General features: G+C 74.1%; 48 protein-coding genes and 2 pseudogenes. 23 read left to right on the top strand and 27 right to left on the bottom strand.

What is annotated here, in order from left to right:
* The first annotated feature begins 9 nt into the window (after window positions 1-9).
* Both ACH41F_RS31275 and ACH41F_RS31270 read left to right on the top strand, forming a co-directional pair.
* Window positions 10-582: a cupin domain-containing protein gene (locus tag ACH41F_RS31275; RefSeq protein WP_391236970.1), complete on the top strand. Its 573-nt coding sequence runs from the start codon at window positions 10-12 to the stop codon at window positions 580-582.
* A gap of 43 nt (window positions 583-625) precedes the next feature.
* Window positions 626-1,192: a YbaK/EbsC family protein gene (locus tag ACH41F_RS31270; protein WP_391236967.1), complete on the top strand. Its 567-nt coding sequence runs from the start codon at window positions 626-628 to the stop codon at window positions 1,190-1,192.
* 2 nt (window positions 1,193-1,194) lie between these two features.
* Here ACH41F_RS31270 and ACH41F_RS31265 read toward each other — a convergent pair whose 3' ends face one another.
* Window positions 1,195-2,235 carry a cation diffusion facilitator family transporter gene (locus tag ACH41F_RS31265; RefSeq protein ID WP_391236964.1) on the bottom strand — a complete coding sequence of 347 codons (1,041 nt, stop codon included), beginning with the start codon at window positions 2,233-2,235 and terminating at the stop codon, window positions 1,195-1,197.
* 61 nt (window positions 2,236-2,296) lie between these two features.
* On the opposite strand from ACH41F_RS31265, the gene ACH41F_RS31260 reads away from it, so the two are divergent.
* Window positions 2,297-2,656, top strand: a complete 360-nt coding sequence (locus ACH41F_RS31260; protein WP_391236961.1) for a metalloregulator ArsR/SmtB family transcription factor — start codon at window positions 2,297-2,299, stop codon at window positions 2,654-2,656.
* 7 nt (window positions 2,657-2,663) lie between these two features.
* Here the strand turns inward: ACH41F_RS31260 and ACH41F_RS31255 are convergent, their stop codons facing one another.
* On the bottom strand, window positions 2,664-3,887 hold the full coding sequence (locus ACH41F_RS31255) for a 4-hydroxybenzoate 3-monooxygenase (protein WP_391236958.1): 1,224 nt from the start codon (window positions 3,885-3,887) through the stop codon (window positions 2,664-2,666).
* Window positions 3,888-3,977: 90 nt separating this feature from the next.
* Between ACH41F_RS31255 and amrS the strand changes: the two genes are divergently transcribed.
* Both amrS and ACH41F_RS31245 read left to right on the top strand, forming a co-directional pair.
* Entirely contained in the window at window positions 3,978-5,027 is a 1,050-nt protein-coding gene (gene amrS / locus ACH41F_RS31250; protein ID WP_391236954.1) for an AmmeMemoRadiSam system radical SAM enzyme, read from the top strand.
* A complete protein-coding gene (locus tag ACH41F_RS31245; protein WP_391236951.1) occupies window positions 5,024-5,236 on the top strand; it encodes a radical SAM-modified peptide, FtsH ternary system-associated in 213 nt (70 codons plus the stop codon). The genes amrS and ACH41F_RS31245 overlap by 4 nt, the downstream gene beginning before the upstream one ends.
* 50 nt (window positions 5,237-5,286) lie before the next feature.
* Here the strand turns inward: ACH41F_RS31245 and ACH41F_RS31240 are convergent, their stop codons facing one another.
* The 13 genes from ACH41F_RS31240 to ACH41F_RS31180 all read right to left on the bottom strand — a co-directional run bounded on the left by ACH41F_RS31240 (window position 5,287) and on the right by ACH41F_RS31180 (window position 21,911).
* Window positions 5,287-8,463 (bottom strand): hypothetical protein, encoded by a 3,177-nt coding sequence (locus ACH41F_RS31240; protein WP_391236948.1) that lies wholly within the window; start codon window positions 8,461-8,463, stop codon window positions 5,287-5,289.
* Window positions 8,460-10,157, bottom strand: a complete 1,698-nt coding sequence (locus tag ACH41F_RS31235; protein WP_398838470.1) for a hypothetical protein — start codon at window positions 10,155-10,157, stop codon at window positions 8,460-8,462. Before ACH41F_RS31235 ends, ACH41F_RS31240 begins: the two co-directional genes overlap by 4 nt.
* A 3-nt stretch (window positions 10,158-10,160) precedes the next feature.
* Window positions 10,161-11,117, bottom strand: coding sequence for a hypothetical protein (locus tag ACH41F_RS31230; RefSeq protein ID WP_398838468.1), 957 nt, complete (start codon window positions 11,115-11,117; stop codon window positions 10,161-10,163).
* A complete protein-coding gene (locus ACH41F_RS31225; RefSeq protein WP_391236939.1) occupies window positions 11,114-11,410 on the bottom strand; it encodes a hypothetical protein in 297 nt (98 codons plus the stop codon). The genes ACH41F_RS31230 and ACH41F_RS31225 overlap by 4 nt, the downstream gene beginning before the upstream one ends.
* Before the next feature lie 3 nt (window positions 11,411-11,413).
* On the bottom strand, window positions 11,414-12,220 hold the full coding sequence (locus ACH41F_RS31220; protein WP_391236936.1) for a hypothetical protein: 807 nt from the start codon (window positions 12,218-12,220) through the stop codon (window positions 11,414-11,416).
* Window positions 12,221-12,282: 62 nt separating this feature from the next.
* Window positions 12,283-13,437, bottom strand: coding sequence for an AAA family ATPase (locus tag ACH41F_RS31215; protein ID WP_398838464.1), 1,155 nt, complete (start codon window positions 13,435-13,437; stop codon window positions 12,283-12,285).
* 328 nt (window positions 13,438-13,765) lie between these two features.
* Window positions 13,766-15,703 carry an AAA family ATPase gene (locus ACH41F_RS31210; RefSeq protein ID WP_391236931.1) on the bottom strand — a complete coding sequence of 646 codons (1,938 nt, stop codon included), beginning with the start codon at window positions 15,701-15,703 and terminating at the stop codon, window positions 13,766-13,768.
* The gene (locus ACH41F_RS31205; protein ID WP_398838462.1) at window positions 15,700-16,602 is read right to left on the bottom strand and encodes a hypothetical protein; all 903 of its coding nucleotides are present in this window, start codon (window positions 16,600-16,602) and stop codon (window positions 15,700-15,702) included. The genes ACH41F_RS31210 and ACH41F_RS31205 overlap by 4 nt, the downstream gene beginning before the upstream one ends.
* Window positions 16,550-17,602: a JAB N-terminal domain-containing protein gene (locus ACH41F_RS31200; protein ID WP_398838460.1), complete on the bottom strand. Its 1,053-nt coding sequence runs from the start codon at window positions 17,600-17,602 to the stop codon at window positions 16,550-16,552. The genes ACH41F_RS31205 and ACH41F_RS31200 overlap by 53 nt, the downstream gene beginning before the upstream one ends.
* Window positions 17,592-19,049, bottom strand: a complete 1,458-nt coding sequence (locus tag ACH41F_RS31195; RefSeq protein WP_398838458.1) for a ubiquitin-conjugating enzyme E2 — start codon at window positions 19,047-19,049, stop codon at window positions 17,592-17,594. The genes ACH41F_RS31200 and ACH41F_RS31195 overlap by 11 nt, the downstream gene beginning before the upstream one ends.
* Window positions 19,046-20,296 carry a ThiF family adenylyltransferase gene (locus ACH41F_RS31190; RefSeq protein ID WP_391236920.1) on the bottom strand — a complete coding sequence of 417 codons (1,251 nt, stop codon included), beginning with the start codon at window positions 20,294-20,296 and terminating at the stop codon, window positions 19,046-19,048. Before ACH41F_RS31190 ends, ACH41F_RS31195 begins: the two co-directional genes overlap by 4 nt.
* Window positions 20,293-21,048 (bottom strand): hypothetical protein, encoded by a 756-nt coding sequence (locus tag ACH41F_RS31185; RefSeq protein ID WP_398838456.1) that lies wholly within the window; start codon window positions 21,046-21,048, stop codon window positions 20,293-20,295. Before ACH41F_RS31185 ends, ACH41F_RS31190 begins: the two co-directional genes overlap by 4 nt.
* Window positions 21,045-21,911 (bottom strand): effector-associated domain EAD1-containing protein, encoded by an 867-nt coding sequence (locus ACH41F_RS31180; RefSeq protein WP_391236914.1) that lies wholly within the window; start codon window positions 21,909-21,911, stop codon window positions 21,045-21,047. The genes ACH41F_RS31185 and ACH41F_RS31180 overlap by 4 nt, the downstream gene beginning before the upstream one ends.
* A 205-nt stretch (window positions 21,912-22,116) precedes the next feature.
* Between ACH41F_RS31180 and ACH41F_RS31175 the strand changes: the two genes are divergently transcribed.
* The 4 genes from ACH41F_RS31175 to ACH41F_RS31160 are packed head-to-tail and all read left to right on the top strand — an operon-like array spanning window position 22,117 to window position 28,024.
* A complete protein-coding gene (locus tag ACH41F_RS31175) occupies window positions 22,117-24,243 on the top strand; it encodes a hypothetical protein (RefSeq protein WP_391236911.1) in 2,127 nt (708 codons plus the stop codon).
* Complete coding sequence (locus ACH41F_RS31170) at window positions 24,240-26,090, top strand: hypothetical protein (RefSeq protein WP_391236908.1); 1,851 nt, start codon at window positions 24,240-24,242, stop codon at window positions 26,088-26,090. Before ACH41F_RS31175 ends, ACH41F_RS31170 begins: the two co-directional genes overlap by 4 nt.
* A 9-nt stretch (window positions 26,091-26,099) precedes the next feature.
* Entirely contained in the window at window positions 26,100-27,437 is a 1,338-nt protein-coding gene (locus tag ACH41F_RS31165; RefSeq protein WP_398838453.1) for a hypothetical protein, read from the top strand.
* Complete coding sequence (locus ACH41F_RS31160; RefSeq protein ID WP_398838451.1) at window positions 27,434-28,024, top strand: hypothetical protein; 591 nt, start codon at window positions 27,434-27,436, stop codon at window positions 28,022-28,024. The genes ACH41F_RS31165 and ACH41F_RS31160 overlap by 4 nt, the downstream gene beginning before the upstream one ends.
* A 189-nt stretch (window positions 28,025-28,213) precedes the next feature.
* On the opposite strand, the gene ACH41F_RS31155 is transcribed toward ACH41F_RS31160, so the two are convergent.
* Entirely contained in the window at window positions 28,214-28,621 is a 408-nt protein-coding gene (locus tag ACH41F_RS31155; RefSeq protein ID WP_391236899.1) for a CoA-binding protein, read from the bottom strand.
* A 600-nt stretch (window positions 28,622-29,221) separates the two neighbouring features.
* Between ACH41F_RS31155 and ACH41F_RS31150 the strand changes: the two genes are divergently transcribed.
* From ACH41F_RS31150 to ACH41F_RS31130, 5 genes are all read left to right on the top strand, one after another.
* Entirely contained in the window at window positions 29,222-29,974 is a 753-nt protein-coding gene (locus ACH41F_RS31150; protein WP_391236896.1) for a hypothetical protein, read from the top strand.
* Window positions 29,974-30,513, top strand: coding sequence for a histidine phosphatase family protein (locus tag ACH41F_RS31145; protein WP_391236893.1), 540 nt, complete (start codon window positions 29,974-29,976; stop codon window positions 30,511-30,513). Before ACH41F_RS31150 ends, ACH41F_RS31145 begins: the two co-directional genes overlap by 1 nt.
* A 429-nt stretch (window positions 30,514-30,942) precedes the next feature.
* Entirely contained in the window at window positions 30,943-31,569 is a 627-nt protein-coding gene (locus ACH41F_RS31140; RefSeq protein WP_391236890.1) for a YigZ family protein, read from the top strand.
* A gap of 51 nt (window positions 31,570-31,620) precedes the next feature.
* Window positions 31,621-32,784, top strand: a complete 1,164-nt coding sequence (locus tag ACH41F_RS31135) for an exonuclease SbcCD subunit D C-terminal domain-containing protein (protein WP_391236887.1) — start codon at window positions 31,621-31,623, stop codon at window positions 32,782-32,784.
* A gap of 463 nt (window positions 32,785-33,247) precedes the next feature.
* Complete coding sequence (locus ACH41F_RS31130) at window positions 33,248-36,241, top strand: AAA family ATPase (RefSeq protein WP_391236884.1); 2,994 nt, start codon at window positions 33,248-33,250, stop codon at window positions 36,239-36,241.
* Between the two features lies 1 nt (window position 36,242).
* Here the strand turns inward: ACH41F_RS31130 and ACH41F_RS31125 are convergent, their stop codons facing one another.
* On the bottom strand, window positions 36,243-36,689 hold the full coding sequence (locus tag ACH41F_RS31125; protein WP_391236882.1) for a winged helix-turn-helix transcriptional regulator: 447 nt from the start codon (window positions 36,687-36,689) through the stop codon (window positions 36,243-36,245).
* A 175-nt stretch (window positions 36,690-36,864) separates the two neighbouring features.
* Here ACH41F_RS31125 and ACH41F_RS31120 point away from each other — a divergent pair, with 175 nt between their 5' ends.
* The 3 genes from ACH41F_RS31120 (at window position 36,865) to ACH41F_RS31110 (ending at window position 38,891) form a co-directional block, all read left to right on the top strand.
* Entirely contained in the window at window positions 36,865-37,353 is a 489-nt protein-coding gene (locus ACH41F_RS31120; protein ID WP_391236879.1) for a rhodanese-like domain-containing protein, read from the top strand.
* A gap of 141 nt (window positions 37,354-37,494) precedes the next feature.
* Window positions 37,495-38,013: an immunity 21 family protein gene (locus ACH41F_RS31115; protein ID WP_398838446.1), complete on the top strand. Its 519-nt coding sequence runs from the start codon at window positions 37,495-37,497 to the stop codon at window positions 38,011-38,013.
* Window positions 38,014-38,054: 41 nt separating this feature from the next.
* The gene (locus ACH41F_RS31110) at window positions 38,055-38,891 is read left to right on the top strand and encodes an SDR family oxidoreductase (RefSeq protein WP_391236873.1); all 837 of its coding nucleotides are present in this window, start codon (window positions 38,055-38,057) and stop codon (window positions 38,889-38,891) included.
* Window positions 38,892-38,912: 21 nt separating this feature from the next.
* Here the strand turns inward: ACH41F_RS31110 and ACH41F_RS31105 are convergent, their stop codons facing one another.
* Both ACH41F_RS31105 and ACH41F_RS31100 read right to left on the bottom strand, forming a co-directional pair.
* Complete coding sequence (locus ACH41F_RS31105; RefSeq protein WP_391236870.1) at window positions 38,913-40,601, bottom strand: DUF885 family protein; 1,689 nt, start codon at window positions 40,599-40,601, stop codon at window positions 38,913-38,915.
* A 33-nt stretch (window positions 40,602-40,634) separates the two neighbouring features.
* Window positions 40,635-41,126 carry an AsnC family transcriptional regulator gene (locus ACH41F_RS31100; protein ID WP_391236867.1) on the bottom strand — a complete coding sequence of 164 codons (492 nt, stop codon included), beginning with the start codon at window positions 41,124-41,126 and terminating at the stop codon, window positions 40,635-40,637.
* A 30-nt stretch (window positions 41,127-41,156) separates the two neighbouring features.
* Between ACH41F_RS31100 and ACH41F_RS31095 the strand changes: the two genes are divergently transcribed.
* The gene (locus tag ACH41F_RS31095) at window positions 41,157-42,392 is read left to right on the top strand and encodes a PLP-dependent transferase (protein ID WP_391236864.1); all 1,236 of its coding nucleotides are present in this window, start codon (window positions 41,157-41,159) and stop codon (window positions 42,390-42,392) included.
* A gap of 6 nt (window positions 42,393-42,398) precedes the next feature.
* Here the strand turns inward: ACH41F_RS31095 and ACH41F_RS31090 are convergent, their stop codons facing one another.
* From ACH41F_RS31090 to ACH41F_RS31080, 3 genes are all read right to left on the bottom strand, one after another.
* Window positions 42,399-43,778, bottom strand: a complete 1,380-nt coding sequence (locus tag ACH41F_RS31090; RefSeq protein ID WP_391236861.1) for a GNAT family N-acetyltransferase — start codon at window positions 43,776-43,778, stop codon at window positions 42,399-42,401.
* Window positions 43,779-44,063: 285 nt separating this feature from the next.
* A complete protein-coding gene (locus ACH41F_RS31085) occupies window positions 44,064-45,650 on the bottom strand; it encodes an alkaline phosphatase D family protein (RefSeq protein ID WP_391236858.1) in 1,587 nt (528 codons plus the stop codon).
* 469 nt (window positions 45,651-46,119) lie between these two features.
* Complete coding sequence (locus ACH41F_RS31080) at window positions 46,120-47,625, bottom strand: PLP-dependent aminotransferase family protein (protein WP_398838442.1); 1,506 nt, start codon at window positions 47,623-47,625, stop codon at window positions 46,120-46,122.
* Between ACH41F_RS31080 and ACH41F_RS31075 the strand changes: the two are divergent.
* Window positions 47,616-48,461 (top strand): annotated as a pseudogene (locus ACH41F_RS31075) (DMT family transporter); the annotation flags it as partial. The gene ACH41F_RS31080 and the pseudogene ACH41F_RS31075 overlap by 10 nt on opposite strands.
* An 81-nt stretch (window positions 48,462-48,542) precedes the next feature.
* Here the strand turns inward: ACH41F_RS31075 and ACH41F_RS31070 are convergent.
* Entirely contained in the window at window positions 48,543-49,373 is an 831-nt protein-coding gene (locus ACH41F_RS31070; protein WP_391236852.1) for an alpha/beta fold hydrolase, read from the bottom strand.
* A gap of 150 nt (window positions 49,374-49,523) precedes the next feature.
* On the opposite strand from ACH41F_RS31070, the gene ACH41F_RS31065 reads away from it, so the two are divergent.
* Window positions 49,524-50,405 carry an RNA polymerase sigma-70 factor gene (locus ACH41F_RS31065; protein WP_391236849.1) on the top strand — a complete coding sequence of 294 codons (882 nt, stop codon included), beginning with the start codon at window positions 49,524-49,526 and terminating at the stop codon, window positions 50,403-50,405.
* A 240-nt stretch (window positions 50,406-50,645) separates the two neighbouring features.
* Window positions 50,646-51,407, top strand: coding sequence for a UTRA domain-containing protein (locus ACH41F_RS31060; protein WP_391236845.1), 762 nt, complete (start codon window positions 50,646-50,648; stop codon window positions 51,405-51,407).
* A 130-nt stretch (window positions 51,408-51,537) separates the two neighbouring features.
* Here the strand turns inward: ACH41F_RS31060 and ACH41F_RS31055 are convergent, their stop codons facing one another.
* Complete coding sequence (locus ACH41F_RS31055; protein WP_391236842.1) at window positions 51,538-52,695, bottom strand: ROK family protein; 1,158 nt, start codon at window positions 52,693-52,695, stop codon at window positions 51,538-51,540.
* Between the two features lie 365 nt (window positions 52,696-53,060).
* On the opposite strand from ACH41F_RS31055, the pseudogene ACH41F_RS31050 reads away from it, so the two are divergent.
* Both ACH41F_RS31050 and ACH41F_RS31045 read left to right on the top strand, forming a co-directional pair.
* A pseudogene (locus tag ACH41F_RS31050) lies at window positions 53,061-53,254 on the top strand (ABC transporter permease); the annotation flags it as partial.
* A gap of 49 nt (window positions 53,255-53,303) precedes the next feature.
* Complete coding sequence (locus tag ACH41F_RS31045; protein ID WP_398838559.1) at window positions 53,304-53,747, top strand: hypothetical protein; 444 nt, start codon at window positions 53,304-53,306, stop codon at window positions 53,745-53,747.
* 29 nt (window positions 53,748-53,776) lie between these two features.
* Here ACH41F_RS31045 and mug read toward each other — a convergent pair whose 3' ends face one another.
* From mug to ACH41F_RS31030, 3 genes are all read right to left on the bottom strand, one after another.
* Window positions 53,777-54,322 (bottom strand): G/U mismatch-specific DNA glycosylase, encoded by a 546-nt coding sequence (gene mug / locus ACH41F_RS31040; RefSeq protein WP_391236837.1) that lies wholly within the window; start codon window positions 54,320-54,322, stop codon window positions 53,777-53,779.
* 13 nt (window positions 54,323-54,335) lie between these two features.
* Window positions 54,336-55,778, bottom strand: a complete 1,443-nt coding sequence (gene purB, locus ACH41F_RS31035) for an adenylosuccinate lyase (protein ID WP_398838438.1) — start codon at window positions 55,776-55,778, stop codon at window positions 54,336-54,338.
* A gap of 214 nt (window positions 55,779-55,992) precedes the next feature.
* Window positions 55,993-56,772, bottom strand: coding sequence for an SGNH/GDSL hydrolase family protein (locus ACH41F_RS31030; protein ID WP_391236831.1), 780 nt, complete (start codon window positions 56,770-56,772; stop codon window positions 55,993-55,995).
* Window positions 56,773-56,868: the final 96 nt, after the last annotated feature.

Here is a 56,868-nt window from a genome sequence, read left to right as displayed (position 1 = left end):
GGACTTAGAGTGTCGGATCTCGACCTGTTGACCCAGTCGCTGGCGCGCAACGTCAAGCGCTGGCGCACCGAGCGCGGCTTCACCCTGGACACGCTCGCCGCCCGGGCCGGGGTCAGCCGCGGCATGCTGATCCAGATCGAGCAGGCCCGCACCAACCCGAGCCTCGGCACGGTCGTGAAGATCGGTGACGCGCTCGGGGTCAGCATCACCACCCTGCTCGACTACGAGCAGGGCCCGCGGGTGCGGGTCGTCCCGCCCGAGCAGGTGGTGCGGCTGTGGCACACCGACGCGGGCAGCTACAGCCGGCTCCTGGCCGGCGCGGAGGCCCCGGGCCCGCTGGAGATGTGGGACTGGCGGCTCATGCCGGGCGAGAGCAGCAGCTCCGATCCGCACCCGGTCGGCACGGTCGAGATCGCCCATGTCTCGGCGGGCGAACTGACCCTCACGGTGGAGGGCGTGCCGCACCGCGTCCCGGCGGGTTCGAGCGTGACCTTCGAGGCGGGCGCCGCGCACACCTACGCCAACCAGGGCGAGATCCCCATGGAGATGGTGCTCGCGGTCTCGGTCCCGGCGGCGCCCTGAGATCCCTGGACGGCCACCGCCGAGCGGCTGTTAGCGTGCGGCCATGGACGCACCGATCGGACACTTCGACCACGCCCGCCCCGCCCCCGACTGCCTCGACGAGCTGACCACCCCGGTCGCCGACGCCGTACGTCGCTGGAGCGGCAGCGTCCCCGCCGACCAGATCGTCTACGTCGACACCGACCCGCAGTGGGCCGACACGGCCGTCTTCGTGCAGCACTACGGCCAGGAGCTGCTGGAGCAGTCCGCGAACTGTGTCGTCGTCGCGGGCAAGCGCGGCGGTGAGTCCCAACTGGCCGCGTGCGTCGTGCTGTCCACCACCCGCGTCGACGTCAACGGTGTCGTGCGCCGCCAACTCGGCGCCCGCAAGGCCTCCTTCGCCTCGATGGACACGGCGACGGGGGAGACCGGCATGGAGTACGGCGGCATCACCCCGGTCGGACTCCCCGCGCACTGGCCCCTGTTGGTCGACTCGGCCGTCGTGGACCTGCCGTACGTGCTGGTGGGCAGCGGGCGGCGGCGCGGCAAGCTGCTGGTGCCGGGCAAGGCGTTCGCGGAGCTGCCCGGCGCGGTCGTGCTGGAAGGACTCGGAGTGGCCCTCGGTTCCTGAGGTCAGGCCGAGTGGTGCGCCAGGGTGAGGTGCGGGTCCTCCTCGCCCGGCAGCGGCGCGGGGTCGGCGTGCACCAGGGCGGCGGTCAGGCGCGGCACGGCGTGCAGCAGCGCGTGTTCCGCCGCCACGGCGACGGCGTGGGCCTGGCGTACCGTCGCGTCGCCGTCCACCACCACCGCGACCTCGGCCCGCAGCCGGTGGCCGATCCAGCGCAGCCGCAACTCGCCCACCCCGCGCACCCCTTCGACCTCCCGCAGGGCCTGCTCCGCACGGTCCACGAGAGCCGGGTCGACCGCGTCCATGAGCCGCCGGAACACCTCGCGTGCCGCGTCCCGGAGCACGAGGACGATTGCCGCGGTGATCGCCAACCCCACGACCGGGTCGGCCAGTTGCCAGCCCAGGGCCGCGCCACCGGCCCCGATCAGCACCGCCAGTGACGTGAACCCGTCCGTGCGGGCGTGCAGCCCGTCGGCGACCAGCGCGGCCGAGCCGATGTCCCGGCCGACCCGGATCCGGTACCGCGCCACCCACTCGTTGCCCGCGAAGCCCACGAGCGCGGCGACGGCGACCGCCGGGACGTGCTGCACGGGGCGCGGGTCCAGGAGCCGCTCGATCGCCGTCCACCCGGCGAAGGCCGCCGACGCGGCGATCGTCAGCACGATCACGATCCCCGCGAGATCCTCGGCCCGCCCGTACCCGTAGGTGAAGCGCCGGGTCGCCGCACGCCGGCCGAGCACGAACGCGATCCCCAGCGGTACGGCCGTCAGCGCGTCCGCGGCGTTGTGCACGGTGTCCCCGAGCAGCGCGACCGACCCGGAGACCGCCACCACGGCCGCCTGCGCGAGCGCCGTCACACCGAGCACCGCGAGCGAGACCCACAGGGCGCGCATGCCGCGGGCCGAGGACTCCAGGGCGGAGTCGACCTTGTCGGCGCTCTCGTGGGAGTGGGGCTTCAGGAGGTGGCCGAGGTGATGGCGCGGGCCGGAACGGCGGTCGTGCCCGTGGTGATGGTGGTGGTGCTCGTGGTGGTGCCGGTCGCTCACGACGTTTCCCTCCCGCAGGACGATGGTGGACGGTGCGCGTCCATGACGCCATTATGTGCGTATGAACGCACGCATGCACCTGTCACCTGCGCACGATGCGCACCCGCGCACCCCGGGCGAGGAACAGCTCGCCCTCGCCGCCGAACTCCTCGCGCTGCTCGGCGACCGCACCCGCCTGACACTCCTGCACGCCCTGACGGCAGGGGAGGCCGATGTCACGACCCTCACCGAGGCGTGCGGAGCCGCCCGGCCGGCCGTCAGCCAGCACCTGGCGCGGCTGCGGCTGGCGGGTCTGGTGAACACGCGGAAAGAGGGGCGACGGGTCATCTACGCACTGCGCGACGGCCACCTGCGCCGCCTCGTGGACGAGGCGCTGAACGTGGCCGACCACCGGCTCAGCGACCGGCCCGTGCACGACTGACCCCGGGTCAGTAGTGCGCCCCCTTGCCCAGGTACTGCTCGGCGAAGGTCTCCGCCGCGGCCGGGGAGCCGAACAGGCGGCGCAGCCGGGCCAGGGTGGTGCCCGCGCGGTAGGGATCGCCGGACGAGGTGCCGTGGTAGATGCCGGAGAGCCACTGGGAGAACTCCTGGTAGTCCCAGACCCGGCCGAGGCACGCGGCCGAGTAGCCGCTCAGGCCGCTGGTGTCGCCCTCGGCGAGGTAGGCCAGGAGCGCGTCGGCGAGCAGGAAGGCGTCGTGCAGCGCGAGGTTCATGCCCTTCGCCGCGATGGGCGCGGTCAGATGCGCCGCGTCGCCCGCGAGGAAGAGACGGCCGAACACCATGGGCTCGACCACATGGCTGTGCATGTCCAGCACCCGCTTCTCGATCAACCGGCCCTCGGCGAGCGGCGGCGCACCCGCCGCCCCCAGCCGTTCGCGCAGCTCGGACCAGACCCGTTCGTGTGACCAGTTCTCCGGGTCGTCGCCCGGCGGGCACTCCAGGTAGTAGCGGGTCACCTCGGGACTGCGGGCCATGTGACCGGCGAAGCCCTTCGGGTGGATGCCGAACACCACGCAGTCGTTGGAGGGCGGCGCCTCCGCGAGCAGGGCCAGCCACCCGATGCCGTAGTCGTAGCGCGAGATGTGCGCCCGGTCCGGCGTCAGCACCGTCCGGGTCACCCCGCGACCGCCGTCGCAGCCCGCCACGAACTCGCAGCGGATCAGCACGCGTTCGCCCGAGGCCGGGTCCGTGTACGACACCGACGGGCGGCCCGTGTCCAGGTCGTGCAGCTCGACGTCGCGCACCCCGAACCGTATGTCGCCACCGCGCACGTCCGCGTACTCGCGCACCAGATCCGTCACCAGCAACTGCTGCGGGTAGATCCAGTGATGATGACCCGTCAGCTCCGCGTACTCGAACCGGTACCGCTCCCCGCCGAACCGGAACTCGCACTCGGCGTGCCGCTGCGCCCGCTCCAGCAGGTTCCCCGCGAGACCCCGCCGCTCCAGACCGCGGACGGCCCATTCCTCCAGAACCCCGGCACGCGGCCGCTGTTCGATGAACGCGCGGGTCTCGGTCTCCAGGACCACGCAGTCGACGGAGGCGGCCCGCAGGATGTTCCCGAGCGTCAGCCCAGCCGGCCCGGCGCCGACGATGACGACCGGACTGCTGTGCACATCACCGGAGTTGGCGTGGGGGGAGGCGAAAGTCATCCGAGCATTATGTCCACGCCGCCTCGCACCCGGGAACCGAGTACCGTGGAAACGCGGGTGGCCGTGCGGTGCCCGGGAGCGGGGGATGCGGTGGACGGGGGCGTCACCTGGCAGCCGGCCGAGTTCTACCGTCCGGTCGAGGGCGGTCTCCAGTGCACCCTCTGTCCCTTCCGCTGTCGGCTGCGCGACGGCGACACCGGCGCCTGCGAGGTCCGCCGCCGGGAGGGCGACCTGGTCCTCACCGCGACCCGCACCACCACTGTCGAGCACTGGTCGTCGGTCGAGCGCAAGCCCTTCTACCACTTCCGGCCCGGTCTGCCGCTGCTGACCCTGGCCCCGCCGGGCTGCTCCTTCCGCTGCGACTACTGCGTCAACCACCGCCTCTCCCAGTACGGCAGGGACCAGGACAGCCGCGTCAGCGCGCGCGACACCGAGCCCGAGGCGCTGGTCAGGACGGCGGCCGAGCGGGGCGCGGGCATCGCCCTGTCGTACTCCGAACCCTCCCTCGCCGCCGAACTGACCCTGGAACTCGGCGCGCACGCCGCCGAGTCGGGCGTCCCGGTGCTCTGGAAGAGCAACGGCTTCCTCACCCCCGAAGCCCTGCGGCGCCTCGCGCCCGTCCTCGCCGCCGTCAACGTCGACCTCAAGGCCGCCGACGAGGAACGGCACCGGCGGCTCACCGGCGCTCCGCTCGCCCCGGTCCTCGACACGCTGCGGTCGCTGCGGGCGGCGGGGGTGTGGGTCGAGGTCAGCACCCCGCTGATCCCCGGGACCAGCGCCGAGGACGAACAGCTCGGGCGGATCGCCGAGTTCGTCGCCGGACTCGGCCCCGACACCCCCTGGCACCTGGCGCGCTTCACCCCGACCTACCGGATGAGCCGCCACCGCCCCACCCCACCCGAGCGGTTGGCGCGCGCGGTACACATCGGCCGGGCGGCCGGACTGCGGTACGTCTACGTCGAGCGGGCGCTCGGCGCCCAGGGGCGTGCCACCCGCTGCCCGGGTTGCGGTGCCGAGGTCGTCGCGCGCGGGGTGTGGGGGGAGGCCGAGAGTCGGGTGCGGGACGGGGGCTGCCCCGGATGCGGGGAACGGATCGCCGGTGTGTGGAACGCGGACCGACTGGAGGGAAGCCGAGGATGAGTACCGAGTACCGCTTCGTGGAGGACCTGCCGGACCTGATCGACGCGTCCGAGTACGACGACCATCCCGAAGGGCGGCTCGTACGGCTGCGGATCACCTGGGACGAGCAGGGCGTCGAGGTGCTCGGCGACGCCTTCCGGCCGCAGACGCTGGAGGCGCTGCTGGAGAGGATGGGGCCGGAGGCGGTGGAGCAGATGCTGTGCGGGTGACATCCCCGCGACGGTGTCCGTAGGGAGCCGCCGACCGCGCGCCACCTGCCTCACAGGCGCCCCAGGATCCGCGTGAGCACCCGCCGCAGCTCCTCCCCGTCCGGCTCCGGGGCGAGCACCCAGGTGTCCGGACCGTCGGGCACCGGGTGGTGCGGATAGTGGACCCGCAGGGTCAGCGCGCCGGGCAGGGGCAGCCGGGGCTCGTGGGCGTGCGTCAGGAGAAGGGTGCGGGGCTCGCCCGAGTCCGTCGCGGCCAGGTCGCGCGCCGCCGCCCGGGCCAGACCCGCCGCCCGCACCGGCGCCGCGGGCTCGGGCGGGACCGGCGTCCACAGGTGCCGCAGATCCCCCGCGGACGTCAGCCGCAGGGGCGCGCCGAGCCCGTCGAGCCGTACCAGCGCCACCGCCCGCTCGGCCGCCAGCAGCGCCGCCGCCAGCAGGTGTGCGCACAGCCGCAGACAGCTGCCCACCTGCCCCAGGGCGGCGGCGCCCGTGTCGAGGACGAGGACGGCGTCCCGCTCGGTCCACGGCGGCCGGCCGCGCCGGGTCCGGTACAGCAGGGCGTCCTGCGCCCACAGGGCGTGCAACAGCGGCGCCGGGAGGGCCATGTGACCCGGCACGAGCCGGTCCGGCGGGCCGTGCCGGGACCACTGCGCCGGAGCACCGGCGCTCGTCGGGCCGGGGACGTCGTCGCCGAGCGGCACCGGCAGCCGCGACGGCAGGCCGGGTATCCGGGCGGCGGCGTCCACCGCCGAGGCCCAGGGGCCGTCCGCGAGCCGCAGCGGCAGTGCCGGGTCCTGGCACACCGCGTCCGGGCCCAACAAGGCCAGCAGCGGCAGGAGTTCGCGATGCACCCGGTCGAGTGCGGCGGCCAGTGCCGCCCCGCTCACCGACGGCCGCTCCGGCGGCTCGCCGCTGCCGCGCAACCCCCACTCCAGCGTCGAACGCAGTTCCTGGAGCGGGACGCCCGGCGGCGGGGCGTACCGCGCGTCCGGCGGCAGCCGGGAGGCCACCACCGCGCTGAGCGCCGGATGCGCGGCACGCGGCCAGCCGAGGTCCCGCAGCGCGCGGGCGGCCCGGCCCTGGTGCACGAGTCGGCGCCCGGGAGGCGTCGTCGGGCGCAGCAGCGCCGAGACGTCCGCGAGCGCGTCCAGCGGTACGGCGGCCTCGACCGCGGCGGCCATGGCCCCCAACTCCGCCAGGTACTCGGGGCTTTCGGGCAGCCGCGGCCCGGGCTCCGTGGTCTCCTCGGCGGCCATCACGTCCCACAGGACGCTGGGGCCGCCGCTGTACGTCGTCGCCAGCCGGCGTCCGTCGGGGGACCAGCGCACCGACCACACGGGCCCCGGCGGCGGACCGTCGGGCTCCAGGGCCGTCACCACCGTGCCCCGGTCCACGTCCCACACCTCGACCACCGAGGCCGTCTCGCCGGAACCCGGTGCGGCGAGCAGCGAACCGTCCGGGGACCAGGCCAGCGCCGGCGCCCAGCCCCGCCCGCCGGGTGCGCCGAACTCCCGCTGCACCCGCCAGGTGAGCGTCGACCACACCACCAACGGCCCCTGTCCCGCGGGCGGGGTCGCGGCCAGCCGACTGCCGTCCGGCGACCAGGCGACCCGGGTCGCGAACGCCCCGGAGGGCAGAGCCAGCCTGCGGGCCCGTTCCAGGCGCGGCACATGCCACAGCACCACCGCGCCGCCGGTGCCGGCCGCGAGCAGCGTGCCGTCCGGGGACCAGGCGGGGCGACCGGTGCCCTGGGGGAGGTGCAGACTCCGCGGCGGCCGTACCAGGGCGCCCCGGGAGGTCAGGGTGTGCACGTAGAGATGGGTCGGGGCGGGCCCGGGCTCGGGCACCGCGAGGATCGCCGTACCCTCGGTCGGCGCCGGGCACCAGGCGGGTGCCTGGCCGCCCTGGAGGACCGCGCGCACCTCGCCGTCGTCCGGGGTGAGGACGCTCAGCCCGGTGAGTCCGTCACGCGAGGCACAGGCCAACAACTCGGGTGTGCCGGAGGAGAGTTCCAGATCGTGGGCGCCGCCGGGGCCGGTGGCCGCCGTGGCCGTCCAGTCCGGTCCGGACCGTCCCGGGGTGCGGGCGGCGAGGGTGCCCGGTTCCGTCTCCAGCACGCAATGGCCGTCCCGCGCCGACCAGGCGACGGCCGGGGCCCACAGCCGGTCCCCGCCGTCGTGCAGGAGTGTCGGGCCCGCGATCCGCGGCGTGCGGTCGCGCAGGGACGGCAGCTCACGGCCTACGGAACGACACATCATCGCCGCCCAGCTCCGCAGCAGCACCCCGACCCGGCGTTCCACGGGACAGGGGGCCGCGTCCGGCAGCTCCCACAGCTCCGGTCCCGCCAGGACCCGGCCGGTGGGCGACACGCTCAGGTCACGGGGGGAGGCGACCCGAACCGGCAGGCGGGAGACGGGTTCCAGGGTGCGGTCCAGGACGAGGAGCGCCCCCTGGTCCGTGACGGTCACCAGGAAGCGGCCCGTCCGGCTGAACCCCATGCCGACGACGGCACCGCGCACCGCGGCGGTCGCGAGCGGGCGGCCCGAGGCGCGGTCCACGAGATGGACGCCGGCCGCGTCCGCGAAGGCGAGCGCGTCCCGGTCCGGGGACCAGGCGAGCGCGGTGACGCCGCTACGGCCGGTGCGGGGCGCGAAGTCCATCCGGACCGGCAGGACGCTCCACAACTGGAGCGCGGTGGCGGTGGCCAGGCACAACTGGCGGCCCCGCGGGTCCCAGGCCAGCGCGACCACGGGGTCCACGGTGGGCAGCGCCGACGCGGCGAGGGTGCCCCGGTGGTGGACCAGCACGCCGTCGCCGGCGCACGCCACCCACAGGCCGTCGGGCGACACCGCGAGGGTGCGCGTGCCCGCGGGCACCGGGAACCCGTCGTCGGCGGCAGCCCCGGTGTCCCCGTCGTACACCTCGACCCGGCCGCCCCGCAGCACGAACACCTCACCGCCGTCCGGCCCCCACGCCACCGCGTCCGGCATCCCCTGCCCAGGTACCGACCACAGCACCCGCCCGGTGTCGTCACGGCAGGTCAGGGCGTGCCCGGCGAGCTGGACGAACGCGGTGCCGTCGCGGGAGAGACCGGTACAGGGGGCGTCGCCGGTGAGGGAGAGCAGGCGGCGGGGGGCGGTGGGGCCGGGTGCCGGGGGTGGGGGTTCGTGCGAGAGGCCCTGGGGTGGGGTGTCGGGGGGTGGGCCCTGGCGTGGGGCCGCTGTCACTGTTCCTCCGTCGTGTGCAGCGCCGCCGCCTCGTACAGCCGCGCCGCCTCCAGCAGATCGCCCGCCGAGCGGTACGCCTCGGCCGCGCCCTCGTGGTCGCCCAGGGCGCGGAGTCGGGCGGCGCGTTCGAGGGCCTCGCCGGGGTCGTGCACGGCGGCCGGTCCGGTGGGGTGCGGGACGGGGCCGGGTCCTGCCAACGACTCCAGGGCGTCCAGGAGTTCACGGCCCGCCTCGGACAGCCCGGCCGACACCTCGACCGGTCCGGGCGGGGCCCACAGGGTCCACAGGGGGACCATCGGGGAGAGCGGGAAGCGATACCGGCCGCCGCGTCGGCAGACCACGGCCGACTCGTCGTCCAGGGCGAAGAGACGGGCGCGGGCCGAGGGCGGCAACGGCGGTGCCAGGGTGTGCCCGGACTCCAGGAACAGGCTGCCGGGCCCGACTCGGCGCAGCGGAACGCCGAAGGGCAGGTCGCGGGCCAGTCCCACCGGCTCCAGCAGCAGATGGCACCCCGGCCCCGGCAGCAGGAACCCGGCCTCGCCCAGCGGGCGGCCCCGCAGGTAGCGCCGTAACAGAGGGAGTTCGTCGTCGTGCAGCAGTACGGCGTCCACCGAGGTGTCGGCGGTCGCGTCCGCCACCACCCGTACCTCCACCGACGGTTCCCGCGCCGCGTCCGGCAACCGGCGGGCGGCGTACGGAGGTTCGGAGGGGACGCCGACCAGTTCGGCCGGGACCGGGGTGGGTGGACCGAGGGGATCCAGCCGTAGCGCGGGCCACTCCGCGCGATCGCCGACGAGCCACAACTCCCCTTCGGGCACGGGGGAGTACAGCAGGTCGTCGGGGACCGGGCAGTGCAGTCGTACGTCCAGCAGCAGCCGCTCGCAGGCCGCGACCGCACGGCACACCGAGGTGCGGGGGAGTGCGGACAGGGCCGCGGTCAGGGCGTGCGGGACCGTGTCGGACCCCTCCAGCACCACCAGTGTCGTGTGCTGTTCCGTCGGGTCCGTCCCCGTCAGGTATCGCACGCGGACCGCGCGTGTCGACACCTCCACGCCGAACGCGAGGGCCTGGCGGACGACCGAGGGGAGCAACTCCGGGGCGGTGAGCACATGGAGGGTGCGGTGGTCCGAGGTGCCGGGCGGGGCGAGCGGCAGCCGGGAGACGAGATCCACCACGTCGAGCCGGGGCCAGGCCGTCACCTCGGACGCCGTGTCCGGGGGCATCGGCCGGGCCGTGGCGCCGTGCAGGGTCAGCAGCTCGGTGCCGAGGGCCGGGCCGATGGCACTGAGCAGCCAGACCGCCTCGCCGCCGGGCTCCTCGTGGCAGCTCCACTCCGTGGCCCCCGCGCCCCGGAGCGCCTCGATGGCGCCGAGCGCCCGGTGCGGGGCCGGGAAGCGGCCGGCGACCCGCCACTCGACGGCGGGGGGCGGGGAGTACGGCACCGGCGGGACCGGTTCAACGCCGTCCGTGTCGGCGGGTCTCGCCGGGCGGACGCTGAAGCGGATGCCGTGGTCCTGCTGGCCACCGGGGGTACGGGGCGGTTGCGCGGGAGGCGCCGGCGCGGGTGCGTCGCGGGACGCCGGACGGGCGACGAGCGGGGTCGGCGGGGCGGCGGCCGTGCCGTTCTCGGCGGTGCCGTTCTCCGGGGTGATCCGGTTGAGCAGCCGCCGCAGAGGGCTCTCGGGGCGGTCCATCGGTCAGAGACCCTCTGCCCGGTCGGCGGCCGGAACGGGGGGCGCTCCAGAGGGTGGTTGGGCTCCCGGGGCGGGGTGGTGCGGGGCTTCGGGGTGCGAGGGCGGCTGAGTGCCGGGCGCCGGGTGGTCGGGGACGTCGGAGTGCGACGGAGGTCGGGCGCCGGGGGCGAGGGGGGCCGGGGCCTCGGGGGCCGAGGGTGGTCGGGGGCCTGAACGGGGAGGCGGCGCGGCTTCGGGAGCCGGGCGGCGGGCAGGGTCGGGGGCGGGCGTGGGGGACGAGGACGTGGGGGGTGAGGGGGACGAGGACGTGGGGGGTGAGGGGAGCCATGCCGCCGAGCCGAGGCGGGTGGTGGCCCAGTCGCGCCAGCTGTGCAGGACGTCGTCGCCCCCCTGCCCGTCGTAGGCCGCGCGGAACAGACGGGCACCCCAGTCGAAGCGTTCGACACGGTCCGCGGCCTCGACGCCCCAGTCCAGCAGCAGGCGGCGTTCCGAGCGAACGGCCAGGGTGGGCAGCCGGGCCTCGACGCGGGGGAAGAGGTCGAGGAGGGGGCCGGCGGGGCCGCCGCCGAGGCGGTCGGTGAGGGCGCGGGCGAGGGCGAGACGCAGCTGCTGCGGTCCCCTGCCGACGGCGTCGGCGGTCGCCAGCAGATGCCGGGCCTCGGGGATCTCACCGGCCAGGAGGAGTTCCCAGGCCGCTTCCAGGCGGTGGCCCCGCTCCTGCCAGCAGCGGGCGGCGAGTTCGGGCCGGCCGAGCAGGCGGTAGCAGCGGGCGGCCTGCTCGGGGTGTCCGGCCTGGCGGTAGGTGCGGGCAGCGTGCTCCAGGTCGCCCGCGCGTTGGTAGGCGTCGGCAGCCGACCACCGCCAGCCGAGGAGGTCGTAGCAGCGGGCGGCCTCGGAGTGCGCCTGGGCCGCGGAGTAGCAGCGCGCGGCCTTGAGCAGCAGCCGCGTGCGCCGGTTCACGACCGCTCCTGCTCACCCGACGCGGAACCCTCGGTCTCCTCGTCCTCGGTCTCCGCGGGCACGGACCGCGGGGCGGCCGTGGACCGCGGGTCGTGGCGCCACAGCGGCGGTTCCTCGACGGGTGAGACCTCCTCGATGTCGGGCCGGCGGGCCAGGAGACGCCCGAGTTCGGCGCTGACCCGGTCGTGCTCGGCCTCGTGCTCGGGCCCGGAGCCGTCGCCGATGTCGTCCACCTGGAACAGCTCGACCTCTCCGGTGTCCGTGTTGAACCGGAACCGCACCCGCACCCGCATCGGTCAGTTCTCCATTCCGAGGTCGAGCTCGAACTCGATCGCGATGCCGTCCTCGGACTCCTCGTGCCGGACCCCGGTCGCGCCGTGCTGCCGGGCGAAGTCGAGCAGTGCCTGCCGGTAGGCGGTGGCCAACACGGCGTTGACGGCCCGCAGTCCGTCCCGGCCGAGCGTGGCGATGCGCTCCCGGTTGCGGGTGTCGAGCTCGGCGCGTACCCGCTCCCGCTGCTCGGCCAGCCGGTCGCGGGCGTCGGCGTGGGCGGCGCGCTGGAGCCGGGACTCCGCCGCCGCGGCGGCGGTCGCGGACTCCTGGTCCGCCTGCATCCGCAGCCGGCCCGCCAGTTCGCGGGCCCGGCGCACCGCGTCCGCCTCGGCCGCCACCTGCGCCTCGCGCTCGGCCACTTCGAGGGTCCGACCGGCGAACCCGTCGGCGTAGTACCGCCCTTCGGCGCTGCCCGTGGCCTCTTCCCGCACCGCACCCCGCAGGGTCTCGGCGGCATGCCCCTCGACGGTCACCGTGTCCTCGAGGCGGGCGGTGACGACGAGTTCGCCGGTACCGGGGTCGTAGCGGACCCGGCCGTCCGGCAGGGGCAGTACATGGCCGCCGTGTTCCTCGTGCCAGCCCTCGGCCGTGGCGAGCGTGTGCTCGAAGACAAGGCGGGTGGCCCGGCCCAGCGTGCCGCCGAAGGGATGGCGCACCTCCAGCTCGCTGACCACGGAGTCGCTCACGTCGACGCGTCGTTCCAGGGCGAGTTCCCACGCCTCCACGACTTCCCGGGTGGCCTCGACACGGACCCTGCGCGGATTGCACATCTGGCCGCAGTCCCCCTCATGTCCACAGCGGGGCGTGCCTGAGGCGCGCCCTTCGGTGTGCGTCAGCCCTGGTCCAGCAGTTTCAGAGTCTCGTCAATGATACGCGCGACCTCCCCCTGGGCCTCCCGGTCGCCCGGCACCGCGTGTCTCAACTCCATTCTCAGGGCGTTGAGTTGCCGCAGCACCCGTTCCACCGCGGCGGGCGGTGCGCCGGCGTCGACCTGACGTCCGAGGACCCGCGCCTCGGAGACCAGGCGCCGCGCGGCACGGGCCGGTTCGTCGGGATCCTCGCCCGGCACGCCGGTACGGCGCCGCACCGCCTCCCGGACCACCGTCGCCTGGGACGGGTCGGACCAGAAGTGCTCCAGCGGCCACAGGTCGGCGGGTTCGGCCCGTACGCGCTCGGCCCGCAGCGCGGCGGCCGCCACCAGGCGCAGCCCGCGGATGACCCGGCGGTCCGACAACGTCACGCCCTGGCCGAGGAGTTCGCGGACGAGTTCGGCGTACTCGGGGGTGATCGCGCCGAGATCGGCGTGTGCCAGCTGACGTCCGAGCCGGCCCAGCGCGGCCGGGTCGATCCAGCTGTGCGCCTCACCGTCGGCGGCGCGGCCCGGCGCGGCCCCCTTCGCGAGCAGCTCGTCCAGGCGGTTGCCGGCCACGGGCGGGATCGTCAGCCGCAGCAGGAACCGGTCGGCGAAGGCCAGCAGGGACGGGTCCTGCGGCAGGCTGTTGGCGGCGCCGACGAGGGTGATGAGCGGGACGGACTCGATGTCGTGGCCGTTGTGGAAGACCCGCTCGTTCATCACCGTCAGAAGGGTGTTGAGGATCGGGCTGCCGCTCTGGAAGATCTCGTCGAGGAACGCGATCCGCGCCGTCGGCAGCATGCCCTCGGTACGAAATCGGTACTGGGCGCCGGCCTGGAAGGCGGCGACGTCCATCGGCCCGAACAGCTCGGCCGGCTCGGTGAACCGGGTCAGCAACCGGACGAAGGGGCGGCCCCCCAGACCCGCGGCGAACCGGCTGACCAGGTCCGTCTTGCCGGTGCCGGGCGGGCCGAGCAGCAGCACGTGCTCATGCGCGATCACCGCGACCTCCAGCAGGTCCAGGGCGACCCGCCGCCCCACGAAGTGCTGCTCCACGCTGCGCCCGAGCGCCTTGAGCCGCCGCACGGCGGACAGGTCCTCCTCGCTCCACGCGGCGGTGGGGGTCGCGGTCATGGGCCCTCCGGGGGTGTGGCGGCGGGGGTGGGGGTCATGGGGCCGCCGGGAGGGCGGGGGGCGGGGGTTGGGGGCATCGGCACTTTCCCGGGGGCGGTTACGGGGTTGGGGGGCATGTGCCCCGGGCCCGGCGGTGGGGCGTGAGCATCGGTGCTCCGGGAGTGCGGGGGTGGGGCGGGGGTCGTGCGCCCCGGGCCCGGCGGCAGGGCGGGGGCACCGGTGCTTCGGGAGTGCGGCGGCGGGCCGGGGGTCGTGCGCCCCGGGTCCAGCGGCGGCCCCGGGTCCGGCGGCGGGCCGGGGTCATCGGTGCTCCAGGAGTGCGGCGGCGTCATCGGCGCTCCGAGATCATTTCCAGACGCCCCTGCTGGAGCCGGCCCACCAGCCAGCCCAGGCGGCGCGCGTCCGGTTCGATGCCGTGCATGTGCCGGCCGACGAACGCGTCCCGCATCAGCGAGCGCAGCTCGTCGCCGTTGCGGCCCGCGGTGGCGTCGGCCATCAGCTCCAGCACCTCGTCGTCCAGGCGGATGTGATAGCGCTGGGCGTGGTGGCGCAGGATCGCGCGGCGGGCCGACACATCGGGCAGCGAGATGGCGATCGAGCGGAAGCGGCTCGGCCGCAGCAGCGCCTTGTCGATGATGTCGATGCGGTTGGTGGTGCCGACCACCAGCATCGGCACCTCGGGCCGGAAGCCGTCCATCTCGGTGAGGATCTGCGCGACCACGCTGTTGCCGGCCCGGGTGCCGCCGTCCGGGCGGCTGCTGCGCTCCATGGTGATCGCGTCGATCTCGTCGAAGACGATCACGGAGGGTGCGCTGCGCCGCGCGGAGGCGAAGATCTCGCGGACCTTGCGCTCGCTCTCGCCGACGTACATGTCGGTGACCTCGGGCCCCGACACCACTTGGATGGTGGCGTTCATGCCGTTGGCGATGGCCTTGGCGAACAGGGTCTTACCGGTGCCGGGCGGACCGTAGAAGATGATGCCGCGGGGGACCAGTTCGGAGCGCACCTCCTCCATGTCGTCGGGGAGGCTCTGGGCGCCGCTGATGATGGCCAGGGTCCGGGCGATCTCCGCCTTGACCTCCTCGTAGCCGCCGATGTCGTCCAGCGTCACGTTCGGCACCTCGAAGTGCGAGGACTGCTGGGCCTTGAAGGTCAGCAGGGTCGACCGCAGGTCGTGGTGCGTGGCGCGGTCGGGCAGATCGCGGTGCCGCTCGTGGGCGTACCGCATGGCCTGCCGCAGCCGTACGGGGTTCATGCCGGCGACGTGCTTGTAGAACTCGCGCGGATCGAACCCCGCGAAGGTCTCGGCCTCCTCCCGGGTGACCAACGCGACGCCCAGCGGGGTCGCCTGGTGCTCCGGTGCGTCGATCTTCGGCGGCAGTCCGCTGAGGGTCAGCCGGGAGCTGAACCGTTCGGCCAGGACCGGCGGGAGTTCCAGGGTCGGGTCGGCGAAGGCGAGGACCAGCTGGTCCGGGAAGGCGTACAGCAACTCGACCAGCTCGCGGGCCTCGGCGTGGCGGCCGAGGTCGGCGCTGCCGGCCAGCAGGTCCAGGTGGGTCAGGACGATGACGTCGCCCTCCTTCAACTCCTCCAGCTGGACGCGGAGTCGGGCGAGACGCCGCTGGCGGGTGTTCATCGACGCGGCGGAGATGTCCGCGACCGGATCGTCGGAGGGACGGCCCCCGCGTCCGCCGCCGGGGCCCCCGCCCCCGCCGCTGCCGCTGTCCTCGGCCGAGTCGTCGTCCAGGCGGATGCCGCGGCACCCGGCGAGCGTGACCATCTCCTCCCACAGGTGGGTCACGACGAGCTTCTCGCTGATGACGAGGACGGGCAGGCCGCTGCGCAGCAGGGAGGCGACCGCCTCGATCTGCGGGTAGTAGGCGAGGCGGACGGCCTCGGCGTCGGTGATCCGCTCCGGGTGGGCGGCGTGCTGGGGGCCGACGGGGGACTCGACACCGGTGGCCGAGGGCTGCACAGCGGCAGCCGGGGGCTGTGCGCCGGCGGCCTCGGGTGCCGGCTCGTCCTTGACGAGTGACCGCACCCCGGGCGGCGCGAACAGCGGCGTGCCCGGCGCGAGTTCGGTGCGCAGTCGGATGTCGGGGCCGAACTCCGACCAGGGCCGCTCCAGCAGTTCCGCGTCGAGCGGGTCGAGCAGCCACACCTCGCAGGAGGCCAGGACCTCCCGCAGGGTCCGGTCGCCCGCGGCACCGAGCAGGTCCAGCCGGTCGCCGTGGTCCGCGGTGGCCAGGCGCAGGGGTCGGGTCATCGGTCCAGCACCTCGCGCAGTCCCTCGAACTCCCGCGCCCTTCCGTAGACGCGGTGCAGCGACACGCCCATGCGGTACCCCCGGAGCATCCTGCGGTGGCGCAGCTCCTCGGGATGGCGCGCGGCGAGAACGGCCAGGGGTTCCCACCAGTCGAGCATGGCCCGCGCCCACCGGCCGCGCTCGTCGTCCGCGAGCAGCCGCGCCGGGTTGTCGCGCGCCAACTCCCGCAGGTCGTCGGTGCGTCGGTGGTAGTGCTCGCCGTGGTGCAGCAGCGCCGTCTCGTACACCTCGTACACGACTGTTCTCTCCCCCGGTGTGAAGCGGAATCCGCGCAGCAGCGCCGCCCGGTGCCGGGCGGTCTCCGGTGCGGACGGTGGTGCGGCGAGGGCCGCGACCGCGGTGCGCCGCCCTTCCGTGTGGTCGAGGAACCGGTCGAGCAGCTGTCCGCATCGCTCCCGCAGGTCCGGCGGGGGATGGTCGAAGAGGGCGGTGACGGGGGAGGCGCGCAGCAACTCCGTCCGCAGCCCTGCGTCGATCGGGGCCGCCGACAGGGCTCGCACGACCAGGCCATGACGACACATCAGATCCCGTACGGTGCCCGCACCGCTCACCCCGAACAGCGCCTGGCGGGCGGTCGCCGGGTCGTCCCTCAGGGCCAGTGCGGCGGCGATCATCAGCGGCTCCAGGCCGGTCGGCCCGCGGTCGCCGAGCGGCGGGTCGGACAGGCGCAGCCGGGCGGCGGTGATCCGGGCCAGCCGCTCCAGCAGGGCGACGGGATCGTCCGCGGTGCCGTGCGGCCTGGTCGAGGTGGTCGGGGGCGGTGCCGGTGGGCCGCCGGGCGCCGGCTCAGTGATGGCCCAGTGTAGGACGTGTACTACGGCGTTCGTCAGCGTCGTCATCGAGGTTCCGGATCGGGCAGGGGGCCATCCAGTCGTCGGAGGAGGCGTAGCAGGTGAGGATCCGGCGCCGGGCCGTGATGTTGATGAGGGCGGCCACCTGCCAGGGGCGCCGGAAAGTGTCCCGGTGCAGGTCGATGTCGGTGCGGGAGAGGCCGATGGTGCGCTCGGTCTGGAACAGGTGCGTGTGGTACCAGCCGACGAGCTGCCGGTCGCCGAGGGTCCGGTTCATCGCGCCGAACGAGTCACCGGTGAACGTGAAGTGGGTCAGGGAGGCCCCCGAGTGCTCGGCCGGGAGCACCTCGTCGACGATCACCGCGTGCAGTTTCGGGGCGTCCGTCCGGCGGAAGGCCCGCCCGATGAGGAACCCGCCCTCCTCGATCTCGGTCGACAACTCCATCTCCATCAGCCGCCGTCGCACCCCGGTTCCGAGCAGCACGGTCACCGGGGCCTTGGTGTCGGCGAGTTCGACGCCGTACTCCGCCAGGTCCAGCAGCGGGATCTGGGGCTCGGCCGCCGGACGGATACCGAACGCCAGCCGGGTGGAGCGGGAGATGTCGATGTCGTCCGTGCCGTCCACCACCGGGGGCAGCCGCTGGGCGGACGTCCCGCCCTCGGACGCGTCCTCGGGCAGGTCCTCGGGCGAGGGCAGACCCGCGATGCGGAACGCCCAGTGGCGCTCCTCGGGGGCGATCTCGCGGGCCAGCCGGGCGAGGATCGGGCCGACGAGACCGTTCACGGAGTAGGGCTTCTGGTGGACCACCCGGCCCTCCATCCGGATGGCGACATGGATGTATCCGAAGTCGGCCCGGAGGTTGGTGAGGTGAAGGTCTCCGCGGTAGGTGTCGGGGCCGGGGTCGTTGCGCAGCATCAGGACGAAGCGGGGGCGGCCCCCGAACGGTGCCGTCTCCGCCTCGAAGGCCGGCTTGAGCAGCGCGATCAGGGGTTCCGTGTGCACCAACTGCCGTGCCTCGCCGCGGAAGAGCTCGACGTCAAGTGCCATCCGCCACCCCGTCCGTGGGCCGTATCCGCAAGGCGCCCACACGCGGCGCGCCCTCGTCGGGAGGAGGGGCCGCCACCGGCGGCTTGCCCCCGAGGGCCTCGATCATGGCCGCGCCCTCCTCGGTCAGGGCCCAGTACGCCGCGACGGGGTTGAAACTGTCCGTGATCTCGTAGTTACGATACCCAGCCATGTCCACGAGCATCTGGCACAGCTGACCGAAGTCGAGGGCGGGCCGCCAGGAGTGGGCCAGCACGCCGAGGCACACCGCTCCTTCGGCCTGGGGGTACTGCGGATCGGGTCCCTTGATGTTGGGGTGGAAGATCGGGCTCAGCCAGAAGACGGCCGGGGCGACCAGCGGGAAGTCCGGACCCAGCAGGATCAGCGCGTTGTGCTTCTCCTGGCGCTCCGGGCGCGGCAGGGTGTGCGCGCCGTGCTGGTCCGGCAGGCGCAGGCCGGGTCCCTTGAAGCGGATCTCGTAGTCGGTGGGGAACTCCGGGTCGTCGGTGTCGACGATCTCGAAGTCCGTGTGTTGGTCCGCGTAGCGGTACATCTCCTCGCGGACCCGGATGATCGCCTGCATCCGCAACTGGGCGTTGCCCGCGGTGGCTTCGGGATAGACGTTGAGGGTCTCGCCCTCGCGGACCCCGGCCTCGTGCAGGGACTGCGCCGGGTCCAGGCGGTGGAAGCTGCCGTCCGCCTGCTGGTGGTCGACGACCGTGCGCGGGCGACGGCCCATCCGGCCCTCGTAGTGGGCCAGTACGGCCGCGGCGATGTCCCGCACCGGCGTGATCGACGGTACGCCCGCCAGATCGTACGGCTGCTGGTCGGGGCCGTTGACCCGGAGCGCCTCCAGCAGATACGGGCGGTGGTCGTACACCTCCTGGAGTATCTCCAGGTCCGGCGGGGCGCCGGCGGCGAGCAAGCCGGCGCGCAGGGCGTCGATCTGGTTGTCCGTCAGCTCGGCGGTCAGGGACATCGCGATCTGTCCGACCTGGGCGTCCTCGCCCTGGCTGACGAAGAACAGGTCGGCGCGCGGGTCGAGGTCGCGCACCTCGTCGATGAAGTCCGCGTGGTGCGTGCTGCACACGAAGACCAGCGTGGGATAGGCCTCCGAGCCCGGCTGCGCGTGGGGCACCGGGCCGGAACGTGGGGCATGGGCCTCGGCGCGGTGCGGCGCCGGTGGCGCGGTGACCGGCTCCAGTGCCGCGACCGAGGCGCTGAACAGGGTGTTGCCCGGGTACTCGTTGTGCACCGCGCGGGCCAGCCGGGCCTCGCCGTCCACGAGCACCCCGGCGTCGATCATCCGGCGTGCCTCGGACCAGTAGACCCGGGCGGTCGCGTCCACCGACGGCAGCCGGGCCTCGGGGAAGCCGATGGTCCGCAGGATGATCTCGCCCTCCCGGGGGTTGATCACCCGCTCCAGCTCGTTGTACAGCTCGTCCCTCACCGGACCCCCTCCGTCGTCACCCGGCGCCCCCGCGCCGACTCACCCGGCCGTGCGTCGGCTCCAGGCGCCCACTCGGCCAAGTCCCCGCGTGGCGTGCCCTCTTCACCGACCCGGCCCGCCAACTCCACGTACCGCAGACCCGATCCGTCCCGCCGGGCCACCGGCAGCACTTCGCGGGGCGCCACCCCCAGTGCGCTCAGCCGCGCCGAGGCGGGCGCGGACCGCAGCCGGGAGGTGATGGCGGGCACCGCCGACCGCCGCCGCACCGGCCTGCTGAATCCTGCCCAGGTGAGGGGCTCTTCGTGCATGCCGACATGGCTCAACAGCCGTTCCACCGTGGCGTCCTGGCCGAGGGGCAGCACCGGGACGTCGTCGGGAAGCCGCTCGTGCAGCGGGCAGTCGGGTTCGGGGCGGTCGCGCGGCGCGGTCCCGGACAGGGGGACGGCGAGGCCGGCGGCGTCGATCCGCAGCGGCGCCCCCGGTACGGACAGCCCCAGCAGCAGTCGTACGGCGACGTTCGCCAGCCAGGCGCCGACCAGCGCGGACACCGGGGCGGAGGCGCCCACCGCGTCGGTCGGACCGGGCGCCGCGCACGACCAGGGGTCGTCCCGAACCGCCCGTTCGGCCGGGTTGAGGCCGCACGCCCAGCAGCGGCCGCCCGGTGGCCACCAGGACACCTCGCCGCCCCATGCGTGGGTACCGCCGTCGAGCATTCCCGTCCCGGCGAGCGTGCACCGCCCGGCGAGCGAGATCCGGGCCGCCCGGCTGTCCAGCGCGCTCACCACCAGGACCGCGTCGCGCAGTTCGGCCAGACCGGCACCCGAGACATGGGGCGCCTCACGCGCCTCCACCGTCGTGCCGGGGGCGAGGTCGGCCAGAGCCTCGGCCAGCACCCGTGCCTTGGGCCGGCCCACGTCCGCGGGGCGGAACAGCGGACAGCGGCTGAGGTTGCTGACGGCGACCGTGTCCGGGTCGCACACCACCAGGCGGCCGAGACCGGCGAGGGCGAGCGTCTGGGCCACCGTGTTGCCCAGGGCGCCGGCTCCCGCCAGCACGACGGTCGCCCCGGCGAGCCGCCGCTGGTCCCACCCGGGGATCAGGGCGTGCCGCTCGAATCGGCCTTCGTCTGCGGGGAGTTGCGCAGGACCGGCCAGCGGTGGCCGCGCGTGGGCCGGGGGCCTCGCGGTCCTGTCCGCTGGGTGCCCCTCGTCCCCGGTGGCCGCCGCTCGCCCCTCTGCCCCGTTCACCGGCTGTCCCGCAGGGAGTTGAGCATCAGGCAGGGTACTCCCGGATGCTGGGCCCTCCAGTCGTCGTAGCAGACCAGGCCGTGGTCGGGGTCGCGGTGGACGGCGCTGGCGCAGGTCGGGGCGTGCGGTGAGCAGGTGCAGTGGATGACGACCTCGTCGGGGCGGAAGGTGTGGCCGCACACCCAGCACCGGTGGCGGGTGGGCGCTCCGTCGCCCGGGGTGGGGTGCAGCCGCAGCAAAGGGTGGTCGCGGTGCAGCCGTACCGTGCACAGCTCCGGCGGTGGCGGGTTGGCCTCGTCGAGCCCGGCATGGAACTGCGCGGCCGTCGCGGAGGACTGGTCGAGGGCCTCGGGGTTGAGGCAGTCCAGGAGCCGGCTGCGGTGCTTGAGCACCACCCCGGGATCGCTCTCCGTGCGCTTCTCGGCCCGCTCTATGGAGATCTGCTCGCCGAGGCGGAAGGAGTGGTGGCAGACGGGGCAGGTGGTGCCGGCCGAACCGAGCTTGCGCAGCAGCTGCGAGGTGACGACGGTGACCTCCGCGCCCGGCTCGTCGTACCGGTCGGCCAGGGCCTCGGAGTCGCGGCGCCCGCCCGCCTGGCCGAGCAGGAAGGCGTACGCCGCCTCGCTCGGGCCGTCGGCGGTCGCCGCCCCGGTCTCCGCACGCTCCCGTTCCTGGCTGCGGCGGCGCCGCTCGGCCACGTTCACGCCCCGCGGGACGTGCACGCTGACGGTGCGGGGCCGTGGGTCCGTCATACCGTGTCGCCCTCCCGGGTGCGCACCAGGCGCCGCAGGTCCGGCAGTCCGCGCGGGCCCAGACCGGCGGCCGCCCGGCCCCGGTCGAACGCGCCCTGCCAGGACGCGCCGAGGGCGAGTGCCGCGTAGTAGCCCCGGCAGAAGGCCAGCGCGTCCTGGTCGGCGAGCCGTTCGGGGGAGCCGATGACCTCCCGCGCGTGGGCGCCGAGCACCTCCCCGTAGCGGCCGAGATGGCAGGCGTTGAGGACGACGACCGACACTCCGCCCACGGCGTCGAGGACCGCGGCGAGGGCCTCGGCGGCGACCGGGGCGACCGAGCCGTCGTCCTCCTCCAGCAGCAGATGGCCGCTCGGCGCGCCGTGCCCGCCGAAGTGCAGGACGTCCGGCTTGTGTTCGGTGAGCGCCGGGACCACGTCCTGCCGGCGGGTCGCCGCCGACAGCCGGATGTCGAGGGTGCGTTCGCGCCCGCGCAGGGCCGCCTCGGTGATCGTGCGGTGTTCCTGGCGCAGTTGGAGTCTCGACGCCTCCTTCGGCCCCGCGAGCAGGCACAGCACGGTCAGTTCGGCCGGCGGGGCGCCGGGCTCGGAACCCGCCGGGCGCAGTGCCGGGTTGCCCGGATAGTCCCGCGCCGCCTCCGCGAGCAGGTCCTCCAGGGTGAAGCGAAAGGCCCCGTGCTCGATCCTCCGGCAGACCTCGAACCAGGTGTTGAGCGGGGACTGCGCGCCCCCGAAGTGCGGCAGCCGCGCCGGGTCGGCGCCCAGTCGGTACAGGAGCTGCTGGGCCTCGACGGGATCGGCGTAGAGCGTGGCGACGGTACGCAGCACCCCGTCGCGGTACAGCTGTCCGGCCGTCAGTGCCGCCACGAGCGCCCCCTTACTCGTCGTGCCTCGACTGTACCGGCCCGATCCGATCTCCGACTGGGCTTCCCCGAACCGGAGTTGATCAACCGTCAGGGCAGTGCGCGCGGCGCGTGCACTCCTTCAGATGCTCTGCCTGAAGCGGGGCCCGACCGGGCAGCGTTCTGTGATAGTTGGTCTTCAGCTCGGTCTACGGGGGAGGAGACACGGGGTGGTGGAGTTCCGGGGGCGACGGCCCGGCTCCGGAGACGGAGAAGAGGTGGTCTTCGCCCTCGAGGCGGAGACGGGGGAACGCGCCCGGTTCGAACTGCCGCCCTACCGGGTGCGCCGCTACCGCCGGATGCCCGGCCGGCATCCGGTCATGGTGCAGGAGGCGACGGGCCCCGAGGCCGAGCGGCAGATGCGGCGGCACGTCGAACTCTTCGGCAGCGTCCTCGACTTCCACGGACCGCACGTGCCCCGGCAGCTCGCGCGCGTCCTCGCGCACTCCTGCACCGACCCGGAGCAACCACACCGCCTGCTGCTGGACTGCCGCGGCGAACGCCTCGCCGACCTCGACTCCCCGGACCGGCTGCACGGACCCCGGCTGCGCGCGGTCGTCCAGGACCTCTTCGAGGCCGTCGCCGCCCTGCACAAGGCGCGGCTCGTCCACGGCCGGATCAGCCCCGCACACCTGTGGTGGGACGAGGCCGAGGGGCTCCAGCTCGCCGGTCTGGAGGGCGCGGTGTACGCCACCGAGCCGCTGCCCGACCGTCCCGCCACCCAGTGGGACGCCCCCGGTTTCCGGCCCGGCGTCCTCGCCGCCGCCGACCAGGACGTGCTCAGCGCCGCCCTGGTGGCGTTCTGGATGGCCACCGGCGAGACACTGCCGCGCGGAGCCTCCGCCGGGTACCTGCACAGCCTCGTCGGGCAGGGGCACGAGAACTGGCTCCAGGACCTGATCCGCGCGGCGTTCCCGCTGGGGTCCGCGATCTCGCCGCCCGCCCGCGAACTGGCCCGCCGACTCGCCGAGGGCGCCGTGCCGCAGGGCCTGCTGGAGCGGCCCCTCGCGGAACGCGAACGGGAGCGCGTCCGGCGCGGCCGCGAGGAGTTCCGCGCGCTGCGCGCCCGGCAGCACGCAGGCGCCGGGAACCTGCGCGCGAGACGGTCCGTCGCCGTCGTACGACCGGCACGCTGGTGGCTCAGGACCGCGCGGCGCCTGCGCATCCTGCCCGACCGTCCGCTGCACGGCCTCGACGCCGTCGAATGCCCCATGTGCCTGCGGGCGTTGAACTGGCAGACCGCCGAGCGGGTCGTCCTCGACGCGTCCGGCGACATGGTGCCCGAGGCGGACCTGCCCCTGCACTCGGACGCCGAGCGGGACGCCCAGCTCGCCCGCACCTATGTGGTGTGTCCGGGCAACGACGACGTCCCCCGCCACGAACTGCCCGACCGCTACCCCATGTTCGGCACCGAACCGGTGCGCATCGGACTCGTCGGCGCCTCCTCCACCGGCAAGTCCCATCTGCTCGCCGCGATCATCGACCAGGCGCGCAGGACCACCGTCATGCGGCACTACGGACTGCGCGTGGAAGCACTGGACCCGCAGCGCTACCACCAGTACCTCAACGAGGTCGTCGCACCCTTCGTCGACCGCCGAGAGGAGCTGCGGGCCACCCCCGACCGGCCCGACCTGCGCTACGCCACCGGCCTCGTCGTCACCGACGAGCACTCCGGCCGATCGCACAGCGTGATCTTCTTCGACGTGGCCGGCGGCCGGCTCGAACGCCCCGGCCGCGAAGCGGACTTCCTCAACCGGCTCAGCGCCCTGTTGTGCGTCGTCGACCCCACCCGCATCCCCGGACTGACCTCGCAGAAGGGGACCACCGGACGCGACCCGGCGTTCGAGCACGTACGCCAGCGGCTGCGCCAGCAGGCCGACCCGGCCGTCCCGCTGCTGTCGGTGCCGTGCGCGCTGGTCGTGACCAAGAGCGATCTGCTGCGCTTTCGCGGCTACCGCGAGATCGACGACTGGCTGCACGAGAAGCCGGACGCGGAGAGCGACTTGAGCACCGTCGAGCAGGAGAGCGAGGACGTGTACGCCTTCCTCGCCGCCCGTGGCGGCGGCGACTGGCTCCAGCTCGCCGGGGAATGCCAGGGCTCCACCCTGCACCTCGCCTCCGCCACCGGAACCGGCCCTCGCGAGCAGGGCGACCGGGCGGCGGCCCGCCGCTTCGACGAGGCGCTCTTCCGTCAACACCGCGTGCTGCGACCACTGTTGGCGCTGTTCGCGATGAAAGGCGTCATGACCGGACCGGCGGCGGACGCCCTGCTGCGCGCGGGAGGCCCCCGCACATGAACCCGCCCGCACCCGGCGGCCCGCGCGCCGACATCACCGTCTACCGCTGGTCCGAGCGCTCCCTGACCGGACGCGGCGACGTCGGTCCCGTCGCCACCTCCCTCGACCGCGAGGAGCTGCTGCGCTGGAACAGCCGTATCGAGAACATGGTGTGGGCCACCCAGGACCACCCCGGCGACACCACCCCCGGCTTCGTCTACCTGCGCCACGGCCCCGAGGCGGCCGTCCTGCGCAAGCTCCCGGTCCGCGACCCGCACGGCCGAGCCGGCTCCACCCTCACCCACGTCCTGACCGGCCCCGCCACCGCCATCGACCTCCACCTCGCCCTCGCCGTGTGCCGCAGCGACTGGGACGACTGGCTGCCCCCGCAGATCCGCCAGGGCGCCCTCCTCCACGGCCCCGGCTCGCATGCCACACCCCCGGAGAAACCGCAGCGCGTCCCACTGGACCTGCTGCGCCGGCTCCTCCTGGAGGAGAAGCGGCTCCTCGACGCCCTCGACACGGCGGCCGCCGACCTCCCCGACGAGCTCCTCCTGCGGCTCGCCGAGGCCCTGATGGAGGAGCCCGGGGCACCCCTGACCGTGCTCGGCGCGCCCGTCGACGGCGAGGTCGTCGTCCACGCCCTGGCGGGACTCCTGGGCCGGGTCGTGGAGAGCGACTGGAGCTTCGCCACCCGCGAGGAGAACGACGGGGCCAGGGAACTGCCGCAGTTCGTCTTCCTACGACGCGACAGCGCCGGCGCCCCCCAGCCGGACCGGCGCCGCATCGACGCCGAGGCCGACCCGGGGCCCGCCGGACCGCTGCGCGACCAGGCCGCCCGGCTGGTCGCCTTCCGGCGGCGCCGCGGCGAGGACGGCCTGGCCCGGCTGGCGCCCGCACGACCGCTGGGCAACTCCGCGCAGATCCGCGAGTGGGCCGCGGGGCACCAGGTGGCCCCCGGCCTGATGAGCGACGTCACGAGTCTGCTGGAGGCCGCCCCGGACGGCGATCTGACGCAGAAGGAGGCCGCCTACCTGCGCAGCCCCGCCTCGCTGCCTCGGGTGCAGCTGGAACTGGACCGGATGACCGACGGCCGGCTTGCCCGTCTCGTGGCCCTGTGGCGACCGGACACCCTCGAACTGGAGCCCTACCGGCACCTCCGGCCGGAGATCCACACCCGGGCCCTGCACCGCTGCCTCGACAGCGCGGCCGACGGCGTCCCCGACCTGGTGCGCGAGCTGGCCGTGCGGCCGCCCGAGGACCGGGTGGCGCTGCGCGTCCTGCACGAGCGGATGGAGCGTGCCGCACACCGCCGGACCAGCTTCGACGTGCTGCCCCTGCTGCGCACCGCCCAGGAGATCGGCGTCTCCCGGGCCGCGCTGGACCACATGATGAAGGTGATGGTGGAGCGCTTCGCGATGGCCGACCTGCTCAGCGAGATCGACCGCGTCAGCCGCGTCGCACCGGACCAGGCCCGCACCCTCCTGGAGCACTCCACCCGGCGCCGCGACGCCGGACGCGAACGCCGCGACCCCTTCGACATGCTGCGCCGCACCGGCTTCCTCGCGGCGGCCGTGGAGCGGATGGCACCCCAGAACCCCTGGCAGGCGGTGCGTCTGTACCGGCTCGTGCTGCTGTGCGCGGTGGGGGAGTCGCCCGGTCAGCGCGAGGTGCTGGAGGTCCTGGACGCCGCGGGCCGCACCCCGTCGCCGTATCTGCTCCAGGCGCTCGCGGACAGTTGCCGCCGCGGCCGGGCGCAGGACACCGTGTTCGCCGCCGTGGTCCAGCAGTACTTCCGCGAGCACCTGCCCGCCCGGCCGGACGACGGACCCGGCCGTGGGCCGGCCCGCCGCGACCCCTGGTCCTGAGGAGAGGCTTTGACCAACAGGAGACCCGCCCGGCAGCAGCCCGCGCCACTCGGCGTGAAGCCGGTGCCCCCAGGCCCTCCGTCCACGCCGGCCGCCCCCGAGCCCTCGCCCACCCTGCGCGAGGCCGCCGACCGGCTGGCGGACCTGGCCAGCCGGTGCCCCGAGGACAGCACCGGCCGCACCGTGCTGACCTGGATCGCCGACGACGCGCGGGCCGGCGGACGCGCCCTGTCCGGTGTCAACCTGCTGCACGCCTACCCGCCCGAGGCGCTGGTCCCGGACGAACCGCCGCGCGAACGCGGGCTGATAGCCGTCGTCTCCACCCTGCGGGACGTGGCGGTCTTCCTGCCGATCGTGCTGACCTGGCTCTCCCTCTGGTTCGCCTTCCGCGACTTCGAGGACGCGAAGAAGGGCACCAACTTCCTCACACTGTGGGCCTCGGGCCTCGGCGGCACCGCCGTCCTGCTCGTCGTCGTCCTCATCGGCGGAGTGATCCTCGCGACCCTGTGGCTCCAACGGCTGGAATGGGCGGCCGAACGAGACGGCTCCCGCGAACGGCTGCGCGGCCAGATCGCCGGGCAACTGGCCGTCCTCACCATGGAACTCGCCAAGTACGCGGTCCTGGAGGCCCAGGCCGTGCCCGCGGGCCAACTCGTCGGCATCGCACGGGACATCACCCGCAGCACCGCCGAACTCTCCCGCACCCTGTCGGACAGCGCTGACCGGATGGCGAGGATCTTCGAGCCCGGCCCCGAGGGGCGGTTCGCCTCCGCGATCGACAAGTGGACCGAGTCCGCTGCCGAGTTGGGGGCGATGGGCCGTTCCCTGACCGTGCCGCACCAGCTGCTGCGGGACTTCGCCGCGCTGCGCGAGGACCTGCGCGCCGACGAGGCGGCCACCCGGGAGTCCCTCATCCTTCTCCTCGCCGAGCTGCGCAAGGCCGCCGGCAGCTCCCAGGAGGCCAACCGAGTACACGCCACCGTGGCCGACGAGGTGTCCGAGACCACCCGCAAGGTCGGCGTGGCCATGCAGCTCCTGAGCGACAACAGCGAGCGGATGTACTCCTACATGGACGCCCTGGAACGGGTGCTCGCCCTCCTCCAGAACGACCGCCCGGGCGGCTTCGCCCCCCTGCCGATGTCGAACGCGGACGGCCCGTCGCACGGCACCCACAACGGCAACGGCCCCTACGGCGCCCAAGGCATGGGAGCTCACGGCCACGGTCCGGGCGGCGCCGGGGTGGGAGCGCCACCCCCGTCCGACTCCTTCCGGCCGGAGACCGTCGGCGGCACACCGCCGCCCCGCCGGCCCGGTGACGACTGGTACGGCGAGGACGGGCAGGGATGAGGCGCCGCACATCCGGCGTCGCCCCGCGCCATCTCGCGGGGTGGCTCTTCGCCGACCTGTTCCTGGTGCTGTTCCTCGTCGTCCTCGGCATGACGACGTCCGACGGACCGGACGAGGCCGCGGGGGCGGGCGCAGGCGCGGGCAAGTCCCCCAGACCGTCGCCGTCGGCATCGGGCACCTCTCCGTCCCCGTCCCCGTCCCGAACGGCGAAAGGACCCCTGGGACTTGACCCGAAACGGCACACCTTCGCCGTGACCCTGTCCTCGGGCGCGACCGGGCGCGCCACCGGCAGGGGCGGCCTGAGCGCGACCGACCGCAGGAAGGTCGTCGCGGCCCTGGACAAGGAGATCCGCGCCAGCGGCGACGGCCGCCGGATCGGCATGGTCATCACCTTCGGCGTCGCGCCCCAGGCACAGCTGGGCGCGGCCACGGACCTCGCCGAGGACGTGAACCGCACGCTCAAGTCCGCCCGCCCCCAGGCCTTTTGCGGCGGCAACGTGGGCACGCGGCCGTTCTGGTCCGGGGGGTCGGCGGACCGGGTGGAGATCGAGCTGTACTACATCAACGCGTGCGAGGGGCGGGGGTAGGGGGAGGGGGCAGAATGCGCGTGGGGGCAGGGTGCGCGAGGGCTCTGGGGCGAGCTGGAGACGGACCCTGCGGCGGGGTTGGTGGGATGCCCCCCCATGAGCGCGATGAGCCCTGCGTCCCGTTCCTGGTCGCAATGGCGCCGGGAGGGCGGACGCCGAAGCGGCGGCCCTCAGACGCCTGCTCGTGTGTCAGCCGAGGCGGGGGATCTCGATGGCTGGGCAGTAGTCCATGACCATGTCGAGCCCTGCCGCGCGGGTGCGTTCGTACGCCGCCTCGTCGACGACCCCCAGCTGGAACCAGACCGCCTTGGCGCCCCGGGCCACCGCCTCGTCGGCGACGGCACCGGCCAGGTCGCTGTTGACGAACACGTCCACGACGTCCACGTCGAAGGGGATGTCCGCGAGGGAGGCGTACCCCTGCTCGCCGTGGACCGTCTCCGCCTTGGGGTGCACGGGCACGATGCGCTTGCCGTACCGCCGCAGCACGTCCGCGACGCCGTAGGCGGCGCGCCGCTGGTTCGACGACAGGCCCACGATGGCCCAGGTGTCGCCGTGCTCGGTGAGTATCTTGCGGATCGTCGCTGGGTCGCCGTACACGCTCGGTCTCCTCATGAAGTCCTGTCAGGGTGGCGTGCGCGACAACAGCGGACGCGGCGTGGGGATTCCCGCACGGATGCGTGGGGCTTTCCGCACGGGTGCGAGGGGCGGTGACCGGGGCGGGCGGGGGTCACCGGGGCCACGGCCGTGCCGGGGCAGCCGAAGCGGGCCTTGGGCTTCTGGCCTGCTCCGAGGCCCGGAGGCTCCGAGGCAGGGCGCTGTGGTCGATGCGTCGTCCGGCGGTACGCGCTGTGCTGCCTCCGGGGCGGTTCCGACGCGAGCCAGGATGCCGGCCGACCGGCCGGGCGACGACGGGTGCGGGGTGCCGGGTGGCCCGGTATTCCGCGGCCCCCTCCCGTCCGGCGGACACGAGCCCGCCGTCGATGCACAGGCCGTCCGCGACGCCGCCGAGGCCGGGCACGTACGCCATCGGCACCTGCCTCCCGCGGGCCAGGCCCGTGAAGCCGGCGGTATCGGTGTCGGCGGCGGTGTCGGCCAGGGTGATCCGGCAGGCGCGGATCCGGCCCCGGCGGCCACCCGGCGACCGCAAATCCGTGCGACCTGCCTGCGCACGACGCCGACCCCGCCTACGCTCACCTCGTGCTGCGCATCATCGACGACCGAACCGGCGACCCCGTCCCCGTCCGACGGGGCCTGACCCGCGTCGAGGCGCATGTGCCGGGGTACGACACCAGCGCCCTGCGCGTCCTGCTCGTCGCCGACGTCCTCGCCCGCGCCCTGGAACTCGGCGGCGCCCCCGTCTGGTCGGTGCTCCGGGCCGAACGCGACGAGGCGGAGCTCCGGGCGGGCGTCGCGGCTCTCGGCATCCGGCCCTTCGAGTCCGGCCGGGACGCCGGGGCCGGGCCGGGAGAGGGCCGGGTGATCCATGTGGTGGGGGCGGGCGGGGCGACCCCGGATGGCGTACGGGTGGCCGTCGCGCCGGTCGCGCGGGCTGATGGGGGTGGCCCGGGCCCGGAAGGTGCGGCCCATGCCGCTGCGCCGGAGCCCGCCGTCGGGGCCGACCCCGGCGACCTCCGCCTCGCCCTCCTCTCCCACCGCCACGACCTCCCCGTACGCCTCGACGCGGCAGCCCTGGACGACGCCCACGCCACCCTCGCCCGCTGGCGTCGGACCGTCGCCGGATGGGCTCGGCAGCCCTCGCGGCCGGTGCCCGAGGAGGTGCGCGACGAGTTGCAGAGCGCGTGGGAGGACGACCTGGACGTGCCCGGAGTGCTGCGCGTCCTGCGCCGGGTGGAGACCGCCGACCTGCCCGAGGGCGCCCGCTTCGAGACGTACGCCTACGCCGACCGGCTGCTCGGCCTCGAACTCACCCGCGACCTGGGAGCCCCCTGATGATCGCGCGCGCCGGAGCCGGTCCGCTGCGCCGACTGGTGGTGCTGCGGCATGCCAAGTCCGCCTGGCCGGAGGGCGTGCCGGACCACCGGCGGCCGCTCGCCCCGCGCGGTCGCCGGGACGCGCCCGCCGCGGGACGCGCGCTCGCCGAGGGCGACTTCCTGCCCGACCTCGCGCTGTGCTCCACCGCCGTACGCGCCCGCCAGACCTGGGACCTCGCCTCCGCGCAATGGGGCACCCCGCCCCCGGTCCGCCACGACGCGCGCCTCTACGGCGCCGACGTTCCTGAGCTGCTGGAGGTCGTCCACGAGGTCCCCGCCGAGGTCGAGACGCTGCTGCTCATCGGCCACAACCCCGGCCTGGAGGAACTCGTCCTCGACCTCGCGGGCGACGGCCTCGACGACACCCTGGAGCGGGTCCGCGTGAAGTTCCCGACCGCGGCCGTCGCCGTACTGGCCTGGCGCGGTACGGCGTGGGACGCGCTCCTGCCCGGCACGGCACTGCTGACGGCGGTCACGGTGGCACGGGGGAAGAAGTGAGCGCCCTCGGGTGACCGCCCGGCCGCGTGCCCTACGAGCAGGAGGGCTGTCTGATCCCACTGCTCGGTCGGCGCCTCGACCCGGAGCCGCGGGTACGGCTCGGCCCACCGACGCGACGCCTGCCCCGCCCCACGGGTGCTGGACGAGCCCCTGCTGCCGGTGGCGGACGAGGCGTGCTGCCCCCTGGCCGGCTGCGCTTCCCGGCCTGGGAGAACCCTGACCGACCAGCCGGGCGCGGACGCAGGTCGCCGTTCCGGACCTGGGCTGGCCCGCCGCAGACAGGACCGCGTGCGACGGCCACGGGAACCGCAGCGCCCGCCGCGCGGTGACGCGCCCCGCGCCGAGGAGCTGCCCGCGTGCGACCTTCACCACACCGTCCCCCGCGCCTTCGGGTCCGGGGGCCCGGACGACGCCGCATAGGGTGGCCGGATGCAGGACGAGTACCGCACGGTCGCCCACGCGGGCGTGCACGAGACCGAGGTCAACCGCTCCCGCTTCCTGTGTGCCCTCGCGCCCGCGGCCACGGAGCAGGAGGCGCAGGATTTCGTGGCGGGCATCCGCAAGGAGCACGCCGACGCCACCCACAACTGCTTCGCCTACGTCATCGGCGCCGACGCGGCGATCCAGAAGGCGAGCGACGACGGCGAACCCGGGGGCACCGCCGGCGTCCCCATGCTCCAGATGCTGCTGCGGCGCGACATGCGGTACGTCGTCGCCGTGGTCACCCGCTACTACGGCGGCGTCAAGCTCGGCGCGGGCGGCCTCATCCGCGCGTACGGCGGAGCGGTCGGGGAGGCACTGGACGCCCTCGGCACCCTCACCCGCCGCAGGTTCCGCCTCGCCACGGTCACCGTCGACCACCAGCGCGCCGGCAAGCTCCAGAACGACCTGCGCGCCACCGGCCGCGAGGTCCGTGACGTCCGTTACGCCGAGAACGTCACCCTTGAGATCGGCCTGCCGGACGCGGACGTCCCGGCCTTCGAGACCTGGCTCGCGGACGTCACCGCCGGGACGGCCGGGTTCGAACTGGGTGGAGAGGCCTATGGCGATGCCTGATAGGCCGGTAACCGCCCGTGATGTCAGACCTGGCCGTTAGTCTCGGGGATCATGAGACTGCTGCACACTTCCGACTGGCATCTCGGCCGCGCGTTCCACCGGGTCAACATGCTCGGCGCGCAGGCCGAGTTCATCGGTCACCTCGTCGCGACCGTGCGTGAGCGCGGCGTGGACGCGGTGGTCGTGTCGGGAGACGTGTACGACCGGGCGGTGCCGCCGCTGGCCGCGGTCGAGCTGTTCGACGACGCCCTGCACCGGCTGGCCGACCTCGGCGTGCCGACGGTGATGATCTCCGGGAACCACGACTCCGCCCGCCGACTGGGCGTGGGCGCGGGCCTCATCGACCGCGCGGGCATCCATCTACGGACCGAACCGACGGCGTGCGGGACCCCGGTGGTCCTGCGGGACGCCTTCGGTGACGTGGCCCTCTACGGGCTGCCCTACCTCGAACCGGCCCTGGTGAAGGACGAGTTCGAGGTGACGAAGGCCGGCCACGAGAGCGTGCTCGGCGCCGCCATGGACCGCGTCCGCGCCGACCTGGCGACGCGCGCGCCGGGCACCCGTTCCGTCGTCCTCGCGCACGCCTTCGTCACCGGCGGCGAGGCCAGCGACAGCGAGCGGGACATCACGGTCGGCGGCGTGGCTGCGGTGCCGGCCGGCGTCTTCGACGGCGTCGACTACGTGGCGCTCGGGCATCTGCACGGCTGCCAGACCCTCACCGAGCGCGTGCGCTACTCCGGTTCACCGCTGCCGTACTCCTTCTCCGAGGCCGACCACCGCAAGAGCATGTGGCTCATCGACCTTGACGCCGAGGGCGCGGTGACCGCGGAGCGCGTCGACTGCCCGGTGCCGCGCGCCCTGGCCCGGATCCGCGGCACCCTGGAGGACCTGCTCGCCGACCCGGAACTCGCGCGGCACGAGGAGGCGTGGGTGGAGGCCACCCTGACCGACGCCGTCCGCCCCGCCGACCCCATGGCCCGGCTCACCGAGCGCTTCCCGCACACCCTCAGCCTCGCCTTCGACCCCGAGCGAGCCCCCGACGACCCCGACGTCTCCTACGCCCAGCGTCTCGCCGGCCGCAGCGACCAGGAGATCGCGGAGGACTTCGTCGCCCACGTACGGGGCGCGGGGCCCGACGAGAGCGAACAGGACGTCCTCCGGGACGCCTTCGACGCGGTACGGGCGAACGAGGCCGCGCACGAGGTGGCCCGATGACGCCCCGCTCGCCGCGGACGGGCGGCACGCGACCGGCGGGGACGCGCGCGCCGAGGGCCGGGCATGGACACCCGGTGGTGGCGGGTTCGCCGCAGGCGGGGTGTCGCCAACCGGCGGCCGTGTGGCCACCGCGAGGGGGGTGTCGGCGACCGTTGGCGCCGCGCGCGCAGAGGACAGGCGGGGGGCGACCGTTGGCGCCGCGCTCGCAGCGGGCGGCCGGTGGGCAGCCGGTAGCGGCTGGCTCGCCCGGGGTGGGACGTGGACGGCCGGTGGTGGCGGGTTCGCCGCAGGCGGGGTGTCGCCAACCGGCGGCCGTGTGGCCACCGCGAGGGGGGTGTCGGCGACCGTTGGCGCCACGCGCGCCGAAAGCGGCCGGTGGGCAGCCGGTAGCTGCCGGCTCGCCGCAGGCGGGACGTGCGCGGTCGATGGTCGCGGGCCCGCCGAAGACGACGGAGGGGATCCGATGAGACTGCACCGGCTGGACGTCACCGCCTTCGGGCCCTTCGGCTCATCCCAGACCGTCGACTTCGACGAGCTGTCGGCCGCCGGGCTCTTCCTGCTGCACGGGCCCACGGGCGCGGGCAAGACGTCCGTCCTCGACGCCGTCTGCTACGCCCTCTACGGATCCGTGCCCGGCGCCCGCCAGTCCGGTCAGGGCATGAGCCTGCGCAGCGACCACGCCGCCACCGGCATCCGTACCGAGGTGCGCCTCGAACTGACCGTCGCCGGACGGCGGTTGGAGATCAGCCGGCAACCCCCGTGGGAGCGCCCCAAGAAGCGCGGCTCGGGCAGCACGCTCGACAAGGCGCAGAGCTGGCTGCGCGAGTACGACGCCACCGCCGGCACCTGGAAGGACCTCAGCCGCTCCCACCAGGAGATCGGCGAGGAGATCACCCAACTGCTGGGCATGAGCCGCGAGCAGTTCTGCCAGGTCGTGCTGTTGCCCCAGGGCGACTTCGCCCGCTTCCTGCGCGCCGACGCCGAGGCACGCGGCCGCCTGCTGGGCCGTCTCTTCGACACCCACCGCTTCGCCGAGGTCGAAAAACGCCTCGCCGAACGCCGCCGCGCCACCGAGGCCCAGGTCCGCGAGGGCGACGCCGAGCTGCTCGCCGACGCCCACCGCATGCAGCAGGCGGCCGGTGACGCCATGCGGCTCCCGGACGCGGCCCCCGGCGAGCCCGGTCTCGCCGACGCCGTCATGGCCGCGGCCGCCGTCGCCCGCAGCACCGCGCGCGAACAGCTCACCATCGCCCACAGCCGCCTCGCCGCCGCCGAGTCCGCCCAGGCCGCCGCCGAGCACACCCTGGCCGACGTACGCGAACTGGCCCGGCTCCAGCAGCGGTACGCCCAGGCGCGGGAGCGGGCCGCGCTGATGGAGGCGCGCTCCGACGGCTACCGGCAGGCGCAGGCCCGCATGGAGCGGGCCCGCAAGGCGGAGGCCGTCGCGCCCGCGCTGGAGCTGCGGGAAGCCGCCGACGCCGAGCACCACAGGGCGGCCGCCGCACAGGCACGCACGCGTGTCCTGCTGCCGGACACCTACGCGGACGCCGGCGCGGCCGGGCTCGCGGCCGCCGCCCGCCGGGCCGCCGAGGAACTGGGCGGCCTGGAGTCGGCGCGACGCGGCGAACAGCGCCTGGCCGAACTCACCGCGGAGCGCACGCGCCTGGACCGTCAGGAGCGCGCCGACGAGGACGTCCTCCAGGAAGCCGACGCCTGGCTGGCCGGCTGGGAGACCGTCCGCGCGGGGCTGCAGGCCCGCATCGACTCAGCCCAGGAGGCCGCTGCCCGCGCCGAACAGCTGGGCGTCCAGCGGGAACCCGCGCAGAAGCGGCTCAACGCGGCACGGATGCGGGACCAGTTGGCCGGCGACACCGACACCGTCGCCGAGCAGGTCCGCCTCGCCCGGGAACAGGCCCTCACCGCCAAGGCGCACTGGCTCGACGTCAAGGAGCAGCGCCTGAACGGCATCGCCGCCGAACTCGCCGCCCAGCTGACCGACGGCCGCCCCTGTGCCGTCTGCGGCGCCACCGAACACCCCGCCCCCGCGCGCAAGGACGCCGGCCACGTCGACCGGGAGGCAGAGGAGCAGGCGCTCGCCGCCTACCAGGTGGCCGAGGAGCGGCACAGCGAGCAGGAACGGCGCCTGGGCGTCGTACGGGAGGCGCTGGCCGCCGCCACCGCGGAGGCGGGCGACGCCCCCACCGCGCGACTCGCCGAGGCGGCGGAGGAGTTGGAGCGGCTCTGGGCCACGGCCCGGCACGAGGCCTCGGCGCTGCACCCGGCGCACGAGGAACTGCGGCGGGCCGAGGCCGAGCACGAGCAGCGCACCGCCGACCGGCAGCAGGCGGCGGTCCGGGCCGCCGCCAGGGTCGGGCACCGCGAGCGGCTCGACCAGGAACGGGTCCTGCTGGAGGCGGAGTTGGCCCAGGCGCGTGGCACCGCCGACAGTGTGGCCGCGCGGGTCACGCAGTTGGAGCGGCAGGTCGCTCTGCTCACCGACGCCGCCGACGCCGCCCGGGCCGCCGAGGACACCGCCCAGCGGCTCAAGGACGCCGACGCCCGGCTCGCGGACGCCGCCTTCCGGGCGGGCTTCGACACCCCGCAGGCCGCGGCCGCCGCCCTCCTCGACGACGCGGCCCACCGCGACCTCCAACGGCGGCTCGACGCCTGGCAGTCGGAGGAGGCGGCCGTGCGCGCCGTCCTCGCCGAGCCCGAGACAGCGGCCGCCGACCGGCAGCCGCCCGCCGACCTCGCGGCGGCCGAGGAAGCGGCCACCCGCGCCGCCCGGCGGGTGCGCGACGCGGCCTCCGCGCGCGACGCCGCCGCCCGCCGCTGCGACGACCTCGACCGGCTCTCCGCGCGCGCGGCCGTCTCCGTACGGCGACTCGCCCCGCTGCGCGAGGAGTACGACCGGGTGGCCCGCCTCGCCTCGCTCGCCGCGGGCACCTCGGCGGACAACGAACGCAAGATGCGCCTGGAGTCCTACGTCCTGGCGGCCCGGCTGGAGCAGGTCGCCGCCGCCGCGACCGTCCGGCTGCTGCGGATGTCCTCCGGCCGCTACACCCTGGTGCACTCCGACGACCGGGCCGGGCGCGGCCGCAGCGGGCTCGGACTGCATGTCGTGGACGCGTGGACCGGCCGGGAGCGGGACACCGCCACGCTGTCCGGCGGCGAGACCTTCTTCGCCTCGCTCGCCCTCGCCCTCGGCCTCGCGGACGTCGTCACCGACGAGGCCGGCGGGGTCCGCCTGGACACCCTCTTCATCGACGAGGGCTTCGGCAGCCTCGACGACCAGACCCTGGACGAGGTCCTCGACGTCCTGGACTCGCTGCGTGAACGCGACCGCAGCGTCGGCATCGTCAGCCACGTCGCCGACCTGCGGCGGCGCGTCCACGCCCAGTTGGAGGTCGTGAAGGGCAGAGCGGGCTCGTCGCTGCGCCAGCGCGGGACCGGGTGAGTCAGCGGCCCAGCGGGCGGCGGGGGACGGGCGAGGAGTAGACGACGTTGGTGGTCACCGAACCCAGCGTGCCGATCTTGCCCGACACCTCCTCCAGGTGTCTCATCGAGCGGGCGGCGACCTTGATCACGAAGCAGTCGTCGCCCGTGACGTGATGGGCCTCCAGAATTTCCGGCGTCACCTCCACGAGGTCGTGGAACGGCTTGTAGTTGCCGTTCGGGTACCGCAGCCGCACGAACGCCAGGATCGGCAGCCCCAGCCGGTCCGGGTCGACGACCGCCGCGTACCCCTGGATCACCCCGGCCTCCTCCAGTCGCCGTACCCGCTCGGTCACCGCGCTCGGGGACATGGCGACGGCACGGGCCAGCTCGGCGAAGCTGGCCCGGCCCTCCCGCTGGAGGACGTCGAGGATGCGCCAGTCGGTGGCGTCCGGGGAAAACGTGGTCATCCCCGAGGGATAGCAGGGGATTCCCCGGCGGATCAAGCCCATCGCCGGGGAGAGCGCCTTCAGGATCATGATCGGCGACCGTAGATTTCCAGTCGTGGAGTCACAGCCCACAAGAACCGCCACCCACGAGAACCGCTACGGCAGATGCCACCAGAACCGCCACGGAGGCCACCGCATGACCACCAGCATCCCCACCCCCACCGCCCACCCCGTCCTGCGCGTCGCCCCCGCGGCTCCTGCCGAGGCCGCCGCCTACTTCCGCGCGAGCCTCGCCTTCCACGCCGATGTCTCCGACGTGGCCGCCGCCCTCGCCGCGGGTGGCGACCCGGGCTTCGTCGTCCTCGACTCCCGCTCCACCGAGTCCTGGGACCAGGGCCACATCCCCGGCGCCGTCCATCTGCCGACCGCGCTCATCCCCGAGCAGGCCGAGCAGCTCCTCGACAGGAACGTGCCGGTCGTGACGTACTGCTGGGGCCCCGGCTGCAACGGCGCCACCCGTTCCGCGCTGGCCCTCGCCGAACTCGGCTACCAGGTCAAGGAGATGCTCGGCGGCTTCGAGTACTGGGTGCGCGAGGGCTTCGCGTACGAGACCTGGGAGGGCGAGGAGCGCCGGGACGCCGACGCGCTGACGGCACCGGTGGACGCGGCGAACTGCGGCTGCTGACAGGGGTGATAGTCGGGGGAGGGCCCTTGCTGCTCGACCAGGTGCTCCGGGTGGCCGTGGGTGGCGCCGTGACTGAATCCGACGTTCCGGTCTGTGGGATGCGCCGACGCGGGCTGTCATGCACGCGGTAGATTCCGCGCCATGGTGCGATACGCGGAGCCGGGCGTGGCGGAGTGGGTGGAATCGGGCGGCGGGCCGCTGATAGCGGTGCCGGAGACGGTCCTGCCGTTCTGGGCCGGCGCCGACGGCGACGAGCTGGCCTCGGACTACGACCGGGCCTGCGAGGTGGACGGGTACGTCGGACTGCTGCCCGTCGGCGACAGCGCGGCCCTGGTGCTCGGCGACGAGCCCGCCTCCACCACCTATCTGCCGGACCACGGCATCTTCGTACGCTGGTCCGCGGGGGAGTCCGAGGAGGAGCTGCTCGCCGAGGTGCCGGCGGCGCTCGACACCGCGGTGTGGGGACCCGAGGTGGCCTGGAACGTGCCCGGTCCGGTGCTGCTGTTCGACGCCGCGTGGCCCGGCAACGACTCGCTGCGCACCGATCACGTGTGGATCGCGCTGGACCCCGGCCGCTACGCGGTGCGCGCGGCCCATGTCCGGCCCGGACCGGAGACCTGGCTGGGACTCGTACAACTCAGGCCCCTCGCGCCGGGATAACCACGTGCGTCGCGGGCGTGACCCGACCATCATGGTCGTCCATGCCCCGACTCCCGCACCCCGCCCCCGAAGAGCTCCGCCGTGACCCGCTGCCCCTGCGCGGGCGGACCGCACTGGTCACCGGTGCCAGCAGACGGGACGGCATCGGACACGCGGTCGCCCGTCGGCTGGCCGCCTACGGGGCGAGCGTCTATCTGCACCACCATGTGCCGCACGACGCCGCCCAGCCCTGGGGCGCCGACCGCCCCGAGGAGGTCGTGGCCTCCGTGCGCGCGGCGCTCGGGGACCCCGACGCGAGCGTTCTCGCGGGGCCCGGTGACCTGTCCGACCCGGCCGCGCCCGCCGCACTGATCGACACCGCCGCCACCGCGCTCGGCGGCCGCCTCGACATCCTCGTCGCCAACCACGCCCTCAGCGGCAGCGACGGCACCCTCTTCGAGATCGACGCCGTCATGCTCGACGCGCACTGGGCGGTCGACACCCGCTCGGTGCTGCTGCTCGTCCAGGCCTACGCCCGGCACCGGTCGGACACCGACGGCGGTGGCCGCGTGGTGATGATGACCTCGGGGCAGGACCTCTCGGGCGGCATGCCCGGCGAGATCGCCTACGCCCTCCAGAAGGGCGCCCTCGCCTCCGTCACCCGCTCGTTGTCGACCACCCTCGCCGAGCGGGCGATCACGGTGAACACCGTCAACCCGGGCCCCGTGGACACGGGTTACCTGACCGGTGAGGCGTACGAGGCGGTGGCCGCGATGTTCCCCGCCGGCCGCTGGGGCATGCCCGACGACCCCGCCCGCCTCATCGCCTGGCTGGCGACGGACGAGGCGGGCTGGGTCACCGGGCAGGTGATCGACTCGGAGGGCGGGTTCCGGCGCTGACCGTGACGGCCCGCGGCTCGGTCAGAGCGCGGAGAGCTCGTCCACCAGGTCGTCCAGGCCGAGGGAGCCCTGTGAGAGGGCCGCCATGTGCCAGGCCTTGAGGTCGAAGGCGTCCCCGTGCCGGCGGCGCGCGTTCTCCCGGCCCAGCAACCAGGCCCGCTCGCCCAGCTTGTAGCCGATCGCCTGCCCCGGGATCGTCAGATAGCGGGTCAGCTCGCTCTCCACGAAGTCCGCCGGACGGCTGCTGTGCGCCCCGAAGAACTCCTGCGCCAGCTCCGGTGTCCAGCGCTCACCCGGGTGGAACGGCGAGTCCGCCGGGATCTCCAGCTCCAGATGCATGCCGATGTCCACGATGACCCGCGCCGCCCGCATCATCTGCGCGTCGAGGTAGCCGAGCCGCTGCTCCGCGTCGGTGAGGAAGCCGAGCTCGTCCATCAGCCGCTCCGCGTACAGCGCCCACCCCTCGGCGTTGGCGCTGACGATGCCGACCGTGGCCTGGTAGCGGGAGAGGCTGTCGGCGACGTGCACCCACTGGGCGAGCTGGAGGTGATGGCCCGGCACGCCCTCGTGGTACCAGGTCGACACCAGGTCGTACGCCGGGAAACGGGTCTGGCCCATCGTCGGCAGCCAGGTCCGTCCCGGGCGGGAGAAGTCCTCCGAGGGGGGCGTGTAGTACGGGGCCGCCGCACCGCCGGGCGGGGCGATGCAGGACTCCACCTTCCGTACCCGCTCGGCGAGTTCGAAGTGCGTGCCGTCGAGCGAGTCCATCGCCTGGGACATCAGCCCCTGCAACCACTCCCGCACCTCGTCGACGCCCTCGATGTGCAGGCCGTGCTCGTCGAGGTGCGCGAGCGCCGCCCAGGGCGTCTCGGCGCCGGGGAGGATCTTCTCGGCCTCCTTCTTCATCTCGCCGAGCAGCCGGTGGTACTCGGACCAGCCGTAGGCGTACGCCTCGTCCAGGTCGAGGTCGGTGCCGTTGAAGTAGCGCGACCAGCGGGCGTAGCGCTCCCGGCCGACCGTGTTCGGCGCGCCCTCGATCGCCGGCGCGTAGACGTCCCGCATCCAGTCCCGCAGCTCGGCGACGGCGGCGGTCGCGGCGCGCGCGGCCTCGTCCAGCTCGGTGCGCAGCGCCTCGGGGCCGGCCGCCGCGAAGTCCTCGAACCAGCCACGCCCCGCATCCGTGCCCGCCCACTCGGTGAGCTGTTCGACGAAGGTGGCGGTCGGGCGCGGAGCCGCGTACAGCTTGCGCTCCAGACCCAGCGCGAGGGACTCGCGGTACCCGGCGTACGCCGCCGGTACGGCACGCAGCCGCTCGGCGATCGCGGCCCAGTCCTCGTCCGTCTCCTGCGGCGTCACGGTGAACACCTCACGCACCGAGTGCGCGGCCGTCGCCATGTTGCCGACCGAGCGCAGACCCTCGTCCGCCTCGTGCACGGCCAGTTCCGCGGTCAGCCGCTCCCGCAGCAGCCGGGCGCAGCGCCGCTCGCTGTCACTGTCCGCGCCGGGCTGCCGCTCGGCCTCGTCGAGCCGGGCGAGGGTGGCCCGCCCCAGCTCCGCGAGCGCCTCCTGGCCCGCCGGCGAGGTGTCGGGCAGACGGTTCGAACTCTCCTTCACACCGAGGTAGGTACCGGTGATCGGGTCGAGGGCGATGAGGGCGTCGACATAGGCGTCGGCCACCTCGCGGGGCAGCGCACTGTTGGTCTGAGACATGCGGACCATCCTCGTACGAGGGGCCGCCGCACGTCACGCGGATTGAGCCGAGGGCGTAGGAGGCAGCAGGGGGCCGCAGTCCCACTGCTGGAAGATCAGCCGGGTCTCCACCCGGGCCACCTCGCGATGGGCCGTGAACTCGTCGAGGACCAGCCGTTGCAGGTCCGTCATGTCCGCGACCGCGACATGGACGAGATAGTCGTCGGGGCCCGTCAGATGGAAGACGGTCCGGGACTCCGCGAGCGCCCGGATCCGCTCCACGAACGGCCCCACCAACTCCCGCCGATGCGGCCTGACCTGCACGGACAGCAGCGCCTCCAGGCCGCGCCCCAGCTTCGCCGGATCCAGCCGCAGCTGATGCCCGAGGATCACGCCCGCCCGGCGCAGCCGGGTCACCCGGTCCAGACAGGTCGACGCCGCGACCCCCACCTGGGCGGCGAGGTCGCGATAGGTGGTCCGAGCGTCGTTCTGCAGCAGCCGCAGAAGATGAAGGTCCACCGGATCCAGTACGACAGATTCGGCCATCGGCCGAACGTAGCACGGTGTTCGACGCGCATGACCCGGCCGGTGTTCACCCTTGCCCGCATGGAGACGACGCCTGTGCCCACGAGAGCCCTGGCCACCGAGGCCGTCCACGCCGGCCGCGACGACCTCGCCCGGCAGGGACTGCACGCCCCGCCCATCGACCTGTCGACGACCTACCCCTCGTACGACAGCCGCGGCGAGGCCGCCCGTATCGACGCCTTCGCCGCCACCGGCGCCGAGCCGGAGGGGCCGCCGGTCTACGGCCGGCTCGGCAACCCGACCGTCGCCCGTTTCGAGACCGCCCTCGCCCGGCTGGAGAACACCGAGGCGTCGGTGGCCTTCGCCAGCGGGATGGCCGCCCTGAGCGCGGTCCTTCTCGTACGGGCCTCCCTCGGCCTGCGCCATGTCGTCGCCGTCCGCCCCCTGTACGGGTGCAGCGACCACCTGCTGACCGCCGGACTCCTCGGCTCCGAGGTGACCTGGACCGACCCGGCCGGCATCGAGGAGGCGCTGCGCCCCGACACCGGCCTGGTCATGGTCGAGTCCCCGGCGAACCCCACGCTGGCCGAGGTGGATCTGCGGGCGGTGGCCCACGCCTGCGGTTCCGTGCCGCTGCTCGCCGACAACACCTTCGCCACGCCCGTCCTCCAGCGCCCGGCCGAACTGGGCGCCCGGCTGGTGCTGCACAGCGCCACCAAGTACCTCGGTGGGCACGGTGACGTGATGGCGGGCGTGGTGGCCTGCGACGAGGAGTTCGCCGGACGCCTGCGGCAGGTCCGGTTCGCCACCGGCGGCGTCCTGCACCCGCTGGCCGGTTACCTGCTGCTGCGTGGCCTGTCCACCCTGCCGGTGCGCGTCCGCGCCGCCTCCGAGAACGCCGCCGAACTCGTCCGCCGCCTCGCCGCCGACCCCCGGGTCGCCCGCGTGCACTACCCGCGCATCGGCGGCGCCATGATCGCCTTCGAGGTCCACGGCGACCCCCACGAGGTCATCGCCGGCGTGCGCCTGATCACCCCGGCGGTCAGCCTCGGCAGCGTCGACACCCTCATCCAGCACCCGGCGTCGATCAGCCACCGCATCGTGGACGCGGACGACCGGCGTGGAGCCGGGGTGAGCGACCGGCTGCTGCGGATGTCGGTGGGCCTGGAGGACGTCGAGGACCTGTGGGCGGACCTCGACAACGCCCTGGGGACGGCGTACCCCGGCAGCGGCGCGGGGAGCCGCGCGACCACCCACGCCGCACCCGCGCCCGCCGTCAGCCAGTAGGCCGACTCAGCTCCTGCGGCGCTCGGGCGTACTCGCGTGCGCCGCGGCGTCCTGCGCGGTCAGGCGCGCCGTGATGACGAGGGTCCCCTCCTCGATCTGATAGTCGAGGGGGAGGCCCAGCCCCCGCATGGCGGCCACCATCCCGGTGTTGGACGCCTGCGTCACGGCGTACACGCTCTCGCAGCGCGCCTCGACCGCCAGTCGCACCAGCCTACGCAGCAACTCGCTGCCGATACCGCGCCGTTGCCACTCGTCCTCGACGAGCAGCGCCACCTCGGTCTCGTCCCCGTCCCACAGCAGATGGCCGAGCCCGACCAGCCGCCCCGACGTCGTCTGCACGGCGAGCGTCCGCCCGAACCGCGGGCTGAGCAGGTGGTTCAGATAGCGGTCCGCGTCGCCGACCGGCCCGTGGTAGCGCAGCCCCAACGTCCGTGTACTGCACCGCTCGTGCATCGCCTTCGCCGCCTCCAGGTCGCCGACGTCGGCCCGGCGCACGGTGATGTCGTTGCCCTCGGGCAGCGTCAGCACGTCCTGACTGCGCGGCATCCGCGGCCCGAGCACCGCGTCCAGCTCCACCAGCGCTCGCGCCCGAGCGAACTCGGTCGGGGTGAACGGCAGATACGGCCGCTCCACGGTGATCTCCCCGCCCTCCGGGGCCCGCAGCCGCATCACGGACTCCTCCAGCGAGCCCTCGGCGGGCACGGCCCGCGCATCCGTGCGGGCGGGCGACTGGCGGATGGTGCAGCGGCCCAGCAACTGCCGCAGCGCCAACGGCAGTTCCGCCGCGTCCAGTGCGGTGCGGGCCGCCAGTCCGAGCACCCGGGTCGGTGCGTCGACCAGGTCGTGGGCGTCGGCCCGCTCGATCCACGTCCCGGTGCCGCCGGCCAGCGAGACGGCCCGCGTGATCTCGGCGGCATCGAGTTCGCCGGGCGCCCGCAGCAGGAACTCGTCCACCGTGCCCTCGGCCAGCGGATGCGTCTGGAGGCTCAGGATGTCCACCCGGTGGTGGGCCAGCGCCGTGCACAGCGCGGCCAGCGACCCGGGGGCGTCGCGCACCGTCGTCCGCATCCGCCACAGCGTGCTCGCGCCTGCCTCGGCGGACGGCTGCCCGGCCTGCTCCGAGGGGAGTGGCCGGGCGCCGGTATCGGTGTCGCCGACCGGCGGTGCGTGACCGTGGCGCCGTGCCCACCAGGTGTGGAACGCCGCCGTGACGACCAGCAGGACGGCGGAGATCAGCAGCAGCGCCGGACCGTCGGGGCCGTGACCGACCAGGTTGGCGACGGCGTCCGCCACCGCGACGGCCGTGAACAGCGCGGCGAGCTCGATGACGTCCCGCCGCCAGTGGTGGACCGGACGACCGTGCCTCGCGCGCGTCACATCAGACATGTCTCGACTCATGCAGCCACTGTGAAGGAACGGTGTTGCGTGATCACGAACGCTTTGTGACCGGGCGGTAAAGCCTGGATCCGGGTGCTTGTGCCGATTTGTTCGCGGTTGTACGACCTGGAGGTGTGTCAGGCGGTCGCCTCCCGTGCCGACGCACTGCGATCGGCCCGACCTGCGAAGACGCTCAGCTCGCCGGACATTCGCAGATGGTCGCGGGCAGGCGCGCGACGGGCCGCGCACCGGGGGATGACGCCGGGACGCGGCCCGCCTTCGAGGGTACGGGAGTTACTGGCCCACGCGCCCCGGTTGGAGCACCTGGGTGAACAGCACGGTGCCGTCCGACTCGCGCAGTCGGACCGTCAACTCGCCACTGTCACCGTCGATGTCGACCTCGCCGAAGAACTGGTAGCCGCCGGCCGGCGAGACGTTCGCGGTCGTCGGCGCCTTGACGAACACCCGCTCGGGACCGAACGTGCTGTCCAGCGTGTTGGCCGGGAAGGCGCCCGCGTTGAGCGGCCCGGACACGAACTCCCAGAACGGCTCGAAGTCCGTGAAGGCCGCCCGGGACGGCTGGTAGTGCTGGGCCGAGGTGTAGTGCACGTCGGCGGTCAGCCACACCGTGCCGGTGATCCGCCGGTGCTTGATGAAGCGCAGCAGTTCGGCGATCTGCAACTCTCGCCCGAGCGGGGCGCCGGGGTCGCCCTGCGCGACCGCCTCGATGTTCGCCCTGCCCTCGGTCGTGTCGGGCACGACGAGGCCGAGCGGCATGTCGGAGGCGATCACCTTCCACACCGCCCGCGAGCGCGACAACTCACGCTTGAGCCAGTCGAGTTGCTCACGGCCGAGAATGCCCTGCGGGTCCACGGTCTGGTCGTCGGGCGAGTTGGCGTTCCGGTACGTCCGCATGTCCAGCACGAACACGTCCAGCAGCGGGCCCTGCCGCAGCACTCGGTGGACGCGGCCCTCTCGTGCCCCGGGCCGCAGCGTGGAGATGGGGAAGTACTCGCTGAACGCGCGCCGGGCCCGCGCCGCCAGCACGTCGACGCGCTTCTCGGTGTAGCGGGCGTCGGAGTCCAGGATCGTCTGGCCCGGGTACCAGTTGTTGCGCACCTCGTGGTCGTCCCACTGGATGATCGAGGGGACCTGGGCGTTGAAGCGCCGGAGGTTGTCGTCGAGCAGGTTGTAGCGGAAGTTGCCGCGGAACTCGGCCAGCGTCTCGGCGACCTTGGACTTCTCCTCGGTGGTGATGTTCCGCCAGACGCTGCCGTCGGGCAGCGTGACGGACTCCGAGATCGGGCCGTCTGCGTAGATGTTGTCGCCACTGCACAGGAAGAAGTCGGGGTCCAGCTCGGCCATCGCGTCGTAGATCCGGTAGCCGCCGAAGTCCGGGTTGATGCCCCAGCCCTGTCCCGCGAGGTCCCCGGACCAGACGAAACGCACCCCGTCGCGACGCCGGGCGGAGGCCGTGCGGAACGTGCCGACCACCGGCTCACCCGTACGGCGCGGGTCGTCCGGGTCGGCCAGTCGCACCCGGTAGTGGATCTGTTCGCCGGGCGGCAGACCGTGCAGCCGGGTGGTGCCGGTGAAGTCCGTGTCCGCGCCGAGCAGCGGGCCGTGCCATCTGCGGGCGTTGCGGAACGACTCGGTCGCGGAGGTCTCGACGATCATGCGCGCCGGCCGGTCGGACCGGACCCACACCAGCCCCGAGTCGGCGCTCACGTCGCCCGTCTGCACACCCCACCCCGCCTCGGGGCGCCCCGACAGGGCGAACGCCGGTGCGGAACCGGCCACCGCGGGCAGAGTCAGGGCCGCCGACGCGACAAGGGAACCGCGCAGGACGGTACGGCGGTCGGGGAGTGGACGATGTGACATGGATGCGCCTCCAAGGACGGGATCCGGCCAGTGTGCGATGCCACACCTACTCGTACGCCGCAGCGCGCACGCGAACCACAGGTGAACAACTGACCGCGGACGCGGGGGAATGGGCGTGCGGGGCGACGCGGTGGAGCGGTACGACGGTCCCCGCGCGGGGGCCCCGACCCCGGGCGCCGAGCGGTCGGACGTCGCTCAGCTGCATCCGCCTGCTTGTCTGTGCCCTGTTGCCACCCTCCCGCCTGCCAGGTGATGCTCGCCTGTGACGCCCGACAGGCAGCGGCCACTGTGTGATGCCTGTCCGTGTGACGCCCGGCACGCACACTTGGCGCGCGCGACGCACGGCTGGTGCCCGCCACGCACGCCCGCCGCCCGCGACGCCGCCTCCCCCTGCCGGCAGATGCCCGCCGTTCCGCATCCACGCCGCGACGAGCACGCCGCCCCGGCCAGCGCCCCCCGGCCGCCCCCCTCACCGACCCCTCGCCTCCGCCATCAGCCGTACCCCTTCGCGAATCCGCGCGGGGGAGAGGTGGGCGTAGCCGATCACGAGCCGGGTCTCCGCCGTGGGGTCGGGGCGCGTGTGCGTGCAGTCGGACAGTGGACGTACCGCCACCCCGGCCGCGGTCACGCGCGCGAGGAACGCCTCCTCGGGGCCGTACCGTTTCGGCAGCGTGGCGATGACGTGCAGTCCCGCCGCGATCCCGGACACCCGTGCGCCGGGGAAGTGCTCCTCCAGCGCGGCCACGAGCGCGTCCCGCCGCTCACGGTAGGCGCGCTGGCAGCGACGCAGCTGGCGGTCGTAGTCGCCGCGTTCCACGAACCGGGCGAAGAGCGCCTGGTCCAGGGTGGGGTGACCGAGGTCCATGGTCCGCTTGCGCTCGATCACCTGCTCGGCGAGGGACTCCGGCACGAGGAGCCAGCCGAGCCGCAGGCCCGGGGCGAGGGACTTGCTGACGGATCCCGCGTAGGCCACGTGCTCGGGGTCGAGCCCTTGGAGCGCGCCGACCGGGGCGCGGTCGTAGCGGAAGTCGCCGTCGTAGTCGTCCTCCATGATCAGGCCGTTCACGGACCGGGCCCAGTCGAGCAGTTCGGCGCGACGGCGCGCGGAGTAGGCGATCCCGGTGGGGTACTGGTGGGCGGGCGTCGTGACCACGGCACGCACGCCCGAGGCCTGCAACGGCCCGACGGCGAGCCCCTCGTCGTCCACCGGCAGGGGTACCGCGCCGACGCCGGCGGCGGCGTACAGGTCGTCGTGCTGGGGGCTGCCGGGGTCCTCGACGCCCACCTCGCGCAGCCCGCGCGCGTGGAGCGCGAAGCCGAGCAGGGTCGATGCCTGGGCGACCCCGGACACCACCACGATCCGCTCGGGGTCGGCGACCACGCCCCGGCGGCGGGCGAGGAGTTCGGCCAGGGCGGTGCGCAGCCGGGGCAGGCCCCGCGGATCGGGATAGCCGAGCTCGTGGTGCGGCAGCTCCGCCAGCACGCCGCGCTGTGCCGCGGCCCAGGCAGCGCGCGGGAACAGGGAGAGGTCGGGCGTCCCGGGTACGAAGTCCGCGCGGGCGCCGGGGGAGCGCGGCGCGAGATCACGCGCGCGTGGCCGCGCGGAACGGACCGCCCCGCCCACCCAGGTCCCCGCGCCCCGCCCGCTGCGCAGATACCCCTCGGCCGTCAGCTGCTCGTACGCCTCCGTGACCAGTCCGCGCGACACACCGAGGTCCCGGGCCAGGTCCCGGCTGGAGGGCAACCGGGTCCCCGGTACGAGCCGACCCGACCGCACGGCCTCCCGCAACGCCGTCTGGAGGGCACGCCCACGCGCGCGTGCCGGCGCGGAGACGGCGGGGAGCAGCACCTCCCAGGCGACGGACCCGGCCCCTTCGCTCACCGGGACTCCAGCCCCGCCGCTCACCTCGGCCCCGACCTGTTCACCTGCACCCGTACGCGCGCCCCGCTGCCGATTGGTCTCCGATGAGGTCATGGAAGTGGACCTTAATGCGGACCACTGAGCTGCCTAGCGTCGCTCCCATGAATGCCACCACCACCCGCGGGGCTCTTCTCGCCGCACTCGCCTGCGTACTCGTGGGCGCCTCCTTCACGGCCAACAGCGTCCTCGGCGACTACCCGTACGCGGGTGGTCAGTTCCTGCGCTACGGGCTCGCCTGTCTGCTGCTCCTGCCTCTCGCCGGACGGGACGCGACGGCGAGGTTGCGGGCGCTCGCGCCCCGGCGGTGGCTGCGCCTGGCGCTGCTCTCGGCCGTGGGCATGGTCGGCTTCAACATGGCTGTCCTCGCGGCGGAGCGCACGGCCGAACCCGCCGTCCCCGGGGTCTTCGTGGGCTGTGCGCCGGTCGTGGTGGCCGTCCTCGTGCCCGTCCTGGACGGGCGCAGGCCCCAACGCGCCGTCCTGTACGGCGCGTTGCTCGTGGCGGCCGGTGCCTGCACGGTCCAGGGCTGGGGGCGGACGGACGGCGCCGGGCTGGCGTTCTCGGTGTGCGCGCTGGCCGGGGAGGTCGGCTTCGCGGTCCTCGCGGTGCCCGTGCTGCGCCCCCTGGGCCCGCGGCTGCTGTCGGCGACGGTGTGCGCCATCGCCGCGCTGGAGTGCCTGGTGGCCGGGCTGCTTGTGGACGGCACGGCGTGGTTGCGGCGGCCCGACGGGACCGAGACCGCCGCGCTGCTGTGGCAGGCGGCGGTCGTCACGGTCGTCGGGTTCGTGTGCTGGTACATGGGCATGCAGCGGATCGGCGCGGAGCGCGCCACGCTGTTCTCCGGCCTCATCCCGGTCGCCGCCGCCTGCACCGCCCCGCTCGTCGGTACCGGCTCCTACGGCGCCGCCCAGGCCGTCGGCAGCGCCCTCGTGGGCGCCGGGGTCGCCCTCGGCGCCTGCGCTCCGCCGAGGTCAGCGGCTGCCGTCGAGGATCACGCGCGCGACGAGCGCCGGGTCGTCGTTCATCGGGCAGTGGCCGCAGCCGGGCAGGCGCACGAGACGGGCCCCGGGGATGACCTGCTTGGCCCGCACCCCCTGCCGACGCAGGAGCAGCCGGTCCTTGCTGCCCCAGGCCACGGTGACCGGCACCCCGGGCACGTCCTCGACGAACCGTACGGAGCCGCCCGCGCGGAGGGTGTCGGCGAAGCCCGTCGCACGCACCAGGGCCAGCGTCTCGGCGACCACGGCCTCGGGTGAACGCCGGCCCGGGCGGGCGTAGATGGTGCTGGTCAGCGCGGTGCGTCCGGCCGCCGAGCGGGACAGCCGCTCGACCATCGGCAGCGGCATCCGCAGGGCTATCCCGCGCATCGCGAGCAGCACGGTGAAGGCGTAGCGGCGCTCGGCCTCCGACCAGAAGCCCGCCGGGGACAGGGCGGTGACGGACCGCACGAGCTTCTCCCGGCCGAGTTCCAGGGCGAGCAGACCGCCGAGCGAGTTGCCCGCGACATGCGGCCGGTCGAGCTCCAGGGCCTCGCAGAAGGCGCCGAACACGGAGGTCGTGGTGGTGAGGTCGTAGCCGAGTCCGTCGGGCAGTCCCGGGGACGCCCCGAAGCCGGGCAGGTCCACGGCGATGACGTCGCGTTCGGTGGCGAGGATGTCCACGACCGGGTCCCAGGCCTGCCGGTGGTGGCCGATGCCGTGCAGCAGGAGCAGCGGCTCGCCGCTGCCCACGCGCGCGTAGTCGACGGTCACGGTCCGCGGGCCGTGCGGGGAGGGGACGTCGAACGAGACGGTTTCGGCCATGGGCGTGTACTCCTCGGCTGAGACAGGGATGGGCGGGAGGGGCGGCGTGTAGACAGCTTGTCAGCAATTACTACCGACGGGTAGCCCCTTCCGTGGGGCGCGCCCCCGGCTCGCCTGGACAGGGACCGGCGGGTCGGCTGGGATGGTGTCGTGAGCACCGACACCGTGACCGACGTATTCGAAGAGCACCGTCCCGTCCTGCTGGGCGTCGCCTACCGCATGCTGGGGCGGGTGGCCGACGCGGAGGACGTCGTGCAGGAGGCCTGGCTGCGCTGGTCCGGCGCGGACCGCGACGAGGTGCGCGAACCGCGCGGCTATCTGGTGCGTGTCACGACCCGCCTCGCCATCGACCGACTGCGCCAGGTCAAGGCGCGCAACGAGGCGTACGTCGGGCCCTGGCTGCCGGAGCCGTACGTCACCGACTTCGGGGACACCGTCCCCGACACCGCCGAGCGTGCCGTGCTCGCCGACTCCGTCTCCCTCGCGGTCCTCGTCGTCCTGGAGTCCCTCTCGCCGCTGGAGCGGGCGGTGTTCGTGCTCAGGGAGGCCTTCGGCTACCCGTACGCCGAGATCGCCACCATGCTCGACCGGGGCGAACCGGCGGTGCGTCAGCTCGCCGGGCGGGCCCGCAAGCACGTCGAGGAGCGGCGCCCCCGCTACGACGTCGACCCCGTGCAGCGCCGTGACCTCACCGAACGCTTCCTCGCCGCCGCGGCGGACGGCGACCTGGAGGGGCTCATGACGATGCTGGCCCCGGACGTGCGCCTCGTCGGCGACAGCGGCGGCAAGTCGAGGGCCCCGCTCCGCGTCATCGACACCGCGGACAAGGTCGGACGCTTCCTCGTCGGCGCCGCGCGCAAGGGCGTCCCGGACCTGTCGTACCGCTTCATGGAACTCAACGGCGGTCCCGCGGTGCTCATGCTGTCCGGGGACAAGCCCGACTCGGTGTTCCAACTGGACGTCGTCGACGGCCGGATCCAGTCCGTGTACATCGTGCGCAACCCCGACAAGCTCCAGGCGCTCACCGCGTAGCCGGCGCCCCCCGCCAAGCCCCCGTTTCGCGACGGGGGCTTTGCCGTCATGTCACGAGGAGCCGCTCGCGCGAACGCCTCGTGAACGCTGCGCCGCGCCGTACCTGTCAGGTCGGCAAGGGATCGAGGATTGGTCTTGACCAAGGGTGGGGGCCGCCCTATGGTCGCAGAGAAGTGCAACAACCTTTAATAAACAAGGGCGCTAAAACGCCGCCGGACCACGGCGATCGCGGAGGACAGGGTGGGGACCACGCAGCTGGAACCGGTGCCGGAACCGAAGTACTGGCATCTGAAGACCGTGCTCACCGAGGCACTGGACTCCGAGTTCTCGGTGGGCGAGATCCTGCCGAACGAGCGGGACCTCGCCGCTCGGTTCGGCGTCGCCCGCGCCACGCTCCGCCAGGCCCTCGAGCAACTCGAACTGGAGGGCCGGCTCCAGCGTCGCCGCGGTGTCGGCACGACCGTCGCCCCGCCCCGCGTGGGCGTCGCCGTCGGCACCCAGGAGCAGGTCTGGCCGGGCACCGCGACGGACGCCTGGCAGTGCGTCGACAGCGCGGTGGAGGTGCCCTCGGCGGCCGTCGCCGCGGCGATCGAGACCGGCGCCGACGAGCCCGTGCACGTCGTCCGCCGCTCCCGTATGACGCACGGCCAGCCCGTCGCCGCGGAGCTGCTGTACATCCCGCAGTCGGCGGTGCCCGACCTCTCCGCCATCGACGCCCCGTCCGGCGCCGCACGCGCGCGTGCCGTGCTGCGCGAGCTGCAGCGCCTGGAGCTGGAGGGCCAGGACAGCGCCGTGGAGCTGGGCTCGGCCCGCGCCGACGACGCCAAGGAACTGGACCGGCTGCCCGGCGCTCCCGTCCTCGTCGTGACGACCCGCTTCTTCTCCGAGGGCCGTACCGCCGCGCTGTCCGTCGCCACCTACCGCGCCGACACCTGCCGGCTCACCTTCGGTGACTCCGGCGGCGTGGAGATCCACCAGGACCCGGAGCGCCAGGCGTCCTGACCGCCGTACCGCACACGCCGCGCGCCCCGGCGACACCCGGGGCACGCGGCGTCCCAACGCACCCTCACGACCAGCGGCGGCGCCACGGACCTCGGGAACGCCGGGGACCGCACCGGCATCGGCCGCCCTGTCAGCGCCGGGCCGTCACCGTGCCCTCCACCGCGAAGAGCTGCTCCTCCACATGGTCCAGGGCCAGTCGCAGCGCGCCCGTCGCCACGGCGGCCTCGCCGAGCAGCGACAGGGTCACCCGCGGCGGGCGCAGGCAGTAGCGCGCCAACTCCTGCCGCAGCGGCTCCAGTACGTCGTCCAGGCCGGTCGCCCAGCCGCCGATGACGACGAGTTCGGGGTCGAGGGCGAGGGAGAGCGCGGCCACGTCGTGGACGAGCCGCTGGATGAAGCGGTCGACGGCCGCGCGGGCCCGCCGGTCGCCCTCGCGCGCCTGGGCGAAGACCTCGGCGACGGCCTGCTCGTCCAGCGGATGCAGCGGCTCGTCGGTGGTCGACAGCAGCTTCTCCGGCGTCACCCCGCGCCCCAGCAGATGCAGCGCGCCGATCTCGCCGGCCGCCCCGCCGTACCCCCGGTGCAGCCGCCCGCCGATCAGCGCCCCGGCGCCCGGGCTCAGACCCGCCAGCACGAACACGATGTCGTCGGACTCGGTCGCGGCGCCCTTCCAGTGCTCGGCGACCGCCGCCGCGTTGGCGTCGTTCTCGACCAGGACCGGGCACTTGAAGGAGCGGCTCAGGCGCTCTCCCAGGCGCAGCCCCGTCCACTGCGGAAGCGCGGCGCACAGCCGTACGGTGCCGTCCGCCTCGACGATCCCCGGCGAGGCGACGCCCACCGCCCGCAGCGACTCCCGCGCGACACCGGCCCGCCGCAGCAGTTCGGCCACCGCGGTGCGCAGCCGTTCGAGCCGCTCGTCGGCGGACGCCGTCTCGGTGACGTCCTTGGCGACGGCGCCGAGCACCCGGCCGTCCAGGTCGGACAGGAGCGCGGCGACCCGATGCGGCCCGATGTCCAGGCCCAGCAGATGCCCCGCCTCGGCACGGAACCGGAAGCGCCGAGCGGGCCGCCCCTGCCGTCGCGCGACACTCTCGTCGGCCGCCTTCTCGACGACGTACCCCGCCTCGATCAGCCCCTCGACCACGCCCTCCACGGTCGGCCGGGACAGGCCGGTCACCCGGGTGATCTCGGTCAGCGTCGCGCAGTCCGTGGCACGCAGGGCGTGCAGCACCACCGCGGAATTGATCCTTCGCAGCAGCGAGGGATCCCCGCCGGTCAGCCGCCCCAACGTCCGTCCTCCCAGCTCGTGCGCGTGTTGGCCGGATCGTACTCGGCACGGCGCGGCCCGGCGAGTGCGGGGGCAGCAGAGATCGCTTGCTGTCCCCGGCAGCCGGATGCCACGCATCCCGACCCGTACGCGGCGATCATGGCCTGCGTGCGCCCCCCGCACCCCGAGCCTCGCCGGAACGGCACTGACATCGGCTCCGGCCCGCAGCGCCTCGTAGACGCACTCGTCGTTCACCACCAGATTTTCGTCGGCGCATCGACCGTCGGCAGCACGCGCGCGTGGCCTCGATGCCGTCCAGCGGCGACAGGCGTACGTCTATGGCGACTCCGGCGGGCCGCAGCCGCCGCAATGCTGGCGCACCGTCCCTGCTGATCTCGTTCGTGACCGGGGACGCGGCGAGCGGTGCCACGGACTTCCCCCCGGATCATCCGGACCGGGCCGGTCAGGTCGTCTGCACGCGTCGTACGACGGCCCGTTGGGGCCGTGGACCGGACTCGGGGTGACTGCGCTGTGGACGACGGCGGCGGTCCTGGCGGAGGCGGGGAGCGTACGGTGCCGGACGTCTGACGGCACGTCGGTTGTCAGTGGGGCGGGGTTTACTGGACCGCATGGACATCGCACGGTGCCTCGCCACGATCGACCTGCTGTGCGCCCGGGACTTCCCCGAGGCGCCCGGCAGGACCGACTTCGGCACGGCGGGACCCGGTTACCACATAGCCGAGTTGGCGACGAGCGGTGACTTCCACGAGGACGACGGCACGGAGCGGGAGGAGACCGAGGCGCAGTACGAGGCGGACCGGGACGGCCTGGCCGAGCGGCTGACCGAGCGGTGGGGCGCGGCGGATCCCGTCAGCCTGTACAGCGTCTTCGAGCGGTCCATGCTGGGCGAGGAGATCGCGGAGCCGTGGGCCTCGCTCAGCGGGCACGTGCCCGACGTCCACCTGTGGAAGGCGCCGGACACGGGACGCTGGATAGCGCTCGGCGTCTCCCAGTGGGACAGGGAGCTGCCGTTCCAGCTCCTGGCCGTCGTCACCGACGTCGCCCCCGAGTGAGCCTCGCCGGCAACGCCAGGGCTGTCGGTCTAGCCCTCCGCCGCGAGCCGTAGCCTGGCGAACTCCTCGGCCATGGTCGCCGCGGTCCAATGGGCGTTGAGCCCGCTGGGGTTGGGCAGCACCCACACCCGCGTGTCCCCGATCAGCCGCTCCTGCGGCCCCACCCGGGCCTTCTTGTCCTCGAACGCCGCGCGGTACGCGGTGACCCCGACCACGGCCAGCCAACGCGGCCGCAACCGCGCCACCTTCAGCGCCAGTTGCCGTCCGCCCTCGCGGTACTCCTCCGCGCTCAGCTCGTCCGCCCGCGCGGTCGCCCGGGCCACCACGTTGGTGATGCCGAGCCCGTAGGAGAGCAACTCCTCCTGCTCGGACGGCTTCAACAGGCGGGGCGTGAACCCGGACAGGTGCAGCACCGGCCAGAAGCGGTTGCCGGGACGGGCGAAGTGGTGGCCCGTCGCGGCGGTCATCAGGCCGGGGTTGATGCCGCAGAACAGCACCCGCAGGCCGTCCGCGACCACGTCCGGGACGAGCCGGTCGCGGGCGGCCTCCAGCTCCGCCTGGGTGAAGCGCGTCATCGTGTCGGAGCCGTCACAGGATCGCGCCGGGCGCGTAGCCCGCGGCCTGGGGGTGCTGCTTCACGATCTCCTCGATCCGGCCGACGACCACACCGACCTGGTCGGCGGCGGCACCCGTGAAGGACAGCTTGTCGGCCATCAGCGCGTCCAGCTCCGCCCGGTCGAGCGGGATGCGCTCGTCCGCGGCCAGCTTGTCGAGCAGCTCGTTGCGCTCGGCCCCCTGCTCGCGCATCGCCAGCGCGGAGGCGACGGCGTTCTCCTTGATCGCCTCGTGCGCGAGCTCACGGCCGACGCCGGCCCGCACCGCGCCCATCAGCACCTTGGTGGTGGCGAGGAACGGCAGGTAGCGGTCCAGCTCACGCGCCACCACGGCCGGGAAGGCACCGAACTCGTCGAGCACCGTCAGGAACGTCTCCAGCAGGCCGTCCAGGGCGAAGAACGCGTCCGGCAGCGCGACCCGGCGCACCACCGAGCAGGACACGTCGCCCTCGTTCCACTGGTCGCCCGCCAGCTCACCGGTCATCGAGGCGTAGCCGCGCAGGATGACCATGAGTCCGTTGACCCGCTCGCAGGACCGCGTGTTCATCTTGTGCGGCATCGCCGAGGAGCCGACCTGACCGGGCTTGAAGCCCTCGGTCACCAGCTCGTGCCCGGCCATCAGCCGGATCGTCTTCGCCAGCGAGGACGGCGCCGCCGCGAGCTGCACCAGCGCGGTGACGACCTCGTAATCCAGGGAGCGCGGGTAGACCTGGCCCACCGAGGTGAACGCCTGCGAGAAGCCGAGGTGACCGGCGATCCGGTGCTCCAGGTCCGCCAGCTTCGAGGCGTCCCCGCCGAGCAGGTCCAGCATGTCCTGCGCGGTGCCGACCGGGCCCTTGATACCGCGCAGCGGGTAACGGCCCAGCAGCTCCTCCACGCGGCCGTAGGCCACGAGCAGCTCGTCGGCGGCGGTCGCGAAACGCTTGCCGAGGGTCGTGGCCTGCGCGGCCACGTTGTGCGAGCGGCCGGCCATGACCAGCTCGCCGTACTCACCGGCCAGCTTGCCCAGGCGCGCCAGCACGGCCACCGTACGGTCGCGCATCAGCTCCAGGGAGAGCCGGATCTGGAGCTGCTCGACGTTCTCGGTGAGGTCGCGCGAGGTCATGCCCTTGTGGACCTGCTCGTGCCCGGCGAGGTCGTTGAACTCCTCGATGCGGGCCTTCACGTCGTGGCGCGTGACCTTCTCGCGCTCGGCGATGGAGGCCAGGTCGACGGTGTCGAGGACGCGCTCGTAGTCGGCGATCGCCTCGTCCGGCACCTCGATCCCGAGGTCCTTCTGGGCCCGCAGCACGGCGAGCCAGAGCTGCCGCTCCAGCTTCACCTTCTGCTCGGGCGACCAGAGCGTGGAGAGCTCGGCGGAGGCGTAGCGTCCGGCGAGGACGTTCGGGATGCGGGGCTTGGCGGGAGCGGAAGTCACGTAGACGGATTCTACTGGCGGTTCGTGCAGGCCAGCGCCATGGGTGGCTTCGGCGGAACCTACGAGACGTGCGTCACGCCAGGTCGGACCGGCGGGGCGGGCCAGTCAGACCGCCGGTGCCTCGCAGGAGACAGCGCACGTAAGACCGCCGGTCGTCCGTGGGCCGGGCGGTCGGTCCGTCGTAGGCCATGCGAGCAGCCCCTCGCAGGTCAGGTCAGCTCGGGTCCTCGTACGGCAGCAGGTCCGGACGCTTCGGCGGCAGTCCGTCGCCGGAGGACCGGCCGGTGAGGCGCCGCGCGATCCACGGCAGCAGGTGCTGCCGGGCGAACCGTACGTCCGCGATCCGACGCGCGGCCCACCCCGGCGGCACCGTGGCCGGCATCGGCATGTGCCAGTCCCTGTCCTCGGGGTCGTAACCCAGCTTCTGCCAGACCGCCTCCGCGACCCGGCGGTGCCCCTCGGCCGTCAGGTGCAGCCGGTCCACGTCCCACAGGCGCGGGTCACCGAGGGACGGCGCCCCGTACAGGTCGACGACGATCGCGCCGTGCTTCTCGGCCAGCTCGTCGACGCAGGCGAACAGCTCCTCCATGCGCGGCCGGAAACGCTCCAGGACCGGCCCCTGACGACCCGGGCTGCGCATCAGCACCAGCTCCTGGCACGCCGGGGCGAGCCGCTCCACGGCCTCGGTCAGCAGCGCGCGCACCCGGTTCATGTCGCACTTGGGGCGGAGGGTGTCGTTGAGCCCGCCCACCAGCGTGATCACGTCGGGGCGCATGGCCACGGCCACGTCGACCTGCTCCTCGACGATCTGCTGGATCAGCTTGCCGCGCACCGCGAGGTTCGCGTACCGGAAGCCGGGCGTCACGGCGGCCATCCGGCCGGCCAGGAGATCGGCCCAGCCCCGGTAGGAGCCGTTCGGGAGCAGGTCGGACATGCCCTCGGTGAAGGAGTCTCCGAGGGCGACGAGGCTGGTGTGTGCGGGGTTCTTCTGCATGGCGGAGAAAATGCTAACCCGTTCACATACCCGACGGTCGGTCGGCCTCCCGCGGCCCCGGCCCACGCGGACGGGCCACCGGCGCCACGGCGGGAA

This window comes from Streptomyces sp. NPDC020489, assembly GCF_044386545.1.
GTDB lineage: Bacteria > Actinomycetota > Actinomycetes > Streptomycetales > Streptomycetaceae > Streptomyces.
Note: the sequence above shows the minus strand (reverse complement) of the source record. Positions and strands in the feature narration are given on the sequence as shown.

What these genes read in the sequence shown, in the direction of transcription:
- ACH41F_RS31245 (WP_391236951.1), top strand. Translation starts at nt 5,024, where the DNA reads ATGAGTACCGAGTACCGCTTCGTGGAGGACCTGCCGGACCTGATCGAC.
- ACH41F_RS31235 (WP_398838470.1), bottom strand. Translation starts at nt 10,157, where the DNA reads ATGGACCGCCCCGAGAGCCCTCTGCGGCGGCTGCTCAACCGGATCACC.
- ACH41F_RS31130 (WP_391236884.1), top strand. Translation starts at nt 33,248, where the DNA reads ATGAGACTGCACCGGCTGGACGTCACCGCCTTCGGGCCCTTCGGCTCA.
- ACH41F_RS31255 (WP_391236958.1), bottom strand. Translation starts at nt 3,887, where the DNA reads ATGACTTTCGCCTCCCCCCACGCCAACTCCGGTGATGTGCACAGCAGT.
- ACH41F_RS31090 (WP_391236861.1), bottom strand. Translation starts at nt 43,778, where the DNA reads ATGTCTGATGTGACGCGCGCGAGGCACGGTCGTCCGGTCCACCACTGG.
- ACH41F_RS31100 (WP_391236867.1), bottom strand. Translation starts at nt 41,126, where the DNA reads ATGGCCGAATCTGTCGTACTGGATCCGGTGGACCTTCATCTTCTGCGG.
- ACH41F_RS31110 (WP_391236873.1), top strand. Translation starts at nt 38,055, where the DNA reads ATGCCCCGACTCCCGCACCCCGCCCCCGAAGAGCTCCGCCGTGACCCG.
- ACH41F_RS31095 (WP_391236864.1), top strand. Translation starts at nt 41,157, where the DNA reads ATGACCCGGCCGGTGTTCACCCTTGCCCGCATGGAGACGACGCCTGTG.
- ACH41F_RS31220 (WP_391236936.1), bottom strand. Translation starts at nt 12,220, where the DNA reads ATGTGCAATCCGCGCAGGGTCCGTGTCGAGGCCACCCGGGAAGTCGTG.
- ACH41F_RS31270 (WP_391236967.1), top strand. Translation starts at nt 626, where the DNA reads ATGGACGCACCGATCGGACACTTCGACCACGCCCGCCCCGCCCCCGAC.
- ACH41F_RS31045 (WP_398838559.1), top strand. Translation starts at nt 53,304, where the DNA reads ATGGACATCGCACGGTGCCTCGCCACGATCGACCTGCTGTGCGCCCGG.
- ACH41F_RS31225 (WP_391236939.1), bottom strand. Translation starts at nt 11,410, where the DNA reads ATGCGGGTGCGGGTGCGGTTCCGGTTCAACACGGACACCGGAGAGGTC.
- ACH41F_RS31105 (WP_391236870.1), bottom strand. Translation starts at nt 40,601, where the DNA reads ATGTCTCAGACCAACAGTGCGCTGCCCCGCGAGGTGGCCGACGCCTAT.
- ACH41F_RS31170 (WP_391236908.1), top strand. Translation starts at nt 24,240, where the DNA reads ATGAACCCGCCCGCACCCGGCGGCCCGCGCGCCGACATCACCGTCTAC.
- ACH41F_RS31215 (WP_398838464.1), bottom strand. Translation starts at nt 13,437, where the DNA reads ATGACCGCGACCCCCACCGCCGCGTGGAGCGAGGAGGACCTGTCCGCC.
- ACH41F_RS31135 (WP_391236887.1), top strand. Translation starts at nt 31,621, where the DNA reads ATGAGACTGCTGCACACTTCCGACTGGCATCTCGGCCGCGCGTTCCAC.
- ACH41F_RS31125 (WP_391236882.1), bottom strand. Translation starts at nt 36,689, where the DNA reads ATGACCACGTTTTCCCCGGACGCCACCGACTGGCGCATCCTCGACGTC.
- ACH41F_RS31085 (WP_391236858.1), bottom strand. Translation starts at nt 45,650, where the DNA reads ATGTCACATCGTCCACTCCCCGACCGCCGTACCGTCCTGCGCGGTTCC.
- ACH41F_RS31210 (WP_391236931.1), bottom strand. Translation starts at nt 15,703, where the DNA reads ATGACCCGACCCCTGCGCCTGGCCACCGCGGACCACGGCGACCGGCTG.
- ACH41F_RS31070 (WP_391236852.1), bottom strand. Translation starts at nt 49,373, where the DNA reads ATGGCCGAAACCGTCTCGTTCGACGTCCCCTCCCCGCACGGCCCGCGG.
- ACH41F_RS31145 (WP_391236893.1), top strand. Translation starts at nt 29,974, where the DNA reads ATGATCGCGCGCGCCGGAGCCGGTCCGCTGCGCCGACTGGTGGTGCTG.
- ACH41F_RS31205 (WP_398838462.1), bottom strand. Translation starts at nt 16,602, where the DNA reads ATGACGACGCTGACGAACGCCGTAGTACACGTCCTACACTGGGCCATC.
- mug (WP_391236837.1), bottom strand. Translation starts at nt 54,322, where the DNA reads ATGACGCGCTTCACCCAGGCGGAGCTGGAGGCCGCCCGCGACCGGCTC.
- ACH41F_RS31140 (WP_391236890.1), top strand. Translation starts at nt 30,943, where the DNA reads ATGCAGGACGAGTACCGCACGGTCGCCCACGCGGGCGTGCACGAGACC.
- ACH41F_RS31120 (WP_391236879.1), top strand. Translation starts at nt 36,865, where the DNA reads ATGACCACCAGCATCCCCACCCCCACCGCCCACCCCGTCCTGCGCGTC.
- ACH41F_RS31160 (WP_398838451.1), top strand. Translation starts at nt 27,434, where the DNA reads ATGAGGCGCCGCACATCCGGCGTCGCCCCGCGCCATCTCGCGGGGTGG.
- ACH41F_RS31200 (WP_398838460.1), bottom strand. Translation starts at nt 17,602, where the DNA reads ATGGCACTTGACGTCGAGCTCTTCCGCGGCGAGGCACGGCAGTTGGTG.
- ACH41F_RS31185 (WP_398838456.1), bottom strand. Translation starts at nt 21,048, where the DNA reads ATGACGGACCCACGGCCCCGCACCGTCAGCGTGCACGTCCCGCGGGGC.
- ACH41F_RS31115 (WP_398838446.1), top strand. Translation starts at nt 37,495, where the DNA reads ATGGTGCGATACGCGGAGCCGGGCGTGGCGGAGTGGGTGGAATCGGGC.
- ACH41F_RS31030 (WP_391236831.1), bottom strand. Translation starts at nt 56,772, where the DNA reads ATGCAGAAGAACCCCGCACACACCAGCCTCGTCGCCCTCGGAGACTCC.
- ACH41F_RS31260 (WP_391236961.1), top strand. Translation starts at nt 2,297, where the DNA reads ATGAACGCACGCATGCACCTGTCACCTGCGCACGATGCGCACCCGCGC.
- ACH41F_RS31080 (WP_398838442.1), bottom strand. Translation starts at nt 47,625, where the DNA reads ATGACCTCATCGGAGACCAATCGGCAGCGGGGCGCGCGTACGGGTGCA.